General features: G+C 64.1%; 49 protein-coding genes, 4 tRNA genes and 1 pseudogene (1 of these 54 only partly in view). 29 read left to right on the plus strand and 25 right to left on the minus strand.

Annotated features, from left to right (window positions below; genetic code table 11):
* Positions 1-1,250: FAD-dependent oxidoreductase (locus ACTPOI_RS25030; protein ID WP_440114162.1), on the plus strand; the 1,250-nt coding region annotated here is incomplete at its 5' end.
* Between the two features lie 31 nt (positions 1,251-1,281).
* Positions 1,282-1,722, plus strand: coding sequence for a nuclear transport factor 2 family protein (locus ACTPOI_RS25035; protein ID WP_252661781.1), 441 nt, complete (start codon positions 1,282-1,284; stop codon positions 1,720-1,722).
* A 91-nt stretch (positions 1,723-1,813) separates the two neighbouring features.
* On the opposite strand, the gene ACTPOI_RS25040 is transcribed toward ACTPOI_RS25035, so the two are convergent.
* Positions 1,814-3,337 (minus strand): sensor histidine kinase, encoded by a 1,524-nt coding sequence (locus ACTPOI_RS25040; protein ID WP_094287707.1) that lies wholly within the window; start codon positions 3,335-3,337, stop codon positions 1,814-1,816.
* Between the two features lie 11 nt (positions 3,338-3,348).
* Positions 3,349-4,080 (minus strand): osmolarity response regulator transcription factor OmpR, encoded by a 732-nt coding sequence (gene ompR / locus ACTPOI_RS25045; protein WP_010460834.1) that lies wholly within the window; start codon positions 4,078-4,080, stop codon positions 3,349-3,351.
* 215 nt (positions 4,081-4,295) lie between these two features.
* Here ompR and ACTPOI_RS25050 point away from each other — a divergent pair, with 215 nt between their 5' ends.
* Positions 4,296-5,009 (plus strand): SIMPL domain-containing protein, encoded by a 714-nt coding sequence (locus ACTPOI_RS25050; protein WP_440114168.1) that lies wholly within the window; start codon positions 4,296-4,298, stop codon positions 5,007-5,009.
* 107 nt (positions 5,010-5,116) lie between these two features.
* Here ACTPOI_RS25050 and ACTPOI_RS25055 read toward each other — a convergent pair whose 3' ends face one another.
* Positions 5,117-5,896 carry an SDR family oxidoreductase gene (locus ACTPOI_RS25055; RefSeq protein WP_440114171.1) on the minus strand — a complete coding sequence of 260 codons (780 nt, stop codon included), beginning with the start codon at positions 5,894-5,896 and terminating at the stop codon, positions 5,117-5,119.
* Positions 5,897-6,027: 131 nt separating this feature from the next.
* On the opposite strand from ACTPOI_RS25055, the gene ACTPOI_RS25060 reads away from it, so the two are divergent.
* Positions 6,028-6,921, plus strand: coding sequence for an AraC family transcriptional regulator (locus ACTPOI_RS25060; RefSeq protein WP_252661775.1), 894 nt, complete (start codon positions 6,028-6,030; stop codon positions 6,919-6,921).
* A gap of 34 nt (positions 6,922-6,955) precedes the next feature.
* Here the strand turns inward: ACTPOI_RS25060 and ACTPOI_RS25065 are convergent, their stop codons facing one another.
* Both ACTPOI_RS25065 and ACTPOI_RS25070 read right to left on the minus strand, forming a co-directional pair.
* Complete coding sequence (locus ACTPOI_RS25065) at positions 6,956-7,489, minus strand: hypothetical protein (RefSeq protein WP_440114174.1); 534 nt, start codon at positions 7,487-7,489, stop codon at positions 6,956-6,958.
* 95 nt (positions 7,490-7,584) lie between these two features.
* The gene (locus ACTPOI_RS25070; protein WP_094287715.1) at positions 7,585-8,367 is read right to left on the minus strand and encodes a 3-hydroxybutyrate dehydrogenase; all 783 of its coding nucleotides are present in this window, start codon (positions 8,365-8,367) and stop codon (positions 7,585-7,587) included.
* Positions 8,368-8,484: 117 nt separating this feature from the next.
* Between ACTPOI_RS25070 and ACTPOI_RS25075 the strand changes: the two genes are divergently transcribed.
* From ACTPOI_RS25075 to rimO, 5 genes are all read left to right on the plus strand, one after another.
* On the plus strand, positions 8,485-9,447 hold the full coding sequence (locus ACTPOI_RS25075; RefSeq protein ID WP_440114177.1) for an alpha/beta fold hydrolase: 963 nt from the start codon (positions 8,485-8,487) through the stop codon (positions 9,445-9,447).
* Positions 9,444-11,657 carry a RelA/SpoT family protein gene (locus tag ACTPOI_RS25080; protein ID WP_252661771.1) on the plus strand — a complete coding sequence of 738 codons (2,214 nt, stop codon included), beginning with the start codon at positions 9,444-9,446 and terminating at the stop codon, positions 11,655-11,657. Before ACTPOI_RS25075 ends, ACTPOI_RS25080 begins: the two co-directional genes overlap by 4 nt.
* Before the next feature lie 122 nt (positions 11,658-11,779).
* Positions 11,780-11,856 (plus strand) — tRNA-Val (locus ACTPOI_RS25085).
* A gap of 541 nt (positions 11,857-12,397) precedes the next feature.
* Positions 12,398-12,958: a polyhydroxyalkanoate synthesis repressor PhaR gene (phaR, locus tag ACTPOI_RS25090; RefSeq protein WP_063459464.1), complete on the plus strand. Its 561-nt coding sequence runs from the start codon at positions 12,398-12,400 to the stop codon at positions 12,956-12,958.
* 180 nt (positions 12,959-13,138) lie between these two features.
* Entirely contained in the window at positions 13,139-14,530 is a 1,392-nt protein-coding gene (gene rimO / locus ACTPOI_RS25095) for a 30S ribosomal protein S12 methylthiotransferase RimO (RefSeq protein WP_440114181.1), read from the plus strand.
* Positions 14,531-14,671: 141 nt separating this feature from the next.
* Here rimO and efp read toward each other — a convergent pair whose 3' ends face one another.
* From efp to ACTPOI_RS25110, 3 genes are all read right to left on the minus strand, one after another.
* A complete protein-coding gene (gene efp, locus ACTPOI_RS25100) occupies positions 14,672-15,226 on the minus strand; it encodes an elongation factor P (protein ID WP_094287734.1) in 555 nt (184 codons plus the stop codon).
* Between the two features lie 163 nt (positions 15,227-15,389).
* Positions 15,390-16,529 (minus strand): elongation factor P maturation arginine rhamnosyltransferase EarP, encoded by a 1,140-nt coding sequence (gene earP, locus ACTPOI_RS25105; RefSeq protein WP_440114444.1) that lies wholly within the window; start codon positions 16,527-16,529, stop codon positions 15,390-15,392.
* A gap of 2 nt (positions 16,530-16,531) precedes the next feature.
* A complete protein-coding gene (locus ACTPOI_RS25110) occupies positions 16,532-17,434 on the minus strand; it encodes a LysR family transcriptional regulator (protein ID WP_440114184.1) in 903 nt (300 codons plus the stop codon).
* Positions 17,435-17,583: 149 nt separating this feature from the next.
* Here ACTPOI_RS25110 and ACTPOI_RS25115 point away from each other — a divergent pair, with 149 nt between their 5' ends.
* The 16 genes from ACTPOI_RS25115 to ACTPOI_RS25190 all read left to right on the plus strand — a co-directional run bounded on the left by ACTPOI_RS25115 (position 17,584) and on the right by ACTPOI_RS25190 (position 32,440).
* Positions 17,584-18,801, plus strand: coding sequence for a CaiB/BaiF CoA transferase family protein (locus ACTPOI_RS25115; RefSeq protein WP_440114187.1), 1,218 nt, complete (start codon positions 17,584-17,586; stop codon positions 18,799-18,801).
* Positions 18,798-19,778, plus strand: a complete 981-nt coding sequence (locus ACTPOI_RS25120) for a hydroxymethylglutaryl-CoA lyase (RefSeq protein ID WP_440114190.1) — start codon at positions 18,798-18,800, stop codon at positions 19,776-19,778. The genes ACTPOI_RS25115 and ACTPOI_RS25120 overlap by 4 nt, the downstream gene beginning before the upstream one ends.
* A gap of 46 nt (positions 19,779-19,824) precedes the next feature.
* Entirely contained in the window at positions 19,825-20,805 is a 981-nt protein-coding gene (locus ACTPOI_RS25125) for a Bug family tripartite tricarboxylate transporter substrate binding protein (RefSeq protein ID WP_440114193.1), read from the plus strand.
* A gap of 75 nt (positions 20,806-20,880) precedes the next feature.
* Positions 20,881-21,861 (plus strand): Bug family tripartite tricarboxylate transporter substrate binding protein, encoded by a 981-nt coding sequence (locus ACTPOI_RS25130; protein ID WP_094287746.1) that lies wholly within the window; start codon positions 20,881-20,883, stop codon positions 21,859-21,861.
* Positions 21,862-21,978: 117 nt separating this feature from the next.
* Positions 21,979-24,000: an excinuclease ABC subunit UvrC gene (gene uvrC / locus ACTPOI_RS25135; RefSeq protein WP_440114197.1), complete on the plus strand. Its 2,022-nt coding sequence runs from the start codon at positions 21,979-21,981 to the stop codon at positions 23,998-24,000.
* Between the two features lie 43 nt (positions 24,001-24,043).
* The gene (gene pgsA, locus ACTPOI_RS25140; protein ID WP_440114200.1) at positions 24,044-24,610 is read left to right on the plus strand and encodes a CDP-diacylglycerol--glycerol-3-phosphate 3-phosphatidyltransferase; all 567 of its coding nucleotides are present in this window, start codon (positions 24,044-24,046) and stop codon (positions 24,608-24,610) included.
* Between the two features lie 70 nt (positions 24,611-24,680).
* The gene (locus tag ACTPOI_RS25145) at positions 24,681-25,775 is read left to right on the plus strand and encodes a tartrate dehydrogenase (protein ID WP_094287750.1); all 1,095 of its coding nucleotides are present in this window, start codon (positions 24,681-24,683) and stop codon (positions 25,773-25,775) included.
* A 301-nt stretch (positions 25,776-26,076) separates the two neighbouring features.
* Positions 26,077-26,349 carry an HU family DNA-binding protein gene (locus tag ACTPOI_RS25150; RefSeq protein ID WP_008906675.1) on the plus strand — a complete coding sequence of 91 codons (273 nt, stop codon included), beginning with the start codon at positions 26,077-26,079 and terminating at the stop codon, positions 26,347-26,349.
* Between the two features lie 16 nt (positions 26,350-26,365).
* Positions 26,366-26,441: transfer RNA gene (locus ACTPOI_RS25155), tRNA-Val, on the plus strand.
* Positions 26,442-26,501: 60 nt separating this feature from the next.
* Positions 26,502-28,430, plus strand: a complete 1,929-nt coding sequence (locus ACTPOI_RS25160) for a SurA N-terminal domain-containing protein (RefSeq protein ID WP_252661759.1) — start codon at positions 26,502-26,504, stop codon at positions 28,428-28,430.
* Positions 28,431-28,478: 48 nt separating this feature from the next.
* A tRNA-His gene (locus tag ACTPOI_RS25165) sits at positions 28,479-28,554 on the plus strand.
* Positions 28,555-28,727: 173 nt separating this feature from the next.
* A complete protein-coding gene (locus tag ACTPOI_RS25170; RefSeq protein WP_094287754.1) occupies positions 28,728-28,931 on the plus strand; it encodes a hypothetical protein in 204 nt (67 codons plus the stop codon).
* Between the two features lie 398 nt (positions 28,932-29,329).
* Complete coding sequence (locus ACTPOI_RS25175) at positions 29,330-29,995, plus strand: hypothetical protein (RefSeq protein ID WP_440114205.1); 666 nt, start codon at positions 29,330-29,332, stop codon at positions 29,993-29,995.
* Between the two features lie 630 nt (positions 29,996-30,625).
* A complete protein-coding gene (locus ACTPOI_RS25180; protein ID WP_440114208.1) occupies positions 30,626-31,312 on the plus strand; it encodes an IPTL-CTERM sorting domain-containing protein in 687 nt (228 codons plus the stop codon).
* Positions 31,313-31,416: 104 nt separating this feature from the next.
* Entirely contained in the window at positions 31,417-32,046 is a 630-nt protein-coding gene (locus tag ACTPOI_RS25185) for a phage baseplate assembly protein V (RefSeq protein ID WP_440114211.1), read from the plus strand.
* Entirely contained in the window at positions 32,027-32,440 is a 414-nt protein-coding gene (locus ACTPOI_RS25190) for a hypothetical protein (RefSeq protein WP_440114214.1), read from the plus strand. Before ACTPOI_RS25185 ends, ACTPOI_RS25190 begins: the two co-directional genes overlap by 20 nt.
* 270 nt (positions 32,441-32,710) lie before the next feature.
* Here ACTPOI_RS25190 and ACTPOI_RS25195 read toward each other — a convergent pair whose 3' ends face one another.
* The 9 genes and pseudogenes from ACTPOI_RS25195 to ACTPOI_RS25235 all read right to left on the minus strand — a co-directional run bounded on the left by ACTPOI_RS25195 (position 32,711) and on the right by ACTPOI_RS25235 (position 39,154).
* A complete protein-coding gene (locus ACTPOI_RS25195) occupies positions 32,711-33,409 on the minus strand; it encodes a hypothetical protein (RefSeq protein ID WP_440114217.1) in 699 nt (232 codons plus the stop codon).
* Entirely contained in the window at positions 33,406-33,696 is a 291-nt protein-coding gene (locus ACTPOI_RS25200; protein WP_440114220.1) for a hypothetical protein, read from the minus strand. Before ACTPOI_RS25200 ends, ACTPOI_RS25195 begins: the two co-directional genes overlap by 4 nt.
* Before the next feature lie 191 nt (positions 33,697-33,887).
* Positions 33,888-35,273 carry a YfjI family protein gene (locus tag ACTPOI_RS25205; protein ID WP_440114447.1) on the minus strand — a complete coding sequence of 462 codons (1,386 nt, stop codon included), beginning with the start codon at positions 35,271-35,273 and terminating at the stop codon, positions 33,888-33,890.
* 180 nt (positions 35,274-35,453) lie between these two features.
* A pseudogene (locus ACTPOI_RS25210) lies at positions 35,454-36,299 on the minus strand (toprim domain-containing protein); the annotation flags it as partial.
* Positions 36,283-36,585 (minus strand): helix-turn-helix domain-containing protein, encoded by a 303-nt coding sequence (locus ACTPOI_RS25215; protein WP_440114223.1) that lies wholly within the window; start codon positions 36,583-36,585, stop codon positions 36,283-36,285. The gene ACTPOI_RS25215 and the pseudogene ACTPOI_RS25210, both read right to left, overlap by 17 nt.
* 11 nt (positions 36,586-36,596) lie before the next feature.
* Positions 36,597-36,881: a helix-turn-helix transcriptional regulator gene (locus ACTPOI_RS25220; RefSeq protein ID WP_440114226.1), complete on the minus strand. Its 285-nt coding sequence runs from the start codon at positions 36,879-36,881 to the stop codon at positions 36,597-36,599.
* Positions 36,882-36,890: 9 nt separating this feature from the next.
* Positions 36,891-37,085 carry a helix-turn-helix transcriptional regulator gene (locus tag ACTPOI_RS25225; protein ID WP_440114229.1) on the minus strand — a complete coding sequence of 65 codons (195 nt, stop codon included), beginning with the start codon at positions 37,083-37,085 and terminating at the stop codon, positions 36,891-36,893.
* A gap of 575 nt (positions 37,086-37,660) precedes the next feature.
* A complete protein-coding gene (locus tag ACTPOI_RS25230; RefSeq protein WP_440114232.1) occupies positions 37,661-38,902 on the minus strand; it encodes a tyrosine-type recombinase/integrase in 1,242 nt (413 codons plus the stop codon).
* 175 nt (positions 38,903-39,077) lie between these two features.
* A tRNA-Arg gene (locus ACTPOI_RS25235) sits at positions 39,078-39,154 on the minus strand.
* A gap of 195 nt (positions 39,155-39,349) precedes the next feature.
* Between ACTPOI_RS25235 and ybaL the strand changes: the two genes are divergently transcribed.
* Entirely contained in the window at positions 39,350-41,089 is a 1,740-nt protein-coding gene (ybaL, locus tag ACTPOI_RS25240; RefSeq protein ID WP_440114235.1) for a YbaL family putative K(+) efflux transporter, read from the plus strand.
* Positions 41,090-41,394: 305 nt separating this feature from the next.
* On the opposite strand, the gene ACTPOI_RS25245 is transcribed toward ybaL, so the two are convergent.
* The 4 genes from ACTPOI_RS25245 to ACTPOI_RS25260 form a co-directional block, all read right to left on the minus strand.
* On the minus strand, positions 41,395-43,284 hold the full coding sequence (locus ACTPOI_RS25245; RefSeq protein ID WP_440114238.1) for a M14 family metallopeptidase: 1,890 nt from the start codon (positions 43,282-43,284) through the stop codon (positions 41,395-41,397).
* A 157-nt stretch (positions 43,285-43,441) separates the two neighbouring features.
* Entirely contained in the window at positions 43,442-44,485 is a 1,044-nt protein-coding gene (locus ACTPOI_RS25250; protein WP_252658317.1) for an endonuclease/exonuclease/phosphatase family protein, read from the minus strand.
* Positions 44,486-44,559: 74 nt separating this feature from the next.
* The gene (locus ACTPOI_RS25255) at positions 44,560-45,120 is read right to left on the minus strand and encodes a nucleoside-diphosphate sugar epimerase (protein ID WP_440114243.1); all 561 of its coding nucleotides are present in this window, start codon (positions 45,118-45,120) and stop codon (positions 44,560-44,562) included.
* A gap of 100 nt (positions 45,121-45,220) precedes the next feature.
* Positions 45,221-47,008 (minus strand): DEAD/DEAH box helicase, encoded by a 1,788-nt coding sequence (locus ACTPOI_RS25260; RefSeq protein WP_094287776.1) that lies wholly within the window; start codon positions 47,006-47,008, stop codon positions 45,221-45,223.
* Between the two features lie 245 nt (positions 47,009-47,253).
* Here ACTPOI_RS25260 and ettA point away from each other — a divergent pair, with 245 nt between their 5' ends.
* Together ettA and ACTPOI_RS25270 are read left to right on the plus strand one after the other, a co-directional pair.
* Positions 47,254-48,915 carry an energy-dependent translational throttle protein EttA gene (gene ettA, locus ACTPOI_RS25265; RefSeq protein WP_440114247.1) on the plus strand — a complete coding sequence of 554 codons (1,662 nt, stop codon included), beginning with the start codon at positions 47,254-47,256 and terminating at the stop codon, positions 48,913-48,915.
* A gap of 89 nt (positions 48,916-49,004) precedes the next feature.
* Positions 49,005-51,500 (plus strand): DUF1631 family protein, encoded by a 2,496-nt coding sequence (locus tag ACTPOI_RS25270; RefSeq protein ID WP_440114250.1) that lies wholly within the window; start codon positions 49,005-49,007, stop codon positions 51,498-51,500.
* A gap of 24 nt (positions 51,501-51,524) precedes the next feature.
* Here ACTPOI_RS25270 and ACTPOI_RS25275 read toward each other — a convergent pair whose 3' ends face one another.
* The 3 genes from ACTPOI_RS25275 to ACTPOI_RS25285 form a co-directional block, all read right to left on the minus strand.
* Positions 51,525-52,892, minus strand: coding sequence for a TAXI family TRAP transporter solute-binding subunit (locus tag ACTPOI_RS25275; protein ID WP_440114253.1), 1,368 nt, complete (start codon positions 52,890-52,892; stop codon positions 51,525-51,527).
* A gap of 236 nt (positions 52,893-53,128) precedes the next feature.
* Complete coding sequence (locus ACTPOI_RS25280; RefSeq protein ID WP_440114256.1) at positions 53,129-53,638, minus strand: EF-hand domain-containing protein; 510 nt, start codon at positions 53,636-53,638, stop codon at positions 53,129-53,131.
* 16 nt (positions 53,639-53,654) lie between these two features.
* A complete protein-coding gene (locus ACTPOI_RS25285) occupies positions 53,655-54,452 on the minus strand; it encodes a lectin (protein ID WP_440114259.1) in 798 nt (265 codons plus the stop codon).
* Between the two features lie 223 nt (positions 54,453-54,675).
* Between ACTPOI_RS25285 and ACTPOI_RS25290 the strand changes: the two genes are divergently transcribed.
* On the plus strand, positions 54,676-56,244 hold the full coding sequence (locus tag ACTPOI_RS25290; protein WP_440114262.1) for an EAL domain-containing protein: 1,569 nt from the start codon (positions 54,676-54,678) through the stop codon (positions 56,242-56,244).
* Positions 56,245-56,309: 65 nt separating this feature from the next.
* On the opposite strand, the gene ACTPOI_RS25295 is transcribed toward ACTPOI_RS25290, so the two are convergent.
* On the minus strand, positions 56,310-56,991 hold the 3' end of the coding sequence (locus ACTPOI_RS25295; RefSeq protein ID WP_440114265.1) for a methyl-accepting chemotaxis protein. 908 nt of this gene lie beyond the right edge of the window; only the last 682 of its 1,590 coding nucleotides appear in the window; its start codon lies off the right edge, out of view; the stop codon is at positions 56,310-56,312.

Raw genomic sequence — 56,991 nt, forward strand, 5'->3', positions numbered from 1 at the left:
CTACCATCGCCACCAAGGTGCCGCGCGCGGCCTATGCCTGGGTGACGAAGCAGGTGATGGGGCGAGTGGGCATACCGCTGATCACCTCCAACCGCATCAACACGCCCGAGGTGGCCGAGCGTCTGCTGGCCGAGGGTTGCGCCGACATGGTCTCCATGGCACGCCCACTGCTGGCCGATCCCGACTTCGTACGCAAGGCGCGCCAGGGCCGGGCCGACGAGATCAACACCTGCATTGCCTGCAACCAAGCCTGCCTGGACCACACCTTCGGCGGCAAGATCACCAGCTGCCTGGTGAACCCGCGTGCCTGCCACGAGACGGAACTGGTCATTGCCCCCACCGCCGCCAGGAAGCGCATCGCCGTGGTTGGTGCCGGCCCCGCGGGCCTCAGCTTTGCCGTCACCGCCGCGCAGCGCGGCCATGCCGTGGTGCTGTTCGACGCGGCGGCCGAGATCGGCGGTCAGCTCAACATCGCCAAGCAGGTGCCTGGCAAGGAAGAGTTCTACGAAACCCTGCGCTACTACCGCCGCCAGCTGGAGCTGCATGGCGTGGAGGTGCGCCTGAACACCCGCGTGCAGGCGAGCGACCTGGCGGGCCAGGGCTACGACGAGGTGGTGGTGGCCACGGGCATACAACCGCGCATACCCGATATCGAAGGCATTACCCACCCCAAGGTGCTGAGCTACCTCGATGTGCTGCGCGACAAGCAGCCCGTGGGCCGGCGCGTGGCCATCATCGGCGCGGGCGGCATCGGTTTCGATGTGGGCGAGTACCTCACGCACGAAGGCGAGAGCGGCGCCCTGGCACCCGCCAAATTCAATGACGAGTGGGGCATCGACACCGCCTACGCGCAGGCCGGTGGCTTGCGTGCCGCGCAGGTGCAGGCGCCCAAGCGCCAGGTGCACCTGCTGCAGCGCAAGACCAGCAAGGTGGGCGACCAACTGGGCAAGACCACTGGTTGGATCCACCGCACCTCATTGAAGGCGCGCAACGTCGGCATGAGTTCGGGCGTGGCCTACGACCGTGTGGACGACGCGGGCCTGCACGTCACGATCGACGGTGGTGCGCCCCAGGTGCTCGATGTCGACCACATCGTGGTCTGCGCGGGCCAGGAGCCGCTGCGCCAGCTGTACGACGCGCTGGTGGCTGCAGGCCAGAGCGCTCACCTCATCGGCGGTGCCGACGTGGCCGCCGAGCTCGACGCCAAGCGCGCCATCCTGCAGGGCACAACGCTCGCTGCCCACATCTGATTTCCTTCAATCCACCCAGAGGAGACATTCCGTGACCGAAGCCCCGAAGAACATTCACCCCGCCGTCGCCCGATCGCTCGACACCTGGCACCACATGGTGGCCAGCCGCGACCTCTCAAACCTGCTGTCCATCGTGCACCCCGACGCGGTGTTCCGCTCGCCCATGGCGAACACGGCCTACACCTCGGCCCCAGCGTTGATGCTGGCTCTGTCCACCGTGATCCAGGTGTTCGAAGACTTCACCTACCACCGCCAACTGGCCACCGATGATGGCCTGAACATCGTGCTGGAGTTCAGCGCCCGTGTGGGCGACAAGCAGCTCAAGGGCATCGACCTCGTGCGCTTCAACGAGCAGGGTCAGATCACAGAGTTCGAAGTCATGGTGCGTCCCCTGAGCGGCCTGCAGGCCCTGGGTACGGAAATGGGCGCGCGCCTAGGGGATAAGTTGCCCGCCTTCAAGGCCAAGGCCTGAAAGGCAAAGGAGGACCGCACCTGGCTGGTGCGGTCCTCCTGCATGGCTTTCTGGTGAATGCCGTATTCTGTGAACGCGGTGTGGTAGCAAGCTAGAGTTTGTCCTCGGCGCGGCGGCGCGGAAGTTGCCGCTTGACGGAGGGGCGTTGCAAGCGCTGTTTGGGGTCCACGCCATCGGGCAGATCCGTGGCGCGCTGCAATTGCAGGTGGGCCACTAGCCCTCCGGTGCTGGAGTTGGCCAGGGCAAAAATCCCTCCCATGCGCTGCACCGTCTTGTCCACGATGGACAGGCCGAGGCCCGCACCCGCAGCCGCCGTACGCGCCGAGTCGCCCCGGAAGAACGGCTTGGTCAGGTTGGACAGCTGCTCGGGGGGAACCCCCGCGCCATGGTCGCGCAGCTTGACCAGTACCCAGCGCTCGCGGCTTTTGGCGACGATGTCCACGCTGGTGATGCCTGTTTCCTCGGTTTTGCCATAGCGTCGGGCGTTTTCCAGCAGGTTGGATATCACGCGGGCCAGCTCCACTTCATCGGCCAGCACGTTCAGGTCCTCGGGTACGTTCATGGTGATCTGCAGTTCCCGGTGGTCCTGCACGGCATACACACAGGACGAAACCACCGCATGCAGATTGATGGGGGTGAGTGTGACGTGGTCGGGCCGCGCGTAGTCGAGGAACTTGTCGATGGTGGCGTCGAGCTGCACGATGTCGGCCACCATGTGCTCGCGGGCCACCTCGTCGGTCACGCTCATCTCGGTCTCCAGCCGCAGGCGCGCCAGTGGCGTACGCAGGTCGTGCGAGATACCGGCCAGCATCACCGCACGGTCTTGCTCCAGCTTGGCGAGTTTCTGGGCCATGCGGTTGAAGCCGATGTTCACCTCGCGGATTTCACTGGTCACCACTTCTTCGTCCAGGTGGCTGGCAGCAAAGTCTCCGTCCTTGACCCGATTGGCCGCATAGGACAGTTGCTTGAGCGGGCGATTGATCAGGCGCGCAATGGCAGCGGCACCCGCCAGCGAGAGTGCGGCGGCCGTGATCAGCCATATCAGCCAGGTGCGACCACCGGCCGGGCTGAAGCGCGAGCGGTCCATCAGCAACCAGTTGGGGTCGCCGTTGATGTTGAAACCCACCCACAGGCCGTTTTCCCCATTCACGCTCTGGGCCACGATGGTGTCGGGCCCCAGGCGCATGGTCAGCTCGTCGGTCAGCCGGTTGCCCAGGGCGGTCGGGTCCAGCAGCGCATACTTGTCCTTGGGCTCGCGAGGCAGGATGCGCACGCCCTCCTGGTCGGCCATGGTCTTGATGAGGGACACGCGTGCGATGGCGTCGGAGTGCACCAGTGCAGCACGGCTCAGGTTGACAAGCGACGCAATCTGCTGGGCAGTCTGCAGTGTGCGCGGCTCGAATTCAAGCGCGCGCAAGGTCTGCAGCCATGCCAGGATGCTGCCCACCAGCAGCAGTGCCAGCAGGAAAAAAGTGCGCCAGAACAGGTTGAGGCCCACACGTGCGCGCTGCTCCCGCGCCCGGCGGATAGCCTCCAGGGGCGCGGGGCTGGTGGCCTCCGAGGCCGTCACCGATTTGTGAGACGACTGCCTAGGCTTGCCCTCGGTCTTGTACATGGGCAGATCAATCAGCTCGTGCCGTCCGGCACGAACACGTAGCCCACGCCCCACACAGTCTGGATATAGCGCGGCGCTGCGGCATCCACTTCCACCAGTTTGCGCAGGCGCGAGACCTGCACGTCCAGGCTCCGGTCAAAGGGCTCGAACTCGCGGCCACGGGCCAGCAATGCCAGTTTTTCGCGCGACAGGGGCTGGCGCGGGTGGCGCACCAGGGCCTTGAGCATGGCGAACTCGCCGGTGGTCAGGGGCAGTTCCTCGCCGTTGCGTTGCAAGGCGCGCGTGCCCAGGTCAAAGGTGAAGGGGCCGAAGGTCACGACCTCGTTGTCACCCGAAGGCGCGCCGGGAGCTTCCTGGGCGGGGCGGCGGCGCAGCACGGCGTGGATGCGCGCCAGCAGCTCGCGGGGGTTGAAAGGCTTGCCCAGGTAGTCGTCGGCGCCCACTTCCAGGCCCACGATGCGGTCCACGTCCTCGCCCTTGGCGGTGAGCATGATGATGGGCGTGCGGTCGTTGGCGGCCCGCAGGCGGCGGCAAATCGAGAGGCCATCTTCCCCGGGCATCATCAGGTCCAGCACGATGATGTCCACCGTTTCGCGCAGCAGCAGGCGGTTCAGTGCCTTGCCGTCTTCGGCGACCATGACTTCAAAGCCCTCTTGCGTGAGGTAGCGGCGCAGCAGATCGCGGATTCGCGCGTCATCGTCCACCACCAGAACTTTGTCGGTGCGATTGGTTGTTGTGGCCATGTTGATCCCAAGTCCAATTTGTAACAGAGCCGATTCTGACCACTTGGAACGCCGAAGTTCGGTTTTTGGGGGCTGGTTTGACCAACTGTTACAAGTTTTGCCCGACTTCTCACACTCGCTACCGCCGTTTCACGGGGCGGTGCTTTGCAGCGGGTAAGGTGGCAGCCTGCGCAATCGGATCATCTGTTGCGCGCTCTTTCGAAAAGGCCATCACCATGAAAATCACGACCCGTTTGGTCACCGCTGCAGCTTTGCTGGCCTGTTTTGGCGCGGCCATGGCGCAGACAGCCACCCCCCAGGAGCCACGCAACGTGGTGCAGCTGTCGGCCTCTGGCACGGTCGAAGCGCAGCAGGACCTGCTGGTGCTCACTCTCTCAGCCGTCAAAGACGGCCCGGATGCCGCAACCGTGCAGGCCCAGCTCAAGCAGGCGCTCGATGCAGCCCTGACTGAAGCCAAGCGTACTGCGCAGCCGGGGCAACTTGATGTGCGCACCGGTCCCTTTGGTCTGTACCCCCGCTATGCCAAGGACGGCAAGATCAATGGCTGGCAGGGCCGGGCAGAGCTGGTGCTGGAGGGGCGTGACTTTGCGCGCATCACTGCGGCGGCGGGCAAGATCCCATCCATGCCCATCAGCCAGGTCGCTTTTGCACTCTCGCGTGAGGCCCGTGCCAAGGTTGAAACCGAGGCGCAGACCCAGGCCATCGATCAGTTCAAGGCGCGTGCGGCCGAGTTGGCCAAGGGCTTTGGTTTTGCCAACTACAGCCTGCGCGAAGTGGCGGTGAACAGCAATGAGATGTCCCCCGGTCCCCGTCCGCGCATGATGGCGATGGAGGCCAAGACCTCGTCATTCTCTGATGCGGCGGTGCCCGTGGAGGCGGGCAAGGCGCAGGTGGTGGTGACTGTTTCCGGCTCCGTACAAATGCGCTGAGGCTGGCGGCCTTCGATCGCCTGCGACGTCGGTGGAACAGGCCATGCGCCGCGTGGCCTGGAATTCTCAGCTTTGTCGTGTGGTTGCATGCCGCCAGCAGGCCGTGCTCAAAGGGCCTGCCCGCCCGACACCTCAATCCGTTGTGCCGTCACCCAGCGGTTGGCGGGTGCCAGCAGGCCCGCCACCATGGGGCCAATGTCATCGGGCAGGCCTACGCGGCCCAGGGCTGTCATTTGGGCCAGATGCTGGTTGAGTTCGGGGTTGTCGCGCACCACGCCGCCGCTGAAATCGGTTTCGATGGCTCCTGGCGCCACTGTGTTGACGGTGATGCTGCGCGCGCCGAGCTCTTTGGCCAGGTAGCGCGTCAGCACCTCCACGGCCCCCTTGGCTGCCGCGTAGGCCGCATAGCCCGGGAGCGACAGGCGGGTGAGACCAGTCGAAAAATTCACGATGCGTCCCCCATTGGCAATCAGCGGCAGCAGCGCCTGTGTGAGAAAGAACACCCCTTTGAAGTGCACGTTGACGAGGTGATCGAACTGCGCCTCGCTCGTAGTGGCAAACGTCGCATAGTCCCCGTGGCCAGCATTGTTCACCAGGTGATCAAGATCAGTGCGTTGCCAGGTTGTCTGCAGCGCAGCGCGCAGGTGCTCGGTAAAAGTGCTGAAGGTGGCAATATGGCCGGTATCGAGCTGCAACGCCACGGCCCGGCGGCCCAGGGCCTGGATTTCGGCCACGGCAGCCTGCGCTTCCTCGGCCTGGCTGCGGTAGGTGATGATCACATCACCGCCGCCCCTGGCGATGCTCAACGCGGTGTTGCGGCCCAGGCCCCGGCTGCCGCCAGTGACCAGCGAGATGGTGGGATTGTGCAAGGTGGTGCTTGGTGTCATGGTGAACTCCTGTGTGTGATGTCATCCAGTGTCCGGTTCCATGGTCCGTGTTGGTTGCCGAAATCGCTCCGGTTTTTGCCTGATTCTCCAAATTCAGCGCCGGAAGATCTACAAACCGGTACGCTTGCGGCATGACGACTCCCTTGTTCGAGGCGGTGAGCCGCTATGCCGAAGCCCACGCCCGCCAGGGCAGCGTGGTGCAGACCCCCATCCCCGGATTGAGCACGGTGCGCGCTACCGAGCCCAGCGGGTTGTTGCATGCGATTGCGCAGCCCCTTGTCTGCCTGGTTCTACAAGGCAGCAAGCAGGTGGCGATGGGGGCACAAACCTTTGAGTTCTCAGCGGGCGAGTCTCTGCTGATTACGGCCGATGTGCCCACAGTGAGCCAGATTACCCGTGCCAGTGCCGCTGCGCCGTATCTCTCGATTGCGCTGGAGCTGAGCCTGCCGGTAATTGCCGACTTGTCGGCCCAGATGGGAGTTGTGCCCCGGGGCGACCATGCCCCTGTACACGTGGATCCCACCGATGCGGAAGTGGCCGATGTGGCTCTGCGTCTCATGCGGCTTCTGGAGCGGCCCGAGGCCGTCCCGTTGCTGCATGCGTCCCTGGTACGCGAGTTGCACTACTGGTTGCTGGCGGGGCGGCATGGTGCTGCCATCCGCCGCCTGGGCTGGCCCGGAAGCCACGCCCAGCGGGTGGCGCGCGCCGTTGCCGTGCTGCGTGCCGATTTTGCGCAGCCCCTGCCGGTGGAGAGCCTGGCGGCGCTGGCAGGCATGAGTCCCTCATCTTTTCATCAGCATTTCCGGGCAGTCACTTCGCTGTCGCCGCTGCAGTTTCAGAAGCAGCTGCGTTTGATCGAGGCCCGGCGGTTGATGTTGTCGGAGGGGGCCAGTGCCAGCAGCGCGGCCTTCGCCGTAGGCTATGAAAGCGTGCCCCAGTTCACGCGCGAATACGGTCGGCTGTTCGGTTTGCCGCCGGTCCGCGACACGCAAGTAGCAAGAGACAGGACACGGGCGGTGGGGTGAGCAACCCTCATGGATGTTTTCCGGGCCAATGCACCTATTTGCTGTAGTCGATCAACCCCCATACGATCACAGTGAGCTGGAGCAGGTTGATCAGGATAGCGATGGTGTGGGTTCTGCGGAACCCCGGGATGGCATCCATGTAGTTGGACTGGATCTGCTCCCCGAGCGCATCCATCTTCGGGATGATCCTGCTGCGCAGCGCAACAGCGATTCCGGCCAGCGCGGCCGCATCGCAGGCAATGCCAGGGTGGCCTGCCAGCGCAAAACTGATCGCCGTGGCGGAGGCCGTCACAAAGGCGCAGAGATAGTAGACATGGAAGAACCTGCGCACAAAGCGTGCGTCCAGCGGCGTATCGTGCTTGAGCACCAGCAGCGGGATGGAGCCCATGATGAAGTACGCCGTGGTCACGAGCAGCGCCACGGTGAAGAACATGGCAGCAATCATTGCGGCAGACATCGCGATTTCCTCCCATGGTGGGATGTCGTCCAGGGGCTCGCGAGCAAGAGGCAATGCGCCCCAACGGTTTCCTGCAGGACAACACCATTCTAGGGAAGCCACCTCGGCCATGGTCTGGTGGAGTGCGAGACCCGCAGGTGGCGGTAGGTGGGGCCCGCAGGGCAGGAGGGGCCCCGGGGCCGTGGGCCGAGCGCCGCGAGGATGGCTTACTGCGCCGCCCAGCCGCCGTCCATGTTCCAGGCCACGCCGCGCACGTTGTTGGCCGCTGGGGAGCAAAAGAACACGGCCAGCTCACCCAGTTCTTCGGGCGTGGTGAACTGCATCGAGGGCTCTTTCTCGCCCAGCAGCAGTTTCTTGGCATCCTCGTTCGACAGGCCGTGCTCGGCGGCCTTGGCATCGACCTGTTTTTGCACCAGGGGTGTGAGCACCCAGCCGGGGCAGATCGCGTTGCAGGTTACGCCCGTGGTGGCGTTCTCCAGCGCTGTGACCTTGGTCAGGCCTACGACGCCATGTTTCGCGGCCACATAGGCCGCCTTCTGGGCGGAGCCCACCAAGCCATGCACCGATGCCACATTGATGATGCGGCCCCAGTTGGCGCTTTTCATGGCGGGCAGCGCCAGACGCGAGGTGTGGAAGGCGCTGGAGAGGTTGATGGCAATCACGGAGTCCCAGCGCTCAACGGAAAAGTCTTCCACATTGGCCACATGCTGGATGCCCGCGTTGTTCACCAGGATGTCCACGCGCCCGAACTGGGCGGCGCTGGACTTCATCATGTCCTCGATGTCAGCCGCCCGGCTCATGTCGGCGCCGTGGTAGGCCACTTGCACCTCTGCCGCAGCGCCTGCGGCCAGGACTTCGGCACGGGGGCCGTCCACGTCGCCAAAACCATTGAGCACGATGTTCGCACCCTGGCGGGCCAGGGCCTTGGCGATTCCGAGGCCAATGCCACTGGTGGAGCCGGTGACGAGGGCGGTTTTGCCTTTCAGCATGAGAGTCTCTCCGAATGAATTACGATGCCACGCAAGGGAAAGTCGGCAACCATGGCATGCGCCATACGTTCCGAATTCCGCATGCATTATCGAGCGCCGACCCCGGATTTCGCACCCATGAATGAACCTACGCTGAACTACGTACTGTGCCCGGGCCCTGCGGCCCCGCCAGTCGCCCCGGACCGTGCGCCTGCTCTGGCGCAGCAACACCGCATGGCCTACTGGGAGTGGAATGCCACGGGCAATCCGGCACATCCGCATGTGGTGGTCTGCGTGCATGGCCTCTCACGCCAGGGGCGCGACTTCGACACTTTGGCGCGTGCGTTGAGTGCGCATGTACGGGTGGTCTGCACCGACGTGGTGGGGCGCGGCCAGAGCGACTGGCTGGCCGACCCCATGGGCTACCAGATTCCGCAGTACGCGGCTGACATGCTGGTTTTGCTGGCGCAGTTGCAGCAGCAGGGGCCCATCACCACGTTGGACTGGGTGGGCACCAGCATGGGCGGGCTGATTGGCATGGGCATTGCAGGCCAGCCAGGGTTGCCTTTGCCGGTGCGCAGGTTGGTGCTCAACGATGTGGGGCCGGTCATCCAGTGGGAGGCCTTGCAGCGCATCGGCCAGTACCTGGGTCAACTGGCGCGGTTTGCTTCGCTGCAGCAGGCCGCCGATGCCATGTGGGCCATTTCCACCAGCTTTGGCCCGCACACGCCAGCCCAGTGGCTGGAGCTGTCGCGGGCCATGGTGCGCACGTTGCCTGCGTCGGATGGGGGCGGCATCACGCTGCATTACGACCCCGCCATTGCTGTGCCGTTCAAGACCCTCACTCCGGAGTCCGCCGTTGCGGGCGAGGCTGCGCTGTGGCAGTTGTACGACCATATCCAGGCGCGCACGCTGCTGTTGCGCGGCGCGCAGTCGGATCTGCTCACGCGCGCGACTGCGCAGGCGATGGCGGAGCGCGGCCCGAGGGCGCACGTGGTCGAGTTTGAGGGGGTGGGGCATGCACCCACCCTGGTGGCGGCCGATCAGGTCGCGGCCGTCACGGAGTTCCTGCTGGCGGCAGAAGGTGTTGTGGCCGGATGAAAACCAACCCTCCCGCACTTGCGTCCCTTCCCCTTCAGACCGACACCGTTCCGCAGCTTATTGCCGCCACCGCGCACACGCTGCCCGAGCAGGTGAATGCGCTGGTGCGTGCGCGCGCTTTTGCCGAGCCTTTGATGGCGGGCGAGACGCTCGACTCGGGCGAGAACACGCTGGCCCACGCGGATGCCGTGGCTGCCATCCTCAAGGGAATCGGTGGCTCGGAGGCCATGCAGGCCGCCAGCTATCTTGTCTATGCGTGCGTGCACCTCAACAAGCCGGAAGAGGTGATCGCCAAGGCCTTTGGCGACAACTTTGCGGCGTTGGCGGTAGAAACCACCAAGCTCATGCGCGTGCAGCAGCAGGCCCGAGCCGCCGAGCACCTGGATGACCCGGCGGTGCAGACCGAGAACGTGCGCAAGATGCTGCTCGCCTTCTCGCGCGACCTGCGCGTGGTGATGCTTCGGCTGGCTTCACGCTTGCAGACGCTGCGCTTTCATGCGGCCAGTAAACGCCCCGTGTCCCCCAGCCTGGCCCGCGAGTCGCTGCAGGTGTTTGCGCCGCTGGCCAACCGCCTGGGCATCTGGCAGGTGAAGTGGGAGTTGGAAGACCTGTCCTTTCGCTTCCTGGAGCCCGACACTTACAAAGAGGTGGCCCGCCTGCTCGACGAAAAGCGGGGCGAGCGCGAGGTGTACATGGAGCAACTGCGCGCGCGGCTTGAGTCCGACCTGCGTGCACGCAGCATCAGCGCCAGCGTGCAAGGGCGCCCCAAGCACATTTACAGCATCGTCAAGAAGATGCGCGGTAAATCGCTCAACTTCGACCAGGTGTTCGACATCCGTGCGCTGCGCGTGGTGGTGCCCACGGTCAAGGACTGCTATGCCGCCCTGAGCTGGGTGCATGAGCAGTTCAAGCCCATCGTGGAAGAGTTTGACGACTACATCGCAAAGCCCAAGCCCAACGGCTACCAGTCGCTGCACACCATCGTGCGCGACGACAACGGCAAGCCCATAGAGATCCAGATCCGCACCCAGGCCATGCACGAACACGCCGAACACGGCGTGGCGGCGCACTGGGCCTACAAGGAGGCCGGATCCAAGGGCTATGCCGGTGTGTCCGCCACCGGCGAATATGACGCCAAGATTGCGGTGTTGCGCCAACTGCTGGCATGGGAGCGGGATCTGGCGGGCGCTCTGCCCAACCGGGGCCTGTTTGAGGACCGCATCTATGTACTGACGCCCGATGCAGCCGTGGTCGAGCTACCGCAGGGGGCTACGCCTGTGGACTTTGCCTATGCCGTGCACACCAGCCTGGGCCACCGGTGCCGGGGCGCCAAGGTCGATGGCGCCATGGTGCCGTTGAACACGCCACTGCAGAACGGGCAGACGGTGGAAATTTCCACGGTCAAGGAGGGGCGTCCGTCGCGCGACTGGCTCAATGCCGAACTCGGCTACCTTACCAGCCACCGTGCCAAGGCCAAGGTGCGCGCCTGGTTCAATGCCCAGGCGACCCACGAAACCGTGGCCCGTGGCCGCGAATCGGTCGAGAAACTTTTGCAGCGCGAAGGCAAGACCGCCATCAAGCTCGATGACCTCGCGGTTCAGCTGGGCTTCAAGTCGGCCGACGCCTTGTTCGAGGTCGTGGGCAAGGACGAGTTCTCGCTGCGCAACATCGAAACGGTGCTGCGTCCGCCCGAACCCGTGCTGCAGCCTGACGACTTTCTGCTGCTCAAGAAGACACGCACCAACGAAGCAGCCCCCAAGGGCGGTGTGCTGGTGGTGGGCATCGATTCGCTCATGACGCAGCTGGCCAAATGCTGCAAACCCGCGCCGCCCGATGCCATCCGTGGTTTTGTCACGCGCGGCAAAGGGGTGAGTGTGCACCGCGCCGATTGCAGCAATTTTCGTGAAATGGCCGCCCGCAGTGCCGAGCGTGTGATCGATGTGGAGTGGGGGGCGCCCAAGCAGGCGGCCACTGCCGCTGTGTACCCGGTGGATGTGGCCGTGGAAGCTGCCGACCGGCAGGGCCTGCTGCGCGACATCTCGGAGGTCTTTGCCCGAGAGAAAACCAATGTGATTGGCGTGCAGACCCAGTCGGTCAAAGGCACCGCCTGGATGACGTTCACGGTGGAGGTGGCTGACTCGGGGCGCCTGAACAAGGTGCTGGGGATTGTGGCCAGCGTACAGGGCGTGCGATCTGCACGCCGGCGATGAGGTGGGTCGCCTGGGGCATGAGGGCTTCAGGTGGCGGTCATGTTGCCGATTGATATGATTTGTTTGCCGGGCTTTTCAGGACAAGCAATTTTTATGGCTATAATCGTGGTCTAAACAACGACAGGCGCGTAGCTCAGCTGGTTAGAGCACCACCTTGACATGGTGGGGGTCGTTGGTTCGAGTCCAATCGCGCCTACCAAGTTTTTCTGAAAGAAACCAGCTTTCAGTGCTTTCAAAAACTTGGGAAAAAGCAAAGCCGCCATTTTTGGCGGCTTTTTTGTTTTTCGGCCCGTGTCTACCGTTGCAATCGATTTGCCTTGCCGGTGGTGATAAGCCGCAGGCAACAACGCCCAAGTCCCTCCTTTCTCCCGTTCTTTCTTTTACGGCGGTTTATGCGGCGATCGCTGGCGTTACGTCCCGACAGATCTGTTGCGTCTCTTGCCCAGTGTGTGTCTTAAGCGGCTCGTAAGATCTCTCTGTCACGCTCGCTGCGTTGACGACCTCCCTCCCTCTTGCTTCAAGGTAAGAGTTCAGCCCGCCCCGTGCGGGCTTTTTTTTGCCCCGATGGCATCGGCCGCAAAGCGCTCAAGCAGGGGCGGGCATGCTGACGGTCCATGGTGCCGCCATGCCGTGTGAATTTGGGGTGTCGCGATTGCGACATGTGATGCCGACGCCCCATCAGGGTATTCCTTTGCCGTTGCGGTGATGCACTCTCCCTAGAATGTGCTGCACTGCAATACATGGGTTTCGAGCCCGAGGAGTTCGTCGTGTCCGAACAGAAAAGTGCCGCGTCCAAGTCGGCCCAGCGCGTCATCAAGAAATACCCCAACCGCCGTCTGTACGACACAGACACCTCCACCTACATCACTCTGGCCGAAGTGCGCCAACTGGTCATGGATCACCAGCAGGTGGTGGTCCGCGATGCCAAGACGGGGGAAGATCTGACACGCAGCATCCTGCTGCAGATCATTCTGGAAGAAGAGGCCGGCGGTGCCCCCATGTTCACCGAGGCGGTGCTGGCCAACATCATTCGTTTCTACGGCCATGCCATGCAAGGCTTCATGGGGGCGTATCTGGAAAAGAACGTGCAGGCCTTCACTGATGTGCAGACCAAGCTAGCCGAACAATCGCAGAGCGTGACGCCCGAGATGTGGGCGCAGTTCATGAACCTGCAATCGCCCATGCTCAAGGGCATGATGGGCAACTACGTGGAGCAGTCGCAGTCCATGCTCACCCAGATGCAGGAGCAGATGCAGAAGCAGACCGAGCAGATGCTGGGTGCGTTCGGGTTGAAGCGGTAAGCCCCACCCCGAGCCGTCGCTCGGGGCGCCCTGGGGCTGCACTGGTGGCCTGGCAAAGCTGGATCTGCGGTGTTGTCGGCCTTGCGCCAGGCTGGTTTCCACCGGTGCAAAATGCCGCTCCCGCCGCACTGGAGGGGCTCCCTCACCGCCCAGGCGCCGGAACTGGGACAATACGGGGCTATGAGCGAAGCACTCTCCCCCACGAAAACACCCAAAGTCGGATTCGTCAGCCTGGGCTGCCCCAAGGCGCTGACCGATTCCGAACTCATCCTCACGCAACTGAGCGCCGAGGGCTACGAAACCTCCAAGACCTTCCATGGCGCGGATCTGGTCATTGTCAACACCTGCGGCTTTATTGACGATGCGGTCAAGGAAAGCCTGGACACCATTGGCGAGGCGCTGGCCGAAAACGGCAAGGTGATCGTCACCGGCTGCCTGGGCGCGCGCGCGGGCGAAGGCGGCGGCAACCTGGTGCGCGAGATGCACCCCAGCGTGCTGGCGGTGACCGGGCCACACGCCACGCAGGAGGTGATGGACGCCGTCCACCTGAACCTGCCCAAGCCCCACGATCCCTTCATCGACCTGGTGCCCGGCGGTTTCGGCATCGCTGGCATCAAGCTCACGCCCAAGCACTACGCCTACCTCAAGATCAGCGAGGGCTGCAACCACCGCTGCACTTTCTGCATCATCCCCTCGATGCGTGGCGACCTGGTGTCGCGACCTATTGGCGATGTGCTGAGCGAGGCCAAGGCCTTGTTCGAAGGCGGTGTGAAGGAGCTGCTGGTCATCAGCCAGGACACCTCGGCCTATGGTGTGGATGTGAAGTACCGCACGGGCTTCTGGGACGGCAAGCCTGTCAAGACCCGCATGCTGGAGCTGGTGCAGACGCTGGGCGAGATCGCCGAGCCCTATGGCGCCTGGGTGCGCCTGCACTATGTGTACCCGTACCCCAGCGTGGATGAGGTCATCCCGTTCATGGCCACAGGCAAGGTGCTGCCGTACCTGGACGTGCCCTTCCAGCACAGCCACCCCGATGTGCTCAAGCGTATGAAGCGCCCCGCCAGCGGCGAGCGCAATCTGGAGCGCATCCAGCGCTGGCGCGAGGCATGCCCCGAGCTGGTCATCCGCAGCACCTTCATCGCAGGCTTTCCGGGCGAGACCGAGGAGGAGTTCCAGCACCTGCTCGACTTCGTGCGCGAGGCGCAGATCGACCGTGCGGGCTGCTTTGCCTACAGCGATGTGAATGGCGCCGCTGCCAACGAGCTGCCCGGCATGTTGCCTATGGAAGTGCGCGAAGAGCGTCGTGCCCGTTTCATGGCCGTGGCCGAAGAGGTCTCTATTGCCAGGTTGCAGCGCCGTGTGGGTGCGACCATGCAGGTACTGGTGGACCATGCCCCCGCGCTCGGCAAGAAGGGTGGCCGGGGCCGCAGCTATGCCGATGCGCCCGAGATCGACGGCGTGGTGCACCTGCTGCCGCCCGAGAAGATCAGCAAGCAGCTCAAGGTGGGCGAGTTCACCAAGGCGCGCATCGTGGGCACGCAGGGGCACGATCTGGTGGCCGTGCCGGTGTGACGGCACCTGATCTTTTGGGTGCTATTGTTTGGATAGCTACCAGCGCTTGCAGGTCGCGCGCTGGGCCCCAAAAAAACCAATAAAAAAGGCTTCCCGGGGGAAGCCTTTTTTGTGAGCCGAGGCAAACGCCTCCAGCGAACCTCAGACGCGCTTGCGGTACTCGCCGGTGCGCGTGTCGATTTCAATGCGGTCGCCTTGCGACACAAACAGTGGCACGGGCACTTCGAAGCCGGTGGCGATCTTGGCGGGCTTCATGACCTTGCCGGAAGTGTCGCCCTTGACGGCGGGTTCCGTCCAGGTGATTTCGCGCTCGACGCTGGTGGGCAGTTCGACCGAGATGGCCTTGCCGTCGTAGAACACCACTTCAACAGCCATGCCGTCTTCCAGGTAGTTCAGCGAGTCGCCCATGTTTTCGGCTTCGACTTCGTACTGGTTGTACTCGGTGTCCATGCACACATACATGGGATCGGCGAAGTAGGAGTAGGTGCACTCCTTCTTGTCCAGGATCACGTTGTCGATCTTGTCGTCGGCCTTGAACACGACTTCGGTGCCGAAGTTGCCGATCAGGCTCTTGAGCTTCATGCGCACGGTGGCTGCACCGCGGCCGCCACGGGCGTATTCGGTCTTCAGGACAACCATGGGGTCCTTGCCGTGCATGATCACGTTGCCGGCGCGGATTTCTTGAGCGATTTTCATAGCGAGTTGCTTGGGTTGGGGCCGCTCAACGCGCGGGCCGGTGGCTTTCTGTTGTCTCGCTGGGGAGGCAGAAGGCGCGCCGTGCCGATGCATGTTCCGCGGCGGGAATGCGCGAGGGCTGGGCACCGGTGTGCCGCACCTCATTTGCGCAAAGCCTCGGATTTTACCGTTTTTCGGCGACAAAGCCCAAAAGTTGCGCCACAAGGTTGTCTTGCGTCAGCAGGCGCGCGCGCGCCGCCACCGTGCAGGCGGTCCATTCGGCCAGGGTGTCATCGCCGGGCCACTGCAGGGGCGCGGTGTTGAGCCCGTTCCAGGTGGCATGGAACTGCCGCAGCGATTCTGGGGCCTGCAGCCAATCCAGAAACGCCCAGAGCTTGTCGTGGTGGGCGTTGTCGTGCTGGGGGTAGATCTGCCAGACCAGGGCCTGCCCGGCCCACAGCGCCCGCACCAACGAGTCCTCGCCGCGCACAAAGTTCAGGTCACAGGCCCACAGCATGTTGTCAAACGCCGCCTGGGGGCGTGCGGGCAAGTATGAAATGTATAGCTGCCCGAGCTTGCCAGGCGCGCCTAGGCAGGCATTTTGAGCATGATCTTTGGCAGCACCAAGCGCGGCCTGTACCGCCGCCGTGGGGCGGCCTGGCGTGACCAGCAACTGCGTGGGCTGGGCCTGGCTGCGCTGCAGCAGCTCGGGCAGGGCTGCGGGTTCGTAGCAGAACAGCGACACCCAGCGCTGCTCTGGGCCGTCGTTGTCAAGGCCAAACGCTTCGGCGTGCGCCTGGCGCCAGGCGGTGCAGTCAAACGCCTGGCGCCGGGCCATCAGGTCGTCTTCGCGCAGCAGTCCGCCCGTGGCGGGCGTGAAGCCGGGGTAGAAAAACCAGCGTGTCCAGCCCGCTGCAGGGCCTGACAGGAGGGGCGATGGCAGCCGGTGGGTGCGCTCCACATAACTCTCGGCCGACAGGTATTCCAGGTTGATCCAGACAGGTTTTTGGCCGTTTGCGCGCGACTGACATGCGCTGTAAGCTATGAATTCTGTAGCAATTTCGCAGCCGAACGCCTCCACCATTACATCGGGCTTCGGCTCGGTGGGGTCGGGCGGGGGCGATCCCCAGGCACGCAACTCCACGCCCGGGCAGCCTGCGGGCGCCATCCACGTGAGGGCCGAGGCGTCGTCCACCCACAGCCGCACGCGGTGGCCCAGGCTGGCGAGTTGCGTCACCAGACGCCAGCACACGCCGATGTCGCCAAAGTTGTCGATCACGCGGCAGAACACATCCCATTGCAGGGCAGGGAGGGGGGGGCGCATGGTCATGGGGCGGGTGTAGTTGGTGGCGCACGCAGGTGGTCTACCAGCAGCCGCGCCACGCTGGAGAGGGACTCTTCGGACCGCACACACAGCACCAGTTGCCGGTGCGCCCACGGTTCGTTCAGCGTGACCACGCGGATGGGCTGCGAGCCCTTGTACAGCGCTGCGCTGCCGCGTGGCATCACGCCCACGCCCAGGCCGGCGGCCACCATCAGGCACAGTGCGTCGTAGCTGGTGACCTGCATGCGCAGGCGCAGCGGCAGGCCGGCTTCGGAGGCAGCGCGGGTCAGCTGGTTGTTGATGGCGCTGCCCGGGTGCGCGCCCACAAAGTCGTAGGGCAGGGCGTCGGCCAGCCGGGCCGACTTGCGGCGGGCCAGCGCATGGCCCGTGGGCACCACCAGCACCAGCTCGTCGGTGCGGTAGGGCAGTTGCACCACGCGCTCGCCGTACTGGCCCTGGTTGAGGATGCCCACATCGGCCGCGTTCTCGGCCACGGACTGGGCGATGGCTGTGCTGATCTGCTCCTGTAGGCGCACATCCACCTGCGGGTGCAGCGCCATGAAGCTCTGCAACTGTGCGGGCAAAAACTGCGTGATGGCCGAGATGTTGGCCACCACCCGCACATGGCCGCGCACGCCTGCGCCGTAGTCGCGCATCTGGCTGGCGATGCCGTCCAGGTCATTGAGCACACCGCGCGCCAGGTTCAGCAGCGCATAGGCGGCAGCCGTGGGCTCGGTGCCCTTGTTGCTGCGGGTGAACAGCGCCACACGCAGCGCGTCTTCCAGGTCGGCCAGGCGTCGGCTCACAGCCGAGGCGGCGATGTGCTCGCGCGCAGCGGCGGCGGCGATGGTGCTTTCTTCCATCACGGCCACAAACAGGCGCAGGGAGACGGGGTCGAGTTTCATGGGGGCCTGATGGTAACAAGCGCGGCAACTGCCATGCCGGTTTGCGATGGCATCTTGTTGCTTGAGCGATTTACGGCCCCGCGCGCCCTGCGCATCATTCGCCCCGAGCCACCCCAGCGTGGGGCTGGCCGCAGGAGACAACCTCACCCATGGATTCCATTGCTTCCCCCGCCGTTTCCCCTGCCGCACTGCAAGGCGTGCGTGTCATCGAAATGGGCCAGCTCATTGCCGGGCCGTTCTGCGGCAAGACGCTGGGCGAGTTTGGCGCCGACGTGATCAAGATCGAAGCCCCCGAGACCGGCGACCCCCTGCGCAACTGGCGCCTGATCAAGGAAGGCACCTCCGTCTGGTGGCAGGTGCAGTCGCGCAACAAGCGCTCCGTGGCGCTGGACCTGCGCCAGAAGGAAGGCCAGGACATCGCCCGCCAGCTCATCGCTGAAGCCGATGTGCTGGTCGAGAACTTCCGCCCCGGCACGCTCGAAGGCTGGGGCATGTCGCCCGAAGAGTTGCACCAACTCAACCCCGGCCTGGTGATGCTGCGCATCTCTGGCTACGGCCAGACCGGGCCGTACCGCGATCTGCCCGGTTTTGGCGCCATTGGCGAGGCCATGGGCGGCCTGCGCCACCTGACCGGCGAGCCCGGCCGCGTGCCGGTGCGTGTGGGGGTGTCGATTGGCGACACGCTGGCGGCGCTGCACGGCACCATCGGCGTGCTCACGGCGCTGTACCACCGCAAGGTCAACGGTGGCAAGGGCCAGGTGATTGATGTGGCGCTGCACGAGGCGGTGTTCAACGTGATGGAAAGCCTGATCCCCGAATACAGCGCCTTTGGCGTGGTGCGTGAGGCGGCAGGCAGTGCGCTGCCGGGCATTGCACCGAGCAACGCCTACCCCTGCCAGGACGGCTGGGTGCTGGTGGCGGGCAATGGCGACAGCATTTTCAAGCGCCTGATGGACGCGATTGGCCGGCCCGACCTGGGCGCCGCGCCGGACCTCGCCAACAACACCGGCCGCGTGGCGCGTGTGGAAGAGATCGACGCTGCGATTGGCGCCTGGAGCGCGCAGCGCACCGTGCAGCAGGTGCTGGACGCGCTGGGCGCCGCCCGCGTGCCCGCGGGCAAGGTCTACACCGCCAAGGACATTGCCGAAGACCCGCACTACCGCGCCCGCGACATGCTGCTGACGCAAGAGACGCGCGATGGCTACTGCGTGCAGGTGCCGGGCATCGTGCCCAAGTTGTCCGGCACGCCGGGGACCATTCGCAGTAGTGCACCGCACTTGGGCGATGACACCGATGCCGTGTTGGCAGAAATGGGGCTTACTGCCGAGCAGATTGCGCTACTGCGCAGCAAAGGAGTGGTGCAATGAACGCACCCATCACCGTCTGGCAAGGCACAGGCCGCCGCATTCACATGCAGGAAGTGGGCCTGCGCGACGGCCTGCAGATGGAGAAGACCTTCGTTCCCACCGAAGACAAGATTGCGTTGTGCAATGCGTTGTCGGTAGCGGGCCTGTCCAAGATCGAAGTGACTTCGTTCACATCGCCCACTGCCATTCCTGCGCTCAAGGATGCCGAGGTCGTCATGCGCGAGATCACGCGCCGCCCCGGCACGGTCTACACCGCGCTGGTGCCCAATCTGCGCGGGGCCGAGCGCGCCATCGAGTCGCGCACGGACGAGTTGAACCTGGTCATGTCCGTCAGCGCCACCCACAACCTGGCCAATCTGCGCATGACGCAGGAACAGTCGTTCACCGCGCTGGCGCAGGTGGTGGCCCTGGCGCAGGGCGCCAATGTGGCGGTGAATGTGTCGCTGTCCTGTGTTTTCGGTTGCCCCATGGAAGGTGATGTGGCCCAGGCCGATGTGTTCGGCTGGGTGCAGCGTTTTGTGGATATGGGCGTGCGTGGCATCACGCTGTGCGACACCACGGGCATGGCTCACCCCACGCAGGTGCACCAGCTCACGGTGGCCGCCCGCGCACGCTGGCCGGGGGTGGAGTTCACCCTGCATTTCCACAACACGCGGGGCATGGGCCTCGCCAATGTGCTGGCGGCCATCGACGCGGGGGCTGACCGGTTCGACGCGTCCCTGGGCGGTCTGGGCGGCTGCCCCTATGCACCGGGCGCCAGCGGTAACGTCTGCAGCGAAGAGATCGTGCACGCGCTGGGGTTGATGGGCTATGACACGGGGGTGGATCTGGCGCAACTGGTGGCCGCCGCGCAGCAGCTGCCTGCGCTCATCGGCCACGACATTCCGAGCCAGATCGCCAAGGCGGGGCCGCGGTTGACGCTGCACCCGGTGCCTGCCGATTTCGATGCCATCCGCGAAAGAGCGCTGTCCCGCTGAAAGCTGGCGCGCCAGCACCCCACCATCACAACAGGAGACAAAAGCCATGACCTTCGCCACCCCACTGTCCCGCCGACTCTTCACGGCCGCCGTGTTCTGCTCTGCCGCCTTCGCGGCGGGCGCGCAGGACAAGTACCCCTCCAAGCCCATCACCGTGGTCGTGCCCCAGGCTGCGGGCGGCGCCAACGACGCCATTGCGCGCGTGGTGGCGCAAAAGCTCGGCGAGCAACTGGGCCAGAGCGTGATCGTGGAGAACCGCCCTGGTGCCGGCGGCACGCTGGCCACGGGCACCACGGCCCGCGCGCGCAACGATGGCTACACCCTGCTGCTGACGGCCGACAGCGCCCATGTGATTGGCCCCGCGCTGTACAAGAACCCCGGCTTTGACCCGGTGAAGGACTTTGCCCCCGTGGCCCCTGTCGCCACGGCCGGTTATGTGCTGGTGGCGCACCCGTCATTTCCCGCCAACAACGTGGCCGAGCTGGTGAATTTGGCCAAGGCCAGCCCTGGCAAGTATTCGATTGCCTCGGCGGGCAACGGTACGCTGAATCATCTGATCGGCGAGATGCTGCAAAAGGCCGCAGGCATCCAGCTGCAGCACATCCCGTACAAGGGCTCGGCGGCTGCCGCCACCGACGTGGTGGGCGGGCAGGTGCCGCTGTCGGTGCAAAGCCTGCCGTCGGCCATCGCGTTCATCAAGGCGAGCAAGCTCAAGGTGCTGGGCGTGGTCAATGAAAAGCGCGTGGCCGCGCTGCCCGATGTACCCACGATTGGCGAAACCATCAAGGGCTTTGGCCAGGCGCCCTGGTACGCGCTGTTTGCCCCGGCCGGCACGCCCGCGCCCATCGTGACGCAGCTGCAGGCCGAAGTGGCGCGTGCGCTGGAACACAAGGATGTGGTGGACAAGTTGGCCACCGTGGGCTGCGAGCCCTTCAAGGGCACGGCGGCGCAGCTGGCAGCGCTGGTGCAGTCCGACCTGCCCAAGTGGAGCCGCGTGGTCAAGGACACGGGCGCCACGGTCGATTGACCAGCGCTTCCTCCGCGCCCTCCCGCTCTCGCAATTCAGATTTTTGACAACAACGACAACGGAGACATTCCTTTCATGCAAACCACCCGTAAACAATTCACCACCCTGGCTCTGGTCGCACTGGCCACCGGCTTTGTTGGCCATGCATCGGCGCAGGGCGCCTACCCGTCCAAAAACGTCACCCTGGTGGTGCCCACCGCCGCAGGCGGCACCACCGACCTGTCGGCCCGCATGTTGGCGCAGGCCCTGGCTCCGGTGCTGGGCCAGTCGGTCATCGTGGACAACAAGGGCGGTGGCAACGGCAACATTGCCGCCAGCGCCGTCAAGCGGGCCGAGGCCGATGGCTACACGCTGCTCATGCAGTACTCGGGCTACCACGTCATCTCGCCCCACATCACCAAACAAAAGCAGTGGGAGCAGGCCGACTTCCAGCCCGTGGCCAATGTCATCTCGGCCCCGCAGATCATCGTGGTGCGGGCCGACCTGCCGGTGAAGACGCTGCCCGAGCTGATCGCCTACGCCAAGGCCCACCCCGGCAAGCTCAACTACGCCTCGTCGGGCAACGGCTCGCTGCAGCACGTCACAGGTGCCATGCTGGAGCAGCAGGGTGGCATCAAGATGGTCCACGTGCCCTACAAAGGCACGGGCCCCGCGCTGCAGGATCTGCTGGGCGGCCAGGTGGACCTGACATTCGGCACCGCGCCCCCCTTCATGCCCCACATCGCCAGCGGCAAGCTGCGCGTGCTGGCCGTGACGGGCAAGCAGCGCCTGCCCAGCCTGCCCGATGTGCCCACCACCGCCGAGGCGGGCTACCCCAAGGTGGATGCCACCTCGTGGTTTGCGGTGTTTGCCCCCGCCGCCGTGCCCAAGGCCGTGGTGGACAAGCTCACGGCTGATATCCGCACCGTGGTGCAGAACCCGGCCTTCCAGCAGAAGGCGCAGGAGCAGGGCGCCACGGCCGACTACCAGACCCCGGCGCAGCTGGGCGACAAGGTGAAGGCAGATCTTGCCAACTGGGCGCAGGTGGTGAAAACGTCGAAGATCGAGGCGGAGTGACCCGGAGGGGGCGGGAAATTGGATTAAAAAGCCTGCTACCGCCCGCTAGATATGCGCAAGTAGCTATTTATTTCATAGCGAATGATCCCTGGCGCGCACAAGGCCACAATACGCGCCATGTCTGATGTGCATTCCGAAGAACTCCTGGCGCAGGTGGCTGCGCTGCCTGCGCTGCCGGGCGTGTACCGCTATTTCGACGCGCAGGATGCGCTGCTGTATGTGGGCAAGGCGCTCAACCTCAAGCGCCGGGTGTCCAGCTACTTCCAGAAGAACCATGGCGGCACGCGCATCGGCCACATGGTCAGCAAGATCGTGCGCATGGAGACCACCGTGGTGCGCTCCGAGGCCGAGGCGCTGCTGCTGGAAAACAACCTCATCAAGACGTTGAACCCCAAGTTCAACATCCTGTTCCGCGACGACAAGAGCTACCCCTATCTGAAGATCACCGGCACGCCGGGCGCGCATACGCGGGGTGATGCGCCGGGCCAGGTATTTCCGCGCATGGCCTATTACCGGGGCGCGGTCGATAAAAAGCACCGCTACTTTGGTCCGTACCCCAGCGCCTGGGCGGTGAAGGAGACCATCCAGCTGCTGCAAAAAGTCTTCCGGCTGCGCACCTGCGAAGACACGGTGTTTGCCAACCGCACACGGCCCTGCCTGCTGTACCAGATCAAGCGCTGCACCGGGCCCTGTGTGGACTTGATCTCGCCCGAGGCCTATGCGGCCGACGTGCAGCATGCCGAGGCGCTGCTGCGCGGCGAAACGCAGGAGCTGCTGCAGGCGCTGGAGGCGCGCATGATGGCGCACTCCGACAAGCTCGAATTTGAGCAGGCGGCCGAAGTGCGCAACCAGATCCAGGCACTGTCGCGCGTGCTGCACCAGCAGTCCATCGAGACGGTGGATGACAAGGATGTGGACATCCTGGCCGTGCGCGTGCAAGGCGGCCGTGCCTGCGTGAACCTGGCCATGGTGCGCGGTGGCCGCCACCTGGGAGACAGGCCGTACTTTCCGGTGCATGTCGAGGATGCGGCGGCGGTGTATGCGGAAGAGGGGGGCGAGGGCACAGACGCTGTGGAGGGCGTTGACGGGGAAAGCGCCGCGCCTGCTCTGCCTGCCCGGCCCGTGGAGGTGCTGGTGCTTGAAGCCTTCATCGCCCAGCACTACATCGGCGTGCCTGTGCCCCCGCTGCTGGTGACCAGCGTGCCGGTGGACAAGGCCCTGCTCGACGCGCTGACCGAACAAAGCGGCCTGCGCGTGAACGCCATCCACCAGCCCCGCGAACAGCGCCGTGCCTGGCTGGACATGGCCCAGAAGAACGCCGACCTGCAACTCGCCCGCCTTTTGGCCGAGGAGGGCTCGCAGCAAGCCCGCACCCGCGCGCTGGCCGAGGCCCTGGATCTGCCGCCCGAAGACCTGGACCAGCTCACCATCGAGTGCTTCGACATCTCGCACACGGCGGGCGAATCCACCCAGGCGTCCTGTGTGGTCTTCCACCACCACAAGATGCAGAGCAGCGAATACCGCCGTTACAAGATCGAGGGCATCACGGGCGGCGACGACTACGCCGCCATGCGCCAGGTGCTCACACGCCGCTACAGCAAGGTGGTGGAGGCGCAGCGTGAGGAGGGGGGCATCGACTATGCGAAGTCTCCCGAAGCGCAAGCCGCAGCCCGCCCCAAGGGCCAGGCGCGCCTGCCCGACCTGGTGCTCATCGACGGAGGCAAGGGCCAGGTGGGCGTGGCGCGCGAGGTGTTCACCGCGCTGGGGCTGGACCTGACCCGCATCGTGGGGGTGGAGAAGGGCGAGGGCCGCAAAGTGGGCCTGGAAGAGCTGGTGTTTGCCGATGGGCGCGAGAAGGTCTATCTGGGCAAGGATTCGGCCGCGCTGATGCTGGTGGCGCAGATCCGCGACGAGGCGCACCGCTTTGCCATCACGGGAATGCGCGCGGCGCGCGCCAAGGTGCGGGTGGGCGGCGGGCAGCTTGAAGAAATTGCGGGCGTCGGCCCCAAGAAGCGCGCGCGGCTGCTGCAGCGGTTTGGTGGGGTGCGCGGCGTGGCGGCGGCCAGTGTCGAGGACCTGGCCACCGTCGATGGCATCTCGCGCGAGTTGGCAGAAGAAATTTACAAGGCCCTGAGATAAGCCCCGCGCAGTTCCACGGCCGCGCCGTGACACAATCGCCGCCATGTTCTGGACTATCCCCACCTTGATGACCTGGACGCGCATCGTCGCGATACCTTTGATCGTGGGGGTGTTCTATGCGCCACTGGAGCCAGCCACACGCAATCTCATCGCCACCGTGATGTTCGTGGTGTTCGCCGCCACCGACTGGCTGGACGGCTACCTGGCCCGCAAGCTCAACCAGACTTCGTCCTTCGGCGCGTTCCTTGACCCGGTGGCCGACAAGTTCCTGGTGTGTGCATCGCTGCTGGTGCTGGTGCATCTGCAACGTGCCGATGTGTTTGTGGCCCTCATCATCATCGGCCGCGAAATTGCCATCTCGGCGCTGCGCGAGTGGATGGCGCAGATCGGTGCGAGCAAGAGCGTGGCCGTGCACATGATCGGCAAAGTGAAGACCACGGTGCAGATGCTGGCCATCCCCTTCCTGCTGTACGACGGGCGCCTGTTTGGCCTGATCGACACGGGCGTGTGGGGCGCTTGGCTCATCTGGGCATCTGCCGTGCTCACGGTCTGGTCCATGGTGTATTACCTGCAGAAGGCGCTCCCCGAAATCCGGGCTCGCGTCAAGTAATTTTCAAGCTTTTTAGGCCGCTTGCGCGCTCTGAGTAAGCGCAGGTAGCTATATTTTCAGGAGCATTCCCGTGGCTAAACATCGCATTGCCGTGGTGGCGGGTGACGGCATTGGCAAAGAGGTCATGCCCGAGGGCCTGCGTGTGCTGGACGTGGCTGCGCGCAAGTTCGGCATCGACTTGCACTTTGACCATTTCGACTTTTCGAGCTGGGACTACTACGAGAAGCACGGCAAGATGCTGCCCGACAACTGGAAGGACCAGATCGGCGGCCATGAGGCCATCTACTTCGGCGCCGTGGGCTGGCCCGAGAAGATTGCCGACCATGTTTCGCTCTGGGGTTCGCTGCTGCTGTTCCGCCGCGAGTTTGACCAGTACATCAACCTGCGCCCCGCACGCCTCATGCCCGGCGTGATCGCGCCTGTGGTGCGCCGCGACGGCAGCCCGCGTCTGCCCGGCGAGATCGACATGCTGATCGTGCGGGAGAACACCGAGGGCGAGTACTCCAGCATCGGTGGCCGCATGTACGAAGGCACGCCGCGCGAGATCGTGATGCAGGAGACGGTGATGTCCCGCCACGGCGTGGACCGCGTGCTGAAGTTTGCCTTCGACCTGGCCCAGTCGCGCCCCAAGAAGCACCTGACCAGCGCCACAAAATCCAACGGCATCGCCATCACCATGCCATATTGGGACGAGCGTGTGGCCGAGATGGCCAAGTCGTATCCGGATGTGAAGGTGGACAAGTTCCACATCGACATCCTTACGGCCCATTTCGTGCAGCGTCCCGACTTTTTCGATGTAGTGGTGGCCAGCAACCTGTTTGGCGACATCCTTTCGGACCTGGGGCCGGCCTGCACGGGCACCATCGGCATCGCGCCCAGCGCCAACCTCAATCCCACGCGCACCATGCCGTCGCTGTTCGAGCCCGTGCATGGCTCAGCGCCCGACATCGCCGGGCAGGGCATTGCCAACCCCATCGGCCAGATCTGGTGTGGCGCGATGATGCTGGACTTCCTGGGTTACCGGGCGGCGCACGATGCGGTGCTGGCCGCGATCGAGGCCGTGCTGGACCCCCAAAGTGGCGGGCCGCGTACCCCTGATCTGGGCGGAAAATCCAGCACGCGGGACGTTGGCAAGGCCATTGCCGAGGCGTTATCGGCCGTTTGAGTGGCGCCAGAATTGGGGTGTCAATACGGGATGCTGCCCATACGGCGTGTTTGAGACAAAACGGCCCGGCAAGCCCTGTCGCTGCGTGAAATACGACTAGAATTCATCGCAACGCTGCGTCAAATCAGCGTGCTGTATTGACACTCTGAAACTCGATGGCTTTAATCTGATGCAGCAGCCACTGCTGTGTATGCCAGTCATTCCCCCGCCTGTTCCCCATCAGCCTTCGGCTGTGCCGTCAGACGTGTGAAGACCAGATATCCGCGAGACATTCCATCAACTCTTTTCCGAGAGGCTTCTTGTGAACAAAACCGAACTGATCGAGCACATCGCTACCAACGCCGACATCTCCAAGGCCGCTGCTGCGCGTGCCCTGGAATCCACGATCGAGGCTGTCAAGAAGACTCTGAAGAAGGGCGGCACGGTGTCGCTCGTCGGTTTTGGCACTTTTGCCGTGGGCAAGCGCGCTGCCCGCACGGGCCGCAATCCCCGTACCGGCGCTACGATTAAAATCAAAGCTGCTAAAGTTCCAAAGTTCCGTCCTGGCAAGGCATTGAAAGATGCCTTGAACTGAGGATCAAGTTTAGGTGGGGTCCTTAGCTCAGTTGGTAGAGCGGCTCCTTTACACGGAGTAGGTCGGCGGTTCGAGACCGTCAGGACCCACCATCACCGAACAAAGGCGAACGCAAGTTCGCCTTTTGTTTTTTGCCTCTTGAAAGATCGACCATGTTTGAATCCATCCGCAAGCACTCCAAGATCGTGATGATCTTCTTGTTCTTGCTGATCATTCCTTCGTTTGTGCTGGTAGGCATTGACAGCAACTACTTCTCTGAAAAGAGCCCGGTGGTGGCGCGTGTCGATGGAGACAATATCAAGCAGACAGACTGGGACAATGCCCACCGCATGGAGACGGACCGCATTCGCGCGCAGTCTCCCACGGTCGATCCCAAGTTGCTGGACTCGCCTAGCGCACGCTACGCCACGCTGGAGCGCCTGGTGCGCGACCGTGTGCTGGCCGCTGCCGCGAAAAAAATGCACCTCGTCACCAGCGATGCGCGCCTGGCACGCAGCCTGCAGGAGATCCCGGCGATCGCCGGTCTCAAGCGCGCGGACGGAACCCTGGACGCCGAAGCCTACCGCGCCCTGGTGGCCGGCCAGGGCCTCACGCCTGCGGGTTTTGAGGCCAATGTGCGCCGCGACATCTCCATCAACCAGGTCATGGGTGGCGTGATGGGCTCGGCTTTTGGTTCGGATGCACAGGTCAAGCTGGCCCTGAACGCCTTGTACGAGCGGCGCGACATCCAGGTGGCACGTTTCAATGCATCCGATTTTGCGAGCAAGGTCACGCCCACGGATGCGGACCTTGAAGCCTATTACAAAGCCCATCCCGCGCAGTTTCAGCAGCTGGAACAGGCGGCCGTGGAGTATGTGGTGCTGGACCTCGACAGTGTCCGCGCCACCATCTCCCTGAGTGAAGACGACCTGCGTACCTATTACAAGGAAAACGTGGCGCGCATGACGGCCAAGGAGGAGCGCCGCGCAAGCCACATCCTCGTCAATGCCGCCAAGGATGCACCGGCTGCAGACCGCGAGAAGGCCAAGGCCCGCGCTGCCGAACTGCTTGCCCAGGTGCGCAAGGCGCCCGCGAGTTTTGCGGACGTGGCGAAGAAATCCTCAGACGATAAGGGCTCGGCCGTGGTCGGCGGAGACCTCAACTTCTTCGCCCGTGGCGCCATGGTCAAGCCTTTCGAAGATGCGGCCTTTGCTCTGAAGAAGGGCGAGATCAGCGATGTGGTGGAGAGCGATTTTGGCTTTCACATCATCCAGTTGACCGACATCAAGACGCCCCGCCAGCCCTCGTTCGAGGAGCTGCGTCCTTCGATGGAAGCCGAGCTCAAGCAGCAGCAGGCCCAGCGCAAATTCGCCGAAGTGGCCGAGTCCTTCACCAACGGTGTGTACGAGCAGGCAGACAGCCTGCAGCCGGTGGCCGACAAGCTCAAGCTCAAGGTGCAGACGGCCACGGGCGTCACCCGCACCCCAGCACCAGGCGCCAAGGGGCCCCTGGCCAATGCCAAGTTCCTGGAGGCACTGTTTGCTTCGGACTCCGTGCAGAACAAGCGCAACACCGAAGCCGTCGAAGTGGGCCCCAGCCAGATGGCCGCAGGCCGCGTGACGACCTACACCCCGGCTCGCACCTTGCCGCTGGACGAAGTGCGGGCCCGCGTGCGCACCCTCTATGTGGCCGAAAAGTCGGCCGAACTGGCGCGCAAGGAAGGCGAGGCCAAGCTGGCCGCCTGGAAGGCAGCGCCTGCTTCGGCCACGGGCCTTTCTACAGCGGTGGAAGTATCGCGTGAACAACCCCAGAACCTGCCCCGCCCGGTGATTGACGCCGCCTTGCGCGCACCTGCCGATGCCTTGCCCGGCTGGACGGGCGTGGACCTGGGGACCGCTGGCTACATGGTGGTCAAGGTCAACCGCGTGGTACCCCGCCAGGCGCCTGATGCGCAGCGTGCCCAGCAGGAGCGCCAGCAGTACGAGCAGTGGCTGACGACCGCAGAAGGCTTGGCTTACTACGAATTGCTGAAGCAGCGCTTCAAGGTGCAGATCAAGGCCCCGCGTCCTGACGCTGCAGCCCAAGTCACTGCAGAAAATTAAGCAATTTAGTCCTGGGGGCAAAAACCCAGGCTATAATACAAAGCTACGGTGGCTGTAGCTCAGTTGGTAGAGTCCAGGATTGTGATTCCTGTTGTCGTGGGTTCGAGCCCCATCAGCCACCCCAAAATGCAAAGCGCTGCAACGGAGACGTTGCAGCGCTTTTTTGCTTTCTGCAGTGGTTTTCAGGCCCCGGTTCCGACTATCGCGACCTGTTCTCCCACTTAGTTTCTCCAACGGTCGTTTTGCCAGAAGAAGGCAGCGCATACTGCTTGTTTCACTGCTTTCTGGGAGCCCCTGATGAATCTGGTAGTCCGCGATGCGTCGCCGAGTGAGAAGCGTGGCAATGCCATGTCTGCGGCCCTGGCCAAGGAGCAGTTGGAATACGCGGTCAAGATTGTGAAAGAAGTACTGCCCCAGAGTGCGGGAGATTCGGCGTTGATTGGCGCCGTGGTGCAGGCCATCGCAATGAACTATGCGGCCGTACCGCAACCCAACCGCTAGCCGCAAAAGCGCTGAACCCATCGACCGACCATCCTGAAGCGAGGATGTGGTGGCTCTGCGCGGCCTGGCCGAAGTGGATTTTTCGACGTTTTCCCCTGGCGCAATCAACGCCAGTCGGATGAGTTTTACCGCGTGAATATTGGCCCCGGAGGAGTTCACATAGTGCCCTAAAACCCGTATGAATTCTGGGTTTGGCACTTTCGATTTAAAAAAGTACCGTCAAAAGTACCGTCATTTGTGAAAGTGTCCACGGTGTCGGTCGGTAGCAACGCAGGGGGCCTAAGTTGTTAACTTGCCATGGCTCGATGCTAGGCCCTACCTCGTAGCTCTTTGACTAGGATTGCGTCATCATTGCAGGGTGGCTCACAATCGCACGGGACAATCTATGGGGTGTGAGCGTGAAGAAACTACTTGTCATCGCTGCCGCGGTTGTTTTGGGGGGCTGCAATGCCACCATGCCGACAGCACAATCAAATATACGCATCACTACCGATGATGACCCATCGCGTAAGTGCTTTGCTGCATTGGCAAACAAACCGGAGTTGCAAGTCCTAAAGCCAAAGGTTGGCAGCATTGCTGCGGCGGCTAGCGTTGGTCTGGAGCACATGGCGCGACAAGACAAGGCGACCGATGAGGACAAGGCTGCGATCAAAGTATGGGCGGACGAGCGGAACAACTGCATTGAGTCTGGCAAGCAGTTCCGCCAGATGTATCAACCCGTTATGTATAACGGCTTGCCAGAAGCCTCAAATGCAGAGTTCATCATCGCAATGTCCAAGCTCTACTCGGGCGAGTGGACTTACGGTCAATTCAGTTCGCACCGCAAGCAACTCAGCGTGAAATACGATAGCCTGTGGCAGGCGGCACGACAGCAAGAGGGGCAAGCGAACCAGGCCTCGCAAAGCAGACGCGCTGCTGAACAAGCCCAAGCGAATGCCGATTTCGCCAATGCGATGCTGCTCATGCAGGCCGCGCAACCACGACCATCTGCGCCAATCCTCGCACCTTCAATCTCATGTTCATCGCGGGCCGCTGGCGGAACGGTCTTTACAGACTGTCGATAGGGGCGGTGCGCTGCTGGGTGCATGTTCCATCTGCCAACTAGCCAGCGCGCGCATGGGCTGGCTGTTCCACTCCCGTCAGAACGGTTTGTTGTGTACGGGCTGGGAGACTGGAAGCCCATGCTGCGGTTTTCCCACATCCAAACGCTAAGAACTAGACGCAATATTCAGCACTGCTGTATGGCCGCTAAGGGCCCAAAGCAGACTCCCGAGAAATGGCTCTTTAGCGCTCAATCAACACAGCTTGCTTCCTTCATTTCGCCGCGAAGTCGCCACTTCATAGGCCCCCCCATAGCGTGAGCATCAAGCCGAGCAGACCGAAGCCGATCGCGACCCCATTGGCGCCCAAGTGTGAGTACATAAACTCTTTGAGCCAACCCCATCGACCCGTAGAAGGTCTCGTGGACGGCTCGTTGTATTCGAGCCAAGTCAACAACCCCACAGATACGCCCAATCCAACCTCTGCCCAGCCTACCTATACCCGGCGCGGAAACTGCTGGGTCTCTCAGAAAAACAGCGCGAGGCGCTCCGCGACATGGTTCTAGAACATTTGGCGCGGTAGCACCCTGTCAAGTAGAAAACTGCAAATGGTCACAGGTATGCTTGCGCAGCTTTTTCACACACTCAAAGCATATGAAAACAATCTTCAAGCACTGGCTGGTTGGGGCGGCACTACTTCTTACGGCGTGCTGGGCCCATGCGCAATCCACGGTCTATACAGCAACATCCGGCGTTTACACCATGAAAACCGATTTCACGGTGTGTGGCGTTGGCCCTTGCCAAAACTTCACGTTGGCGATGTCGGCATCTGGCTCATTCACCACGGCAAGTCCGCTCGCCAACAATTTGGTTGGCGCCAATGTTGCTGCATCAGTCACATCCTTCACGTTCAGCGATGGAATCAACACCTACTCCAGTACAAATCCAGCAGTGCGTGCTTACAGATTTCAAGTTTCAACCAATGCGTCTGGCGCGATCACTTCCGCTGATGTTTTCGTAGAACTGTGGCAGTCGGGCACATCGCCACATGCGTTCGGTGATCGGTTTGCGTTGGTGAGACTGACGGGCACTGCGCTCGCATACAACAACGATCAATGCATTGTCGTGGGGGTCTCTCCTGCTGGAGCGGCTGACTCATGTAGCGGTGACAACGCGGACGCAGGTAGATCCACCGCCAGTGGCGGAGCAGTCGTTTGGACACGTGCAGTGTCCGGCACCACGCCCCAAGCGATTCCAACGCTTTCGGAGTGGGGCCTAATCATTTCATCCGCCCTTGTTGGACTTGCGGGGTTTGCCGCATTGCGCCGCAAATCTATCTAGAACAAGATCACTGAGCAAAAAGCCGCAGCAAAAAACACTGCGGCTTTTTTGTTCCCGCCCTTCGTCGAAGGTGTCAGACGCTTGCCTGTGTGTGACATGCACACATGCGTATCCGAGTGCGTTTTCGCGCACGCGCGGGCACCATCGTTCGCATGGAAAGGCCCGTCTCTCAATCTGAATCCCCCCTCGAAATAGGCCGCCGCATAGAGAACATCCTGCGCGCGGGCACCGTGGCCGAAGTACGCCACGGCAAGCCCGCGCGGTGTCGCGTGCGCAGCGGTGAATTGCTCACCGACTGGCTACCCTGGACCAGCGGCAGCGCGGGCGGCCCGTCGCGCCGCCAGTGGTGGCCCCCCAAGGTGGGCGAACAGTGCATGGTGATGGCTCCCGGCGGCGACCTGCTCAACGCCGTGGTGCTGCCCGGCGTCTACAGCGACAAGGCCCCGCAGGGCAGCGAGAACCCCGACGCCTACCGCCTCGACTGGAGCGCAACCGAGGGCATGGAGCACGACGCGGGCACGGGCATGCTGACCATCACCTGCGAACAGGCCATCACCCTGCGCGTGGGCCAGGCCTCTATCGAACTGCGCCGGGATCGCATCGTCTTGTCTGCTGGGGGCGGATCTCTGGTGATCGACGGCGACGGCGCAACCGGCTCGCCCGACGTGCTGTCCGGCGGCATCAGCCTGCGCAGCGTCGGACTCGAGTGCACTATTGCAAATACTCGGATTTGAGATTCTGCTCAAGTGTGCGATCCGGCTTTCTGGCCAATCGCCCAAGCAGAATCATGACTATGCGAAGCTGTGGCTCGCTTTGCCGGGATACGCCCAAAAGGAAATTTTGAAAGCGGCCAAAGAGCGCTCGCCTGGACATGCAGATTTTTCAGACCTTAACAGGCTCTTGATTCATTTTCAGTTCGCGTTCGAAAAGGCTCGCTATCAGTACGAGCTATACGACGGCTGGACGCCTCAAGAGATGGAAGAGTTTGGAAAGCTTTGGGAGGAACTCGGCGCCCCGACAGGGGAGGCTGTAGTGCAATATCATCCCGAAGAGTTGTTCTGCCTAATTGATGCGCTCAAGGCATACATCGAGCCCAGGCTAACAACAGCTTCGAGACAGACGCTTTGAAGACAACACGCGCCTCAAGCTGAGCGTTGAGCGTCCGCTTCCATTCGCTTCCACCGGCTGCTCCTGGCCGATAGCCGTCATCCTAGCAATCAATTCAGGCGCGAAGGCAAGCTGACAGTCTGCACCGCCAGCAGGCCCATTCGGCTGGGGAGAATTTAGGCTGATCGCGTGTCGGGGCTATTTGACAGGTTTTCACGCTGTACCTTCAGCGCCAAATTCAGCTCTTGAAATAGTTTGCACCGCACGGTTCTTTGCCCGCCTTTGTAAGCATTACGCGCCGCCACCGCTTTTCCTTCGGGACTTGCGGGGCCGGTGGATTGGTTCCAGGGCTTCCACCGCTGGATGGCCTCGCGCTGGCGTTGTCGCTGCTCTGTCGTCCATGTTCGTGCTGCCATGCTGCGGCCCCTCTAATAGTTCGTCTGGCGTGGTTTCCGTTCTTCTCGCGTGCGCGCGGGTGCGCGTATTGCTCCGGAAACTGTCGTTGTTTACCTGCTGCGGCCCGTGGGCAATGTTGGCCTGTTTGGCAAAGATCACCGGCGGGTTCTTGATGGCTGCCAGTGTCTCCAGCGTGGCGCGGCACTGGCCCTGGGCCTTGAGTGCCAGCCGCATATAGCGCTCGGTGGCGTCCAGATACTCGCCCATATTCAGCGCTGCACGCCGGGCCATCTCGTTAAAGATGGCGTCCAGTGTTGCGGCCTGCGCCGTGAGGGTGGTTTCTGCGTGCTTGAGGTCGCCGCCGTGGGTGGTGTCCACCCGCTTCTTCAACGTCATCACGCATTCGGTCACGTCCAGCGTCCCAAACGTGCCCTTTGCAAACGTGCGCGTGGTCATCGCGTTGGCCGCAACGCCGCCCAGTGCCATTGCTGCGATCTGGGCGGCATCAGTTTGCGCCGGGTCTTTGGATAGCTGCAGGGTGTTGGGGTCGGGGTTGCCGCTTGGCACCGTCGGAGTTTGGGCCTTCTTTGTCATCGCATGTGCTCCTTGAATCCTGGGCAGTGTTGGGGCATCACCACCAGTACATGCGCCAGCCCTGCGTCTGTCGGGCGGGTGCAGATGGCGGCCTGCTTCCAGTTCCCGCAGCCCCAGCGGCCCACGCCTTGCAGGTGGGCGCACTCCAGGCAAAGTCGGCGGCTGTCGTTGTCCCTGTCCCGCGTCACCAGCTTGTCGGCCAGCGCTTCGGCATCGTCCAGCGTCAGGCCCTTATCGGTGAAGCGCGCCAGCCGCGCCGCAAAGGTGTCAATCTCTGCCGTGTTCATTGCCGGGCCATGGGGCCAGCACCAGCGGTCGGGGTCTGCCGTCGCTTCGTTGGCGGGTGGCTGCTGCGGGGCTGTGAATTTTTCAGAAGGCCCATCGGGGCACGCTACAAAACCTACGAAACCGGGTTCTGTAGGTTTCGTAGCGTTGGCGTCTGGGGTTGGTGCCGATTTGAGGCGCTGTAGCCACTTCATCACGCGCCCCCCTTCACCAGCACGGGGTGCAGCACGTATCGCTCGCTGGGCCTGCCGCCTGCCGTGCCGCTGGTTGTGGCCTCGCGTTCCAGCCAGCCATAGTCGGCCAGCAGGTCGGCGGCCTTGCGCACGGCGTCTGGTGTGCCCAGTCCTGCCCAGTGTTTTACCGCGACCTGCCGGGGGGCAAAGGCATCCAGCAAAACGCCGTCACTGTCGGCCAGCTTGCCCGACTTGATCTTGTCCAGCAGTTGCTTGGCTGCGCTGGTTTCGGGCATCACCGCTGCGGCATACAGGCGCTCGGCATGGGTGCGCAGGTAGTCGGCCCACGCCAGTGCGCGGATCAGCTCGCGCTCGTAGATCAGGTGTCCGCTCTCGGGGGTGTCCACCAGGGCAAAGATCAGCGCCAGGGCTGGCACCAGCTTGCGGTATTTGGCAAGGTGCGACACCAGGGCGGGGTGCAGTTCTTCTCCGCGCAGCTCGGTTTCAAACGGGATCAGCCATTCTTCAAATAACGCTTGCGCATTGGGCGTAAAGCGCCATTCCTGCGCGTCGCTATCGGTGGCTGGCTGCAGTTGATTCAAGCGCTCAAACACCGCCCATGCGGCCTGCTTGGCAGGGGTGTCGGGCCACCGATCCACATAGACGAAATCGCGGTTCACGTCAGGCCACACCGTGAGCCCAAAGCGCTGCAGCAGGCCATCATCACCCGCACCTCCCGCCACCGCCTCGCGCACATAGCTCTGCACTTTGCCGGGCTGGATGCCACCCAGCATTGCCAGACACACGCGGGGCACAAACGATTCACCGCGCCCGATGCGGTCCACAGCATGGCCTTGGTTGCCGTCATAGCCTGTCAGGTAGAAGCCTCGCGCGCCTTCTTGCCCTTGCTTATCCATGCTGCACAGCAGGCCGTGAATCTCATCACGATAGACCAGCGTGCCCCACGGGTTCACCGTCAGCAGCTCGGCCAGCTTTTCCACCGTGGCATCGTTGACCACGTAGCGCCGCATGGTGGGCTCTGCGGTCAGGTTGTCGGCTGGCTGCAGCAGCGCCCGCGCTCTGGCGGGGTCTTTGGCGGCCTGGGCTGCGGCCTGCTTTTCGTTGGCCTTGGCGGCCAGCTCGGCCACCTTGCAATCGAGTTGCCAGGCTTCGTGCGCGGCCTGCCATTGTTCCCGCTCTGTTTTTTCAAGGCGCTGCAGCGGCTTCAATACCTCGCTCAGTGCGGGCGACTTCATCACGCCAGGGCGGCCCACGATGGCGCCCCACAGGTTGGGCGTCACTGCCCAATCGTCGCGGGCCTTGGGCTTGACCACTGCACGCGCGCCGATCAGGCTGGATAAGGCCACCACAGCCCCCACCGCCGTAAAGTCGGGCGGGCACTGCATACGGTCTGCAATATCTGCCACCCAGCCGCGCAGGGCCTCGGGCAGCAGCTCTGCATCAAACGGCGCCACAGGTGGCAGGCCGCTGGGCAGGGGCACGGGGTCAGGCCAGCCGCCGTCGGCGGATGCCGTCGCAGCACCATCAATGCACACCTTCACCGCGTCCAGCCCCAGCAGTTGGTGCAGGTCGTTGAAGTCCGTTGCCTTCTCTGGGCGGTTGTCGCCAAAGTCAGGTTTTGACAGGTCGCCGCCCACCGCCTGCGCCGCCTCGCTGGCTTTGGTCAGGCCTGGGTTTCCATCGGTGCGCCAGTCATCGTCGGCGGCCACGATGATGCGCAGCGCCGGGTATTTGGCGTGCAGCGCCTGGGCCACGGGCAGCAGGTTGCCCGCGTTAAAGGCCACCGCCACCGCGTGCCCCGTGGCCTCATGGATGCTGGCCCCGGTAGCGAAGCCCTCGCACACCACCAGCACGCCCTGGGGCTTGCCCATGGAGTGGTAGCAGCCCGCCACACGCCCGCCGGGCATGAATCGCTTGTCGCCATCGTGCGCAATGGTCTGCAGGCTGTGCAGGGTGCCATCCACATCACGCAAGGGGATCACCAGCCGCTGCCCATCACACCGTGCGCCGTGGGCCTGTGTGCCCTTGCGTGCAAGGTACTCGTGCTGTGTGGCAGGTGCTGCGGCCTGCCACAGCGCCGCCGCTGTCTGTCGGGCCTGTTGCTGGCGTTGGGCCTGCTCTGCATCGCGCTGTGCCTTCATGGCGTTGATGCGCTGGCGGTGTGCGTCGCGCTCGGCCTGAGTCATCGCCGTGTCGGGCTTGCTGCTCCAAGTCTGTGACCAGCCATTGCGCCAGCAGCCAAACACGCCCGCCGCGATGCCGTCCGGGTGCAGCACATACCAGCCGGAGTCGTCGCCGCGTTTGCCGCTGGTGCTGAAGCGGTGCAGGCTTCCATCGGCTTCTATTGTGGGTGGGGGTGGCAGGCCCGCCGCCTCCATGGCGGTGCTGAAGCCATCAATGGCGCTCTGCATGGTGACCCCCCTTGGATTCCAGCACGTAGAGCCCCACGCGGTGTTTGCCGCCGCCTTCGGTTTCCACCGTCTGCCAGTGCGTGCGGATCACATCACCGGCATGGCGCAGTTGCATCACCCGTGCGCGCGGGTCGTAGCAGTCCAGATAGCGTGAAGCCTCAAACGTGGTGAGTGCAAAGCGGGCCAGCGCAGCCCGGATGCGTGTGCATTGCGCCGTGGTGTCGGTGCCCGGATGCGCGGCCAGAATCTCGGCCAGTGCCTGCCGCTTAGTTGCGTTGGTGTGCATGGTGTGCCCCCTTACGCATCGGCGGTGTGTTGATTAATCCACGCGCGCACGTCGCCCACTTTCCACGCCGTCACGCGCTCAGACAAACGGTGCGGTTTAGGGAAGGTGCCCGCTTTCACCTTGCGCCATAAGGTCGGAGCGCTGAAGGGTAGGGGGGCTGGGGAGTCGGGGCGCTTGGGGCTCTGCACCAGTTGCGCTTCGCGGATGAATGCGCTATCGGGTAAGGTGTCGAAATTTGCAGCGGAAACGCGGGGCGTGGCTTGTCCTGCCGTTACGGCATGTTGTTGCTTTTGCATTGCGCCCCCTTACTTGCCGATGGCGGCAATAAGGGCGTCGATCTCGCTTGCGCGCCACATTGCTGTGCGTGGGCCGGTCTTGATGGGGTGGGGGTACTTACCGCACTTCACGCCCGCATACCAGCCTGAGCGGGATACGGGAAAGCGGGCCAGCACTTGCGGCAGGCGCAGCAAGGTTTCAGGGTGATAGACGTTTTGGGCCATGGCTGGCCTTTCTATAAACAGGGTTCAAAAAAACCCCGCACCCGGCGAACGGATCACAAACGAATGCTGTGTTTACTCCCAGCGTAGCGCGTGCGACCCCGTAGGCATAGAATCAAAAGCTGTCTGACCAGACAAGTTCTTGATCCCTCGGGATTGGGTGCTTAGAAACCCTCGTCGCCCTAGGAAGCTTCGAGGGTTTCGCCTTTCTGGATTGCTCATGTATCCAAGAAGATCGCAGACATCATATTTGCGTTTGCTTTGTTTTCCCGAGCCGCTCGTTTTGTGTACCGTCGTCTTTGCGGAAACTCCCGGTGCGTGAAGGTGCTGCAACGTGTTCGGTGGGGCCCCAATAAGTGCCAAAAAATGCCATGTTTCCCTCTGGCAGAGAGAATACTGCGGGGGTAAACGACACAAAAACTTACCTTCCAAACCGCAAAAGAACGTGAATCAAGGTAGAACCGAATGTGGTGGCCGTGGTTGGCGAAGATGTTGCATTCGTTTGTTTTTTTGTTGTGTCCGTTGTGGCGCTCGCCATAGAAAAAGGCCCTGAAGGGCCTTGCTGTGCATGTCGGTGATCATGCTGCCTTGAATTGGATTACTTCCGCACCAATGCGCAGCTTGTCCAAATAATCCGCCCACTCTCGCATCATCCGGCGCCGCTGCTCCATGAATTCCGCGCGGTCATAGGCGGCTCCCAGCGGCCCTGACTTGCCGTGCGCCAGTTGGGCTTCGATCACATCGGCGGATATGCCGTGGATGCGCTCAATCATCAGGGTGCGCGCCATCGCTCGGAAACCGTGGGCGCTCATCTCGTCGGAGGCAAAGCCCATGCGCCGCAGGGCTGCATTGATGGTGTTGTCGCTCATGGCCCGTTCGCCCGTGCGCAGGCTGGGGAACACGTAGCGGCCATGTCCGGTGAGGGGCTGCAGCTCTTTCAGGATGGCGATGGCCTGCGGTGCCAGGGGTACAAAGTGCGGTCTGCCGTTGATCTTCTGCGCCAGCCGCCGCTTCATGTCCTGCGATGGAATGGTCAGCAGGGCTTTGTCGAAGTCGATCCACGCCCATTCCATCTGCCGGATGTTGCCGGGGCGCTGAAAGAGCAGGGCAGACAGCGCCAGCGCCGCCTTGGTCATCGGCTGACCGGTGTAGCCGTCAATGGCCCGCAGCAGCTCGCCCGCCTTGGCTGGCTCCAGCACGGCAGCCATGTGCTTGACCACGATGGGCTTTAAGGCGCCGTGCAGGTCGGTTACGGGGCTGCGTTCACAGCGCCCGGTTTGCACGCCATAGCGGAAGACCTGCCCGGCGGTCTGGCGCAGGGTGTGGGCGGTTTCGTTGGCCCCGCGTTTCTCTACCTTGCGCAGCGCGTCCAGCAGCACGGGCGCGGTGATGGCGGGCAAGGTCAGCTTGCCGATGTGCGGGAACAGGTCTTTCTCCATGCGCTCGATCCACCGCGCTGCATAGCGGGGGCTCCAGCCGCTGGCCTGGGTGGCGTGGAATTCGCGGGCCACCGCTTCAAAAGTGTTGGCTGCGGCTACGCGGGTTGCCAGCTTCTCGGCTTTCTTGGCGGCGCTGGGGTCCAGCCCTTCGGCCAGGAGTTCGCGGGCTTCTTCGCGGCGCTTGCGGGCCTTCGCCAAAGAGACTTCGGGGTATACGCCTAATGCAAGTGTCTTGCGTTTATCGGCGTGGGTGTAGTCCATCCGCCAGTACCTGCCGCTGGCCTTGACCAGCAGGTACATGCCCCCGCCATCGGCGTACTTGTCTCCGCTGGCTTTGCCGCTGTGCTTCACCTGTCTAACGAATGTGTCTGCGAGTGCCATTGCTTCCCCTGCTAACGGTATCTGGGGTGCGGTACTTCAGAGATACCGTCAGAGATACCGTTTTTTTGACGGTATCTCATGGTACGTAGTGAAGTGGCCTGAGACAACAAAAAACCCGCGATGCTAGGAAACATGCGGGTTCTGAGAGGTTGTGAGACTGTCTGAAATGCTGCTTTGGCCTGCCCGGAGGGACTCGAACCCCCGACCTATAGCTTAGAAGGCTATTGCTCTATCCAGTTGAGCTACGGGCAGAAAGGCTTTCGGCGGTGACGCCTACTGGCTGGGCGGAGTGTCCGCCACTGCGTTTGATGCAGAGGCTGGATCATACCCGCCATGACGGTGCCCTCTTGCAAGAAGCCCTCCGATTTTGCAGTGCAGGGGGGGATGCGGTTATAACGAGGCCATGCGCGGGCGCACGAGGCGCTCTCCCCTCCAGCACACATCCCCATGCCGCACAGTGTTTCCCTTATCCACACCATCGCCGCAGCCCTTGGGCTGGCGCTGGCGCTGGGTTTTCTGGCAACACGTCTGCGTTTGCCGGCGCTGGTGGGCTATCTGTTGGCTGGGGTGGCGATCGGGCCGTTCACCCCGGGGTTTGTGGCGGATGCGGCCATGGCCAGTCAGTTGGCCGAGATTGGTGTGATGCTGCTGATGTTCGGCGTGGGCCTGCATTTCTCGCTGGGGGACCTGCTGGCGGTGCGCAAGATTGCCGTCCCTGGGGCGGTGGTGCAGATGATGGTGGCCACGGCGCTGGGCACGGCATTGGCCACCTGGTGGGGATGGAGCCTGGGCGGGGCACTGGTGCTGGGGCTCTCATTGTCGGTGGCGAGCACGGTGGTGTTGCTACGGGCCTTGGAGACGCTGGGCATTCTGGACAGTTACACCGGCCGCATTGCCGTGGGCTGGCTGGTGGTGGAAGACCTGGCCATGGTGCTGGTGCTGGTGCTGCTGCCCCCGCTGGCCGGGTGGCTGGGGAACAGCGCTGGCGCGGAGCTGGACGCCGCACAACTGGGGCGTACGGTGGGCTGGACGCTGCTCCAGGTCGGCGGCTTTGTGGCCTTGATGCTGCTGGTGGGGCGCCGCTTGTTCCCCTGGGTGTTGTGGCAGGTGGCGCGCACCGGTTCGCGCGAGTTGTTTACCTTGTGTGTGGTGGCGGCGGCAGTGGGGATTGCGTTCGGGTCGGCCGCATTGTTTGGTGTGTCGTTTGCGCTCGGCGCCTTTTTTGCCGGCATGGTGATGCGTGAATCCGAGTTTGCCCACCGGGCCGCGCACGAGTCTCTGCCACTGCGCGATGCCTTTGCCGTGCTGTTTTTTGTGTCGGTGGGCATGTTGTTCAACCCTGCCGTGCTGTGGGAGAGGCCTTTGCAGGTGCTGGCGGTGGTGGCGATCATCATGGTGGGCAAAACGCTGGCGGCGGCTGCGCTGGTGCTGGCGTTCCGCTACCCGCTCAACACGGCGCTCACGGTGTCGGCCAGCCTGGCGCAGATTGGCGAGTTTTCATTCATCCTGGTGGCCCTGGGGGCAACGCTGGGCCTGTTGCCGCCCGAAGGCGCCAGCCTGGTGCTGGCAGGGGCGCTGATTTCGATGGCGCTCAACCCCTTGCTCTTTCATGCGATTGCGCCGCTGCAGGACTGGCTGCGGGCCCGCTCGGCCTGGGCGCGCCGGCTGGAGCAGCGCGATGACCCGTTGGCCGAGCTGCCGATGAGCACGGATTCGCGCTATCTTGCCCGCCAGGTGGTGCTGGTGGGGTATGGCCGGGTAGGGCGGCGCGTGGCGAGTGCCCTGGCCGCTCACGACATTCCGTTTGTGGTGGCCGAGCAGAACCGCGAACTGGTGGAGTCGCTGCGGGCGGAGGGCATTGCCGCCGTGTTCGGCGATGCTGTGGAGCCCGCCGTGTTGATCCAGGCACACATCGCCCGTGCCGCCATGCTGGTGATTGCCACGCCCGACTCTCTCAACGTGCGGCAGATCATTGCCATGGCGGTCACGTTGAACCCCGCCATCGAGACCGTGGTGCGCAGCCACAGCGAGGATGAGGCGCGCAGGCTTGTGCAGGAGCGTGATGGCACCGTGGTGTTTCTGGCCGAAGATGCGCTGGCCCAGCTGATGTCGCACCATGTGCTGGAGAGGTCCCGGGCGCGGCAGGCGCGCTCCACCGGTCCTGCCCCCCTGCATGGACCGGTGTGATCCAAGCAAAAACAAGGCTCTGCGCTCTACCATAAAGGATTTATTGCTATTAGATATGTAGCAATACTATGCTGTCGCGTTTTCCGGGATCACCCAGAGTGTCTGCACCTGTTTTGAAACGGCCCGCAAGTGGCTGGCGGGTCTGCCAAAAAGCGGGCTGGCCATGCCGGCCATCAAACACCTCTCGCCACCACCGGGGCGCCTGCACGTTGCGGTGACCGCAGGCCCTCTCTGCGAAGGCGGTCTGCCCTGCAGCAGCAGCGGCCGAGGGTGCCACGCCCCTTCGTTGGGGCGCGGTCTATGAATTACTCGGTTTCTTCAAACACCAAGGCGGGCGTGGCCATCACACGGGCCAACTGGCCCAGGTCTTCGATCATCCGGTTGGCAAAGTAGCTGTTCTGAGTGTCAGGCTCCAGCGCGGCCACGGCCAGGTTGGCGCGGGGCTGGTTCAGCGGCACATAGAAACTGCCCGCTGGGGCATCCACAGCGCTGCGCACGGTGGACACCTGAACACGCACTATGCCGGTGCCACCTGCAATGGTGCCAATCACGTCTTGGCGGTCGCCGGTTTCGCGCGCGGTTTCCCGGTAGGTTTCGGCCAGCATGGCGCCGGGCTCGGCCACACGCATCACTTGCAGGCCCAGCAGCCGCAGGCGCTCTACGGCTGCTGTGGAGCCCGCTGCCAGCCAGTACCCGCAGGGGCGGGCGCGCGACTTGGTGGTCCGCAGGGTGAGCGACGAGTTCCAGTCCACCCGGATGGTGCGGTCTGCACCGGTCTCCGGGTCCAGAAAGTCCAGGTCCCGCTGGGTGGGGGTGGCTGCCGCCTCGACCACTACCTGATCACGGCAGGCCTGGGCACTCACGTCCCGGGCGACAAAAGAGCGCACCTGCTCCAGGTTGGCGGCCCGCTCGGCCGTGCTGCGCAGGGCGCTGGAGATGGCGGTGACCTGTGAATGCACACGGCGCTGGATGTGCATGCGGCCAATGCCCACGCCGCGTGTCTCGATGAGCAGGCTGACGGTGTTCTTGAGGCCATGGACGTTGCGCCCCGTGTCGGGCTGCGTGCCGCCCATGGAGATGCGTTTGTCTTCCAGGTTGGTCGAGGTGGTGTAGTACCAGTCGCTGGCGATGCCCTGGGCCTTGAGCGCGGCCACCATGGGCTGGTGGTACCACTCCTGCGAGGCCTTGGTCAGAAACTCGGGGTAATTGGCCGTGGTGGTGTACTGCAGCAGGGCGTCGTAGCGCTGGATGGCGTTGAACTTCTGCAGGTAGCGGCCGACCACGGTGTATTCGTGGGCATCCACCACCAGGATGGGACGGTAGTCATTGATGACCCGGGCCAGTGCGCGGGCCTCGGGGGTGTTGAGCAGCAGGTGGTCACGGTTCATGTCCGTGCCATTGGCCGTGACACGGGTGCCGACCTCGGCGCCATCGGGGTTGGCGCGGGGCACCACCACCACGTTGATGCGGTCCAGCAGCGGCTCCAGCAGCCCCTGGGCCAGCTCGCTGCTGATGACGAGCAAGGCTTCGCTGCCTGCGGGCTCGTCACCATGCTGCTGGCCGATCAGCACCACCGTGGGGCGGCCGCTGTTGTCCAGGCTGGCAGGGTCTGTGCCTGCTGCGCGGGTGAGTAGCAGCCCCTGGATGGGCTCACCGCGCTGCGAGGTGCCGATGTTGAGCAGCTTGGTGCGGGTGGCGCCACGGGGGGCTGCATCCGCCAGGGACCGCAGCCACTGGCCGAGTTCGGCATTGGTGGTGAAGGCCCGGCGATCCTGCCCCAACCCTGGCGTGTTGTAGGAAATCGGCGGGTTGGGAAAACGTGCGGCCACGGCAGCGCTGTAAGGCGGCGCCATGGGGCCTTCGTTCTGCACCACCAGCGGCGCAGCCGGGGGCAGGGGGGTGGACACCACGGCCGCGCGCTGTGGCGGCTGCTGTGGTGCCAGCTGCTGCTGGCCCAGCGGCGCAGGCACCACCGTGCCCTGCTGCGTGCGCGGCAGCGGGGCTGGCGCAGTCGGCCGTTGGGCGGCTGGCGTGGAGGGCCAGGGGGGCAGCGGTGTGCTGCCGCAGGCCGTGAGCAGCAGGGCAGCGAGGGTGGCAGAGGTTGCCCAGCGCATGGCCCGCAAAGAAGCCGTGACGGGGCGGGCGGTGTCTGTCCCTGCAAGGGGCGTGCGGCGAAGAGATGGGTGCATGGTCATGGGTTTTCTGCCAAGGGATGCCTCACTGGGGGGCGTCAGTGGCGTTGATGTTACCTGTGCAGTTGTGCCCAGCTGTATCGGCGTACATCCCGTTGCAATGCGCTGGTTGACATGGCGAGAGGCCTGCGCTCCAGGCCGAATGGTCTTGTGGCGATGGCTAGGGTGGTGATTGTGGTGTTGCAGGCGGCATCTTGAGCCGCAGCAGCGCACGCACAAACCCGTGGTCGGACCGGGTGCGGTCGCGGCCTTCGTGCAGGTGGTCGTTGAAGTAGTCGACCCGGCGCACATCGCCCACGCTGTTGCGCCCGGTGGCCATGAACTCTTCGCTTACCAGGATCTGGTCGAGCACGGAAGGGGAGCCCTGGTGGATGTGCGAATACGCCACGTCCTTTTTCAGCGTGGCTTCGCCTTGGAGGTCATAGGCGTTGAACAGGGCGACATCCCTGGCCGACCGGTCGTAGGCGATCTCGTTGGTAGCGCAGATGAGCTGCGTGGTCACGCTGTCGGGTGTGTCGTTGAAGTCGCCCAGCACCACCAGCGGGATGTTGGTGCGGTGCAGCAGGTCGATGATCAGACAGCGCAGAGCCATGGCTTCGGAGCCCCGCATGACCAGCGAGCGCAGTGAGGCCAGTGCCATCACCTTGTGGTCGTCGCGGTCCTCCGTGGGGTTGCCCTGCGCATCCTGCAGGAACTTGGGGCGTTTGGACTTGAGGTGAGCGGTCAGCACATTGAGGGTCTGACCATGTTTCATGCGCAGTGTGGCGACCAGGGGCGGGCGCTCGAAGCGGGTGTGTGGTCCCAGGCCGGGCACCTCCACCTGGAGGCCTGGGGGAAAGTCAGGAAAAGACTGCAGGGCTTCCACCTTGAGCCGCGTGGCAATGCCCACGCGGGGGGTGCCTTGCGCACCATGGCGCTCGGCGTCGTTCTCGGCCCCGGGGACGGCCACAAAGTCGTAGCGCAGCCCGCTGCGGCCCAGGGCGCCCTTGAAGGCGGCTTCGTCCCAGACCTCCTGCACCGCCAGCACATCGGCGTTGAGCATGCGCAGGCGCTCCCCCAGCCAGGTGAGCTTGCGCTCGAACTCTGCGGCGCTGTAGGGGTCCTGGTTTTCATAGAACATGCGCCCAGGGTTGGCCAGGTTCAACACATTGCAGGTGGCCACCATCAGGGTGGCCAAGGGCTGGGGCGGGTCGTTGGGGCGCATGGGCAGAGGAGTCGGGAAGTCCTTGGGGGTAAAAAATTGCGGGGCAGCCTTCAAGCGCTGGGGCCGGGCAGGCGTCAAGGCTGCTGTAGCGCGCGGCCCGACAGCACCTGCAGCCCGGGCGGGCCTGACTGTACGGCATGGACCAGCGCGCGCCCCACATCGGCGCCGGGGCGGGCGCGGTAGCTGTCTGGAATGAGCGGGTCCAGCCATTTGAAGAGCTGGATCGAGAGAGATTCGGCCGGGCGTGCGCCCTGCTGCAAAGCCTGGCGCTCGCCGATCATCAAAGAGGGGCGGGCAATGACCAGGGTGGCAAAGCCCAGGGCCTGCAGGTCGCGCTCGACCTCGCCCTTGACGCGGTTGTAGAAGATGCGTGAGTGCGCGTTTGCGCCCATGGCGGTTACCACGCCGCAGCGGCTCGCGCCTGCGGCACGTGCGGCCCGGGCGGTGGCCATCACCGCGTCGTAGTCCACCTTGCGAAAAGCGCTTTGGTTGCCTGCTGCCGCCATGGTGGTGCCCAGGGTGATATAGACATGGTCCACCGCAGGCAATGCGGGCAGGTCGGAGAAATCGACTGCGTGCAGTTGCAGCCGAGGGTGGGCCAGCGCCGGAGGGCGCCGGTCCCGGGCATGCAGCACGTGGATGGTGGCTGCTGTGCCCTGGGGGTCTTTCGAAAGAGGCGGCGAGGTGCCTGCAGCGGTCGCTGGCGCCGCCGCGTGGCCCCTCGACGGGGTGGTGTCAGCGGTTAAAAGAGCCGCGAGGACCGCCCGACCCACGAGGCCCGTTGCCCCGGCCACCAGAATTGCCGCCGCCATAGCCGCCACCTCCACCGTTGCCGCCACGATAACCGCCACCACCACGGCGACCACCGCCGCCCATGCTGTCTACGCTGGTGCGCATGGGGTCAGGCTGCCCACCGGCCGAATGGCCTGAGTGGCGGTTGCCGGGGTTGCTGTGGCCCGAGTGTGTACCCAGGTGGGCATTGGCGCGTGGGGGTTGCGAGTCGTCATACCGATTGCCACCACCCTCGTAACCACCGCCGCCGGAGCGACCGCGTGCAGGGGCCTGCCCACCGGCGCGCGCGCCGCCGCCCTGGCCACCACCACCGGCACGGCCGCCACGCGGGCCGTTGCCGCCGCCATTCGCTGCTGCACCGCCACCAGCGCGCCCACCGCGGCCGCCGCCATTGCCGCCACCGGCAGGGCGGGGGCCGCGCTCGCCACCACCGCCGCCCTGGCTGGCTTTGTTGGTGCGGATGCGTTCCATCATCTCGCTGCGGGCGGCCTTGGCAGCTGCCTGCATCACGTCACGGCTCGGAGGCTTGCCTGCACCACCCCAGATGGTCTGGCGGCCCATGGCAATGGGCTCGGCCTTCTCTCCGGGTTCGGGGCCAAAGCCCTCGATGACCTGCACGGGGATCTGCTGCTTGGTGAAGCGCTCGATCTCCATCATGAAGCCTTCTTCGTCCATGCAGACCAGGCTCACGGCTTCACCGGTTGCGCCTGCGCGGCCAGTGCGGCCAATGCGGTGCACGTAGTCTTCCGAGACGTTCGGGATTTCGTAGTTCACGACATGGGGCAGGTCGTCGATGTCAATGCCGCGCGCAGCGATGTCGGTCGCCACCAGCGCGCGGATGTCACCGCTCTTGAAGCCCGCCAGGGCCTGCGTGCGGGCGCTCTGGCTCTTGTTGCCGTGCAGGGCCATGGCCGAGACGCCGTTTTTGGTCAGGAACTCGGCCACGTTGTTGGCGCCGAACTTGGTGCGGGTGAACACCAGCACCTGGCTCCAGTTGTGCTGCTGGATGATGTGCAGCAGCACCTGCTTCTTCTTGCCACGGCCCACAGGGTGGATCACCTGGGTGATGCGCTGCACCGTGGTGTTGCGGGGGGTGACCTGGATGCTTTGCGGGTTCTTGAGCAGGGTGTTGGCCAGATCGCGGATCTCGTCGCTGAAGGTGGCCGAGAACAGCAGGCTCTGCTTGTCCTTGGGCACCAGGGCCAGAACCTTCTTCACGTCGTGGATGAAGCCCATGTCCAGCATGCGGTCGGCTTCGTCGAGCACCAGCACTTCCACGGTGGACAGGTCCAGGAAGCCCTGCTGCTGCAGGTCCAGCAGGCGGCCCGGGGTGGCCACCAGGATGTCCACGCCGCGTTTGATGCGGTCGATCTGTGGGTTCATGCCCACGCCGCCAAAGACGACGGTGGAGTTGATGTCGAGGTACTTGCCGTATTCGCGTACGGATTCTTCCACCTGGGCAGCCAGTTCACGGGTGGGGGTCAGCACCAGGGCGCGGATGCCCTTGCCGCCAAACTTGTTCTTGGGGGCCGTGCCTTGCGAGAGGCGGTGCAGCATGGGCAGGGTGAACGCGGCGGTCTTGCCAGTGCCTGTCTGGGCGCCGGCCAACAGGTCGTGGCCTTCCAGAACAGCGGGAATGGCCTGGGCCTGAATGGGCGTGGGGGTCTCGTAGCCCGTTTCGTGCACGGCCTTCAGGATGGCAGGAGCCAGGTTCAGTTCGTCAAATGTCATGTCTTTGGATGCGCCCGTCCGGGGCGCTGGGTATCGGCCTGTCGTGCAACCGGGGGTTGCCGAGCCAGTCTCAAGCCGATGAGGTTCAGGATTGGGAGCCCGGAAGCAGGGTGCTTCTTTCGTCCCCAGCAGTGTGCTGATGCAGCGGGCAACTGGAGCCCGTCGCGGGGCATATTGTCGCATGGCCCGATAATCGGCATTTGAACGCAGAAATTCTTCTGCCCCATTCCCCAGGTTAGAACCCAATGGCCCAATACGTTTATTCGATGAACCGCGTCTCCAAGACAGTGCCGCCCAAGCGGCAGATCTTGAAAGACATCTCCCTGAGCTTCTTCCCCGGCGCCAAGATTGGCGTGCTGGGCCTGAACGGCTCGGGCAAATCCACCCTGCTCAAGATCATGGCCGGCGTGGACAAGGAAATCGAAGGCGAAGCCATCCCTATGCCCGGGATCAAGATCGGCTACCTGCCCCAGGAACCCCAGCTCAACAACGAGCACACCGTCCGCGAGAGCGTGGAAGAGGCCATGGGCGAAGTGTTTGCCGCCAAGGCCAAGCTCGAAGAGGTGTACGCCGCTTATGCCGAGCCCGATGCCGATTTCGACGCCCTGGCCGCCGAGCAGGCCCGCCTGGAAGCCGTGATCGCCACGGCTGGCACCGATTCCGAGCACCAGCTCGAGATCGCCGCCGACGCCCTGCGACTGCCGCCCTGGGAGGCCAAGATCGGCCTGCTGTCCGGTGGCGAAAAGCGCCGCATCGCGCTGTGCCGCCTGCTTCTGTCCAAGCCCGACATGCTGCTGCTCGACGAACCCACCAACCACTTGGATGCCGAGTCGGTGGACTGGCTGGAGCAGTTCCTGCACCGCTTCCCCGGCACCGTGGTGGCCATCACCCACGATCGCTACTTCCTGGACAACGCGGCCGAGTGGATTCTCGAACTGGACCGCGGCTACGGCATTCCCTACAAGGGCAACTACAGCACCTGGCTGGACCAGAAGCAGGCCCGCCTGGAGTCCGAGCAAAAGGGCGAGGAAGCCCGTGCCAAGGCTCTGAAGAAGGAACTGGAGTGGGTGCGCCAAAACGCCAAGGGCCGCCAGGCCAAGAGCAAGGCGCGCATTGCCCGCTTCGAGGAACTCTCCGACTACGAATACCAAAAGCGCAACGAGACGCAGGAAATCTTCATTCCTGTGGCCGACCGCCTGGGCACCCAGGTGATCGAGTTCCACAACGTCACCAAGTCCTTTGGCGACCGCGTGCTCATCGATAACCTGTCCATGACCATCCCGGCGGGCGCGATCGTCGGCATCATCGGCCCGAACGGGGCCGGTAAATCGACGCTGTTCAAGCTGATTGCGGGCCGCGAAAAGCCTGATAGCGGCGAAGTGGTGATCGGCGCCACGGTGAAGATGGCCTTTGTGGACCAGCACCGCGATGCCTTGTCGGACGACAAGACGGTGTGGGAGGACGTGTCTGGCGGGCTGGACATGATCAACATCGGCAAGTTCCAGATGGCCAGCCGCGCCTATTGCGGTCGCTTCAACTTCAACGGCGGCGACCAGCAGAAGAAGGTGGGCATGCTCTCCGGTGGTGAGCGCGGCCGCCTGCACCTGGCCAAGACGCTGATCGCGGGCGGTAACGTGCTGCTGCTGGACGAACCCTCGAACGACCTGGACGTGGAAACCCTGCGTGCCCTGGAAGATGCGCTGCTGGAATACGCTGGCACAGTGTTGGTAATCAGCCACGACCGCTGGTTCCTGGACCGTATCGCCACCCACATCCTGGCGGCCGAAGGTGACAGCCAGTGGACGTTCTTTGACGGCAATTACCAGGAGTACGAGGCCGACAAGAAGAAGCGTCTGGGTGAAGAGGGGGCCAAACCCAAGCGGATGCGTTACAAAGCCCTGAAATAAGCCGCCGGTAGGCGGTTCAAAGACCTGAATCCAGCCTTCAGGTCAAGTAGGATTGCAACTGGAAACCTGTTCGCCGACTCCTCCCCACCATGTCCCAGCCTGCGTCTCGTACGAGAACCGTGTTTCGTGCCTGTGTCGTCAACGCCGTGCGCGGGGGCGAGGCATTGATGCAGCAGCTGGTCAAGGTCACCCAAGGGGCCTTGGCGGAGGAGGAGACGGGCAGCGTCGGCATCCAGCAGCGCAACCTGATCAGTGACAGCCTGCGCTACCTCAACCAGCATGAGGCTGCGCTGGTCAAGGGTTATCCCATGGCCCTGCTGGAGATATTTGCGGAAGGGCCTGCCGTTACCAAGGGGCGCAGTTCTGCCGACGACACCGGGATGGATTTCGGTGAGCTGTCGCTCATGGACGAAAACGAGATGCTGGCGCAGGTGGAACTCTCCAAGGCCCAGCAATCGGCCTTGCATGCCACCGATGCCGTATTGGCTGAACTCAATACCCTGGTCAGCGCGGCACAGGGGTTGCGCAGCGTGCAGCCCGAGCGAAACCCGCTGCGCCCCGAAAGTTACATACGGGCCCTGCAGCGGGTGGTCAGCGATACGGGCGTGTCCCCCGAAGTCCGGCAGCTCTGGATGCAGCACATGCGGGACTTGCTGGGCAAGCTGCTCGTAGAAGAATACAAAAACACCGCCAAGAGCCTGCGCGAGCATGGTGTCCAGCCTGTGGGCTATGCCGTGCTGGGTACGCCATCGGGTGGCGGCCGCAACAGCGGCCCGGGCACGGGCTACGGGCAGGCCTACGGTGGTCCTGGAACAGGCTATGGCACCGGATACTCGGGCTATGGCCACTCAATGAACGCTCCCATGGGCGACTACGGCAACACCGGCTATGGCCGGGGCGTGGGGCCGTCCACGGGCTGGAGTGGAGATTCCCAGCAAGTGCCCGTGTTGGCAGCGGTCGATGCGGCTGAAGAAGCCCTGCTGACGGTGGGCATCCTGCGCCAGATGCTGGCCGGGGGTGACCCGTTTGCCGCCCCGGGTTATGGGGCCGTGGTTGCGCAACCTGTGGCTGGGCAGCCCGGGTGGGTGGATCCCCGCGCAGGCGCGGCCAGTGCGCAGTCTTCGCTGTCCGGGGCTTACTTCCCCTCGGGAGCGGCTGCCGAGGCCATCGAAGACATGGCCCAGCTGGAGCGGCTGGTGGGGCGACTGGCGGGTGGTGCTGGTGCCAGCCAGGGCGGCTCATTGCCGGTGCCCTTGTCCGGCTGGCGTGGCCCAGGGGTAGCGCCGGTGGTGTATGCCTCCATGCCCATGGAGGCTGCGACGCAGTCCACCGCCATGGCGGTGGAGGTGGTGGGGCGCATGATGGCGAACATTGCGCAGGATGCGCGTTTATTGCCCCCTGTCCAGCTGGCGGTCAAGAGCCTGGAGCCCGCTCTCAAGCAACTGGTGCACCACGATGGGCGTTTTTTTACCGATGGCACCCATCCCGCACGTCGCCTGCTTGACGAGCTGACCCAGCGCAGCCTGGCCTTTACTGCCGAGACGGATCAGGGATTCAGCCGTTTCATGCGCCTGGTAACGGAAGCCGTCGAGCACCTGTCCACCAATGAGATCAAGGACGCGGGTCCTTTCGATACCGTGCTCAAGGCCCTGCAGTCGGCCTGGGACAAGCAAGAACAGAAAATCAAGGCAGAGCAGGAGGCCGAGGAGAAAGCCCGTCTGCATGCCGAGCAGCGGGAGCTGCTGGCTGAAAAAGTGGCGGCCGATATCCGCAAGCTGCCTGACCTGGAGCAGGTACCCGCCGACATTCTTGATTTCGCCGCAGGCCCTTGGGCTGACGTGATTGCCCTGGCCCAGGTGATGAATAGCGAAGGAGGCAAGGACGACCCGGGGGGTTACCTGGCGCTGGTGCCCGTGCTGCTCTGGAGTGCCCAGCCAGACTTGACACGGCAAGAGCCGGACCGGCTCAATGAGGCCATCCCCGGGCTGCTCGCCAAGCTGCGCAAGGGCCTCAAGACCATCAACTACCCGGCGGTCCAGACCAGTGCCTTGCTCCAGCGCCTGGTGGGTTTGCACCAGGAGGCTTTTGAAAAGCCCGCGCCCGTCGTCGCGCCAGAGCCTGTGGTGGAGACGCCCCCTGAGGCCAGTTCCGTTGAAGCGCAGCCCGCGGCGCCCGAAGAGGCCGAGGGCAGCAGCACCCCGCCCGTGGAGCTGCCCGACCCCTACGCCGATTTTGTGATCGGTGCCTGGGTGGAGTTGGTGACCAACGGGCGTGTGGTGCGCACGCAGCTCACCTGGTCTAGTCCCCATGGCACGCTGTTCCTGTTCACCGCCCCAGATGCCAGTACCCAGTCCATGACGCGGCGGATGCGGGACAAGCTGGCGCAGGAGGGGGCTCTGCGCGTGGTGCCTGCACTTCCACCCAAGGGGGCCAGCCGCTCAGCCGATGCCGCAGGCGCGGAGCGCAGACCGTCCGATGGCCGGTCCTCCGGCGCACGGCCAGCGTCCAGCTCCAAGATGGCGCCACTGTCCAAGTCGGCACCTCTCTCGCCCTCGTCGGGCTCCAAGTCCTCCAAAAGCCGCTGATCCACCCGGCCTGGTTTCTTGCGTTCAGGGAACTGCTGCCTCTGGAAGTGGCCTGGGTTCTCCCGCTTCCGACACCCGAAGGAGTTTTTTGCGGACCAGGTGAATGTGGTTGCGCAGTGCGTACAGCTCGTCGGCATAGGAGAGGGGGACGCTCACTTTTTCGGCCTGGGCTTCCAGTGCGGCCAAGGCCTTGAGCAGCTCGGCCGTGTTGGACCTGCCGGTTTCCAGGTCACTTTCGATCTCGCGCAGGCGGCCATACCAGCGGAACACGCGCGAGCGCACGCGGAATTGGTATAGCGGCGGCACGATGCGCGACAGCGGCAGCATGATCGCCAGCAGAATACCCAGCACCAGCCACATGCGCTCGATCAGGTTGGCAATCCAGAACGGCAGGTAGCGCTGCAGCATGGGAACGGCCTCGTTCATGGCGCGATCAGCTTCCTTTGCAATGGGCAATTCGCTGTTGCGCGCGTTGGGGAACTCGCGTGCACGGTTGAACCAGCCGGCGCCGCCGTGCAGCTTCTGGGCATTTTGCGCAAACAGCGTGAGCAAAGCCGGGTGGGTGCCCTCGCGGGCGAGCAGCGAGGTGGTGGACGCCACCAATCGCACGTCCCTCACCGGCACATTGCTGGCCAGGTCCACCACGCCGCGCGGCAGGGTGACCGGCGTCAGGAACGGGAAGCGCCGTGCATAGGCCTCGTGCTGCGCGAAGTCCAACAGCTGGACTCCGGGGGTTTGCAGCAGCATCTGCACCATCAGGGATTCGGGGGCCGATGCGAACACCAGCGCGTCCAGCTTGCCCGCCAGGAAGTCCACGGTGGCTGGGGTTTGGTCCAGCCGCGAGAGCTTGACGGCCCCCCGCTCGACCTTGTTGGCCTCCAGCAGGCGTTCCATCAGCGTGGGTACACCGCTTCCCTGCGAACCGACATTCACGTGCAGGCCACGCAGTTGTCGCAGACCATCGAGCCGGGGCGTGTTGTACATGCGCTGTGCCGTTTCGGTGCGGTAAAACAGCCAGACAGGCTCCACAAACAGGTTGCCCAGTGACACCAGTTCGTCGGGATCGTCGGGCAGGAGTTCGGCGGTCCCGCCTTGCACAAAGGCCACATCCGCCTTGCCTTCACGCAGCAATTGCAGGTTGTGAGATGAGCCCTCGCTGGGCAGCAGCGTCACCTCGATCCCGTCCGCTGCGAGGGCCTTCTGGTAGCGTTTGCCAAACTCCTCGTAAGCGCTTTGCGCGGGCCCTGTGGCCAGGGTCACGGTTTTGGGCGGATTGGGGTTGAGCCACCAGTAGGCCAGCACCAGCAGCCCCACGGCCAGAAAAGCGAGCGGGCCGGCGGAAACGATCAGATCGCGCAGGGAAAGCAGGGTGTTGCGAAGGGCCTGGGACATGGAATAGGGATGAAGATCACAAAGGCAGTGGGGCAGGGGCGGCGCGTCACCTGGGCCAAGGCTGCAAGGATGCCCCAGCCCCACCTGCAGAAAGTCTGTTCGGCGGCGCTGTCGATTATCCCGGGCCGTGGAGTGTGTGGCAGGCAAGAATCCCTGCCACCTCAACCCCTGTTGGTACCAGCAAGGTTGTGCGGGGCATGGGGTGGCTAGGCAGTCGGCCGCCCTTTGCCCACGGTTTACTGTGGCTGGCTCCGCCGCTGGCGCTCGTACGCAATGCACTCCTGCAGTGACAAGAGGTCGTCCTGGTTGCCGTCAGCGGCTTCAAAAAAGGCCATGCGCGCCTGCACCACCTCGGAGAAGGACAGCTTGCCATCTGCGTCCTTGTCGGCTGCGGCCAGTCGCCGCAGCGCGCCCTTGCCGATGCGGGGCACCTGGCTCAGTTGAGCCAAGTGCACATAGCCCTGTGCATCGGGCCCCAGGCTGTGCCAGCTCTGCACGATGTCCTGGTGAAACTCGTCCAGCGACACATTTCCATCGTGGTTGAAGTCGGCCGATGAGCAAATGGCCTGGAGGCGGTCGGCGAGGGGCCTGGCGGCCTGTTTGGGGCCCGCTTTGGCGGGCCGGGCCGGTGTGGTGGGAGAGGTCACGGGGGCATCGGCTGCGTAGGCTGCGGGGGCAGCCGCCAGGAGGGTCAGCGAGGCCAGAGCGCAGGTGACTGCGCAGATGCGGTGAACGGTATTTTTCATCATCATCACGCACTCGTTACCACCACCAGCGCTGGCTGGGGCTGCGGTTGCAGGGCCAGACCATGGTGTGCGCGCCCGGGCGAACCTGACCGGCCTCCACATCCAGGCATTTGCCGGTGAGCTGGCTCACGATCTGCCCGCCCCGGGTGGACCAGCTCTGGCTGCGCGAGCCCGAGCAGGACCACAGCACCACCCGTGCGCCATCGCGCGGGTCGCCCCGGTCCACGTCCACGCACAGGTCGCGCACCCGGATCTCGCCGCCACGACCCACTGCGAATCGCTGCGACGCCGTGCCGTTGCATTCGTACACCTGCAGCGTAGTGCCGGGCTGGAACTTGCCGCCGCGCACATCCAGGCACAGGCCGCCGCCCGCACGGATCTCGCGGCCCCAGTCGCCACCTTGGTGGGGGTAATCCGGGTACTCAGGGCGCTGGTCGTGGTCGTGCCGGTTGTGGTTGGCCAGCAGGGCAATCCCCGCGATGGCGGCCACCGCCGCCACGGCTGCTCCGGCGTTGGAGCCACTGTTGTTGCCGGGGGCGTAGCTGCGCGTGACCTTGAAGCGACCGCCGCAGCCGCCGTTGGTCCACAGCTCGCGGTTGGTCAGGTCGTAGCCCCAGGTGCGGTTGAAGCGGCAGGCGCCCTGGGTTTGTTCCACCAGGTCCACCTGGGTCACATCGTCCGCCAGGCGGTAGGAGGTGTAGCCGCCGCTGGACTGCAGATCCACCACCTGGTCCTGCGCCTGTACCGCCTGGACGCTCATGAGCAATGGCAGGCACAGCAGCCACGCTGGTTTCCGAAAGGCCGGGTCTTTCATGGTTTCTCTCCTCGTTGCGATAAGGGGCGGGGGCTGGCAGGGCTCGCTTCAGGGCACCACCCGCTGTCTGCATCATAGGATGGCCTGCAGCCACCGCGTTGGGTTGTTGCTCGCGCCATCGGTTGAAATCCCGTTGGCCCCACAGCGCCGGTTCGTGCATGATGGCACCGCGCCAGGGCAGGACTGTGTCTGCCTGTGTCACCTCCAACCACTGCCGTGTCCGATGAAACGCTTCTATGTCGTTGCCTCCATCCCACTGCTGCTGGCGGCGCTGATCCCCATTGCAGCATCGCTGTGGGTGGCCCATCGCCAGGCCAAGAACGACCAGATCACCTACCTGACCTCGCTGGCAGACGAGGTGCTGCGGCGCGGCGTAGCCTCGCGCCAGCAGCTGGTGGCTGCGCTCAATGACCTGGACAGGGACCCGCACCCACCCTGCAGCCAGGCCAGCCTCACGCGCATGCAGCAGCTCGTGGGCACCTCGTTTTACCTGCAAGGCATGGGCTCGGTGATGGATGGCACCCTGGTCTGCAGCACGCTCACGCAGGGCAGCGACCTGGTGCCGCTCACCGGCAACCACATGGTCACCGCCACCGGGATTTCGAGCTGGATCGGTGCCCGCCTGCCTTTTGCGCCTGATCAGCCCTTCAACATCTACGCCCGCAACGGCCACGCGGTGATCATCCACCCCGGCATCGTGATCGACATGCCGGTGCTTCACGCCGATGTCTCGCTGGGGCTGCTGATCAGCACGCCGCAGGCGCTGATACGGTCCAAGGGTCCGCTGGATGCGCAGTGGCTGGCTTTGTACACCCCCGATGCCAGCAGCCAGGTCGAAAGCGATACCCACCACATTGTCTTCCGGGCATCGAAAGACAACAACATCGCAGCCGTTGCCGCAGCCCCCAAGGCCCAGGCCTACGGCGGGCTCTGGGCTCAGGCGCTGATCCTGGCGCCGCTGGGCCTGGTGGCCAGCGCCCTGTTTGCGCTGGGCGTGGCAGTGCTCACCCGGTGGCAACTGTCGCCGCGTGTGCGGCTGCGGACAGCCCTGCGTCGGCGCGAGTTCTTCATCCTCTACCAGCCCATCGTCGATCTGCAGACCGGCCAATGGGTGGGTGCCGAGGCGCTGCTGCGCTGGCGCCGCCGCAACGGCACCCTGGTGCCACCCGACGAGTTCATTGCTGAAGCCGAGAAGGCCGGGGTCATCGCTCCCATCACACGCTACGTGATCGACATGGTGCTCGCCGACCTGCCGGAGCTGCTCAAGGCCCGCCCGGGCTTTCATGTGAGCCTGAACCTCTCGCCCCAGGACCTGGTGGCCGACGGACCCGTGCAGTACCTGCAGCGGCGCTTCAGTGCCATGGAGTTTCCGGCAGGCGCGCTGATGCTCGAAGTCACCGAGCGGGGGCTGGTGGACATCGAGGCCGCGCGGCCCGCGCTGCAGGCGGCGCGGCAGATCGGGGCGTCGATCGCGCTGGATGACTTCGGCACGGGCTACTCCAGCCTGTCCATGCTGGAGTCCATCGACATCGACACCCTCAAGATCGACCGCATCTTCATCGCCAGCATCGGGGCGCAGGCCGCCATCAGCCCGGTCACCACCCACATCATCGAAATGGCCCACACGCTCCAACTGGCGCTGATTGCCGAGGGCGTGGAGACGCAGGACCAGGTGGACTTCCTGATTGCGCGGGGCGTGCGCCAGGCCCAGGGCTGGAAGTTCGCCCGCGCAATGCCCTTGGAGGAACTGCTGGCGGGGCTGCGCGTGGCACCGCCCTCCCAACCGCAGTAGCGTTACCCAATCCTCTGCCAACCTGCGCCGGGTTTTCAGCAGCGCCTGCTCGTCTGGCCGTCTGCTCATTTGAGCAGCAGTGCCGACCCGCTGCCGTGAATCCTGAAGACCGCCACGGCCTTCACGAGGTCGTCGGCCTGCCCGCGCAGGCTCGATGCGGCGGCCGCCATTTCCTCCACCAGTGCGGCATTCTGCTGCGTCGCCTGGTCCATCAGCGTGACCGCTTCACCCACCTGCGTGACCCCCGCGCTCTGTTCAGAGCTGGCAGCGCTGATCTCGCCCATGATGTGCGTCACATTGCGGATGCTGGCCACCACCTCGGTCATGGTGTGGCCTGCCTTGTCCACCAGGGCGGTGCCATGTTCCACGCGGCCCACGCTCTCGGTGATCAGTTGCTTGATCTCCTTGGCGGCAGCGGCGCTGCGCTGGGCCAGGCTGCGCACCTCGCTGGCCACCACGGCAAAGCCCCGGCCCTGCTCGCCTGCGCGGGCGGCTTCCACGGCGGCATTCAGCGCAAGGATGTTGGTCTGGAAGGCGATGCCGTCGATCACGCTGATGATGTCGTTGATCTTGCGGCTGGAGTCGTTGATGTCCTTCATGGTGGCAACCACCATGGCCACCACTTCGCCCCCCTGCTGCGCGACGGTCGAGGCCGAATGCGCGAGCCGGTTGGCATTGACCGCGTTGTCCGCGTTCTGCTTCACGGTCGAGCCCAGCTGTTCCATCGACGCTGCGGTTTGCTGCAGC

This window comes from Acidovorax sp. BL-A-41-H1 (genome assembly GCF_051942715.1).

Bases quoted from the DNA above. Each gene is read 5' to 3' on its own strand.
- ACTPOI_RS25125 (WP_440114193.1), top strand. From the start codon at position 19,825: ATGACCTTCGCCACCCCACTGTCCCGCCGACTCTTCACGGCCGCCGTG.
- rimO (WP_440114181.1), top strand. From the start codon at position 13,139: ATGAGCGAAGCACTCTCCCCCACGAAAACACCCAAAGTCGGATTCGTC.
- ACTPOI_RS25245 (WP_440114238.1), bottom strand. From the start codon at position 43,284: ATGACCATGCACCCATCTCTTCGCCGCACGCCCCTTGCAGGGACAGAC.
- ACTPOI_RS25275 (WP_440114253.1), bottom strand. From the start codon at position 52,892: ATGTCCCAGGCCCTTCGCAACACCCTGCTTTCCCTGCGCGATCTGATC.
- pgsA (WP_440114200.1), top strand. From the start codon at position 24,044: ATGTTCTGGACTATCCCCACCTTGATGACCTGGACGCGCATCGTCGCG.
- ACTPOI_RS25185 (WP_440114211.1), top strand. From the start codon at position 31,417: ATGCGTATCCGAGTGCGTTTTCGCGCACGCGCGGGCACCATCGTTCGC.
- ACTPOI_RS25130 (WP_094287746.1), top strand. From the start codon at position 20,881: ATGCAAACCACCCGTAAACAATTCACCACCCTGGCTCTGGTCGCACTG.
- ACTPOI_RS25250 (WP_252658317.1), bottom strand. From the start codon at position 44,485: ATGCGCCCCAACGACCCGCCCCAGCCCTTGGCCACCCTGATGGTGGCC.
- ACTPOI_RS25215 (WP_440114223.1), bottom strand. From the start codon at position 36,585: ATGCACACCAACGCAACTAAGCGGCAGGCACTGGCCGAGATTCTGGCC.
- ACTPOI_RS25195 (WP_440114217.1), bottom strand. From the start codon at position 33,409: ATGACAAAGAAGGCCCAAACTCCGACGGTGCCAAGCGGCAACCCCGAC.
- ACTPOI_RS25285 (WP_440114259.1), bottom strand. From the start codon at position 54,452: ATGAAAGACCCGGCCTTTCGGAAACCAGCGTGGCTGCTGTGCCTGCCA.
- ACTPOI_RS25200 (WP_440114220.1), bottom strand. From the start codon at position 33,696: ATGAACACGGCAGAGATTGACACCTTTGCGGCGCGGCTGGCGCGCTTC.
- ompR (WP_010460834.1), bottom strand. From the start codon at position 4,080: ATGGCCACAACAACCAATCGCACCGACAAAGTTCTGGTGGTGGACGAT.
- uvrC (WP_440114197.1), top strand. From the start codon at position 21,979: ATGTCTGATGTGCATTCCGAAGAACTCCTGGCGCAGGTGGCTGCGCTG.
- ACTPOI_RS25080 (WP_252661771.1), top strand. From the start codon at position 9,444: ATGAAAACCAACCCTCCCGCACTTGCGTCCCTTCCCCTTCAGACCGAC.
- ACTPOI_RS25280 (WP_440114256.1), bottom strand. From the start codon at position 53,638: ATGAAAAATACCGTTCACCGCATCTGCGCAGTCACCTGCGCTCTGGCC.
- ACTPOI_RS25230 (WP_440114232.1), bottom strand. From the start codon at position 38,902: ATGGCACTCGCAGACACATTCGTTAGACAGGTGAAGCACAGCGGCAAA.
- ACTPOI_RS25055 (WP_440114171.1), bottom strand. From the start codon at position 5,896: ATGACACCAAGCACCACCTTGCACAATCCCACCATCTCGCTGGTCACT.
- ACTPOI_RS25110 (WP_440114184.1), bottom strand. From the start codon at position 17,434: ATGAAACTCGACCCCGTCTCCCTGCGCCTGTTTGTGGCCGTGATGGAA.
- ACTPOI_RS25120 (WP_440114190.1), top strand. From the start codon at position 18,798: ATGAACGCACCCATCACCGTCTGGCAAGGCACAGGCCGCCGCATTCAC.
- ACTPOI_RS25205 (WP_440114447.1), bottom strand. From the start codon at position 35,273: ATGCAGTGCCCGCCCGACTTTACGGCGGTGGGGGCTGTGGTGGCCTTA.
- ybaL (WP_440114235.1), top strand. From the start codon at position 39,350: ATGCCGCACAGTGTTTCCCTTATCCACACCATCGCCGCAGCCCTTGGG.
- ACTPOI_RS25260 (WP_094287776.1), bottom strand. From the start codon at position 47,008: ATGACATTTGACGAACTGAACCTGGCTCCTGCCATCCTGAAGGCCGTG.
- ACTPOI_RS25225 (WP_440114229.1), bottom strand. From the start codon at position 37,085: ATGGCCCAAAACGTCTATCACCCTGAAACCTTGCTGCGCCTGCCGCAA.
- efp (WP_094287734.1), bottom strand. From the start codon at position 15,226: ATGAAAATCGCTCAAGAAATCCGCGCCGGCAACGTGATCATGCACGGC.
- ACTPOI_RS25180 (WP_440114208.1), top strand. From the start codon at position 30,626: ATGAAAACAATCTTCAAGCACTGGCTGGTTGGGGCGGCACTACTTCTT.
- ACTPOI_RS25065 (WP_440114174.1), bottom strand. From the start codon at position 7,489: ATGGCCGAGGTGGCTTCCCTAGAATGGTGTTGTCCTGCAGGAAACCGT.
- ACTPOI_RS25060 (WP_252661775.1), top strand. From the start codon at position 6,028: ATGACGACTCCCTTGTTCGAGGCGGTGAGCCGCTATGCCGAAGCCCAC.
- ACTPOI_RS25170 (WP_094287754.1), top strand. From the start codon at position 28,728: ATGAATCTGGTAGTCCGCGATGCGTCGCCGAGTGAGAAGCGTGGCAAT.
- phaR (WP_063459464.1), top strand. From the start codon at position 12,398: ATGGGTTTCGAGCCCGAGGAGTTCGTCGTGTCCGAACAGAAAAGTGCC.
- ACTPOI_RS25070 (WP_094287715.1), bottom strand. From the start codon at position 8,367: ATGCTGAAAGGCAAAACCGCCCTCGTCACCGGCTCCACCAGTGGCATT.
- ACTPOI_RS25115 (WP_440114187.1), top strand. From the start codon at position 17,584: ATGGATTCCATTGCTTCCCCCGCCGTTTCCCCTGCCGCACTGCAAGGC.
- ACTPOI_RS25050 (WP_440114168.1), top strand. From the start codon at position 4,296: ATGAAAATCACGACCCGTTTGGTCACCGCTGCAGCTTTGCTGGCCTGT.
- ACTPOI_RS25160 (WP_252661759.1), top strand. From the start codon at position 26,502: ATGTTTGAATCCATCCGCAAGCACTCCAAGATCGTGATGATCTTCTTG.
- ACTPOI_RS25220 (WP_440114226.1), bottom strand. From the start codon at position 36,881: ATGCAAAAGCAACAACATGCCGTAACGGCAGGACAAGCCACGCCCCGC.
- ACTPOI_RS25270 (WP_440114250.1), top strand. From the start codon at position 49,005: ATGTCCCAGCCTGCGTCTCGTACGAGAACCGTGTTTCGTGCCTGTGTC.
- ACTPOI_RS25040 (WP_094287707.1), bottom strand. From the start codon at position 3,337: ATGTACAAGACCGAGGGCAAGCCTAGGCAGTCGTCTCACAAATCGGTG.
- earP (WP_440114444.1), bottom strand. From the start codon at position 16,529: ATGCGCCCCCCCCTCCCTGCCCTGCAATGGGATGTGTTCTGCCGCGTG.
- ACTPOI_RS25290 (WP_440114262.1), top strand. From the start codon at position 54,676: ATGAAACGCTTCTATGTCGTTGCCTCCATCCCACTGCTGCTGGCGGCG.
- ACTPOI_RS25075 (WP_440114177.1), top strand. From the start codon at position 8,485: ATGAATGAACCTACGCTGAACTACGTACTGTGCCCGGGCCCTGCGGCC.
- ettA (WP_440114247.1), top strand. From the start codon at position 47,254: ATGGCCCAATACGTTTATTCGATGAACCGCGTCTCCAAGACAGTGCCG.